This window comes from Actinophytocola algeriensis (assembly GCF_014203735.1).
In the GTDB taxonomy this organism is placed as follows: Bacteria; Actinomycetota; Actinomycetes; order Mycobacteriales; family Pseudonocardiaceae; genus Actinophytocola; species Actinophytocola algeriensis.
Map to the genome: position 1 here is coordinate 594,221 of NZ_JACHJQ010000005.1, position 55,662 is coordinate 649,882.

The 55,662-nt window shown below is 70.1% G+C and carries 59 protein-coding genes and 2 pseudogenes (1 of these 61 running past the window's edge); 38 read left to right on the plus strand and 23 right to left on the minus strand.

From position 1 onward, the window contains the following. Positions 1-290 precede the first annotated feature (290 nt). Genes pgsA through FHR82_RS25315 form a run of 4 tightly spaced genes read left to right on the plus strand, consistent with a single transcriptional unit; the run spans position 291 to position 3,965 of the window. Positions 291-902, plus strand: coding sequence for a phosphatidylinositol phosphate synthase (pgsA, locus tag FHR82_RS25300; RefSeq protein ID WP_184813361.1), 612 nt, complete (start codon positions 291-293; stop codon positions 900-902). Further along, positions 899-1,807, plus strand: coding sequence for a phosphatidylinositol mannoside acyltransferase (locus tag FHR82_RS25305; protein ID WP_184812979.1), 909 nt, complete (start codon positions 899-901; stop codon positions 1,805-1,807). The genes pgsA and FHR82_RS25305 overlap by 4 nt, the downstream gene beginning before the upstream one ends. After that, on the plus strand, positions 1,804-2,961 hold the full coding sequence (locus FHR82_RS25310; RefSeq protein ID WP_184812980.1) for a glycosyltransferase family 4 protein: 1,158 nt from the start codon (positions 1,804-1,806) through the stop codon (positions 2,959-2,961). Before FHR82_RS25305 ends, FHR82_RS25310 begins: the two co-directional genes overlap by 4 nt. Beyond that, positions 2,958-3,965 (plus strand): NUDIX hydrolase, encoded by a 1,008-nt coding sequence (locus FHR82_RS25315; RefSeq protein ID WP_311771266.1) that lies wholly within the window; start codon positions 2,958-2,960, stop codon positions 3,963-3,965. Before FHR82_RS25310 ends, FHR82_RS25315 begins: the two co-directional genes overlap by 4 nt. Positions 3,966-4,057: 92 nt before the next feature. Here the strand turns inward: FHR82_RS25315 and FHR82_RS25320 are convergent, their stop codons facing one another. Then, positions 4,058-6,193, minus strand: a complete 2,136-nt coding sequence (locus tag FHR82_RS25320; RefSeq protein ID WP_184812981.1) for an elongation factor G-like protein EF-G2 — start codon at positions 6,191-6,193, stop codon at positions 4,058-4,060. Positions 6,194-6,395: 202 nt separating this feature from the next. Between FHR82_RS25320 and pdxS the strand changes: the two genes are divergently transcribed. Beyond that, the gene (gene pdxS, locus FHR82_RS25325) at positions 6,396-7,298 is read left to right on the plus strand and encodes a pyridoxal 5'-phosphate synthase lyase subunit PdxS (RefSeq protein ID WP_184812982.1); all 903 of its coding nucleotides are present in this window, start codon (positions 6,396-6,398) and stop codon (positions 7,296-7,298) included. A gap of 140 nt (positions 7,299-7,438) precedes the next feature. Here the strand turns inward: pdxS and FHR82_RS25330 are convergent, their stop codons facing one another. Further along, positions 7,439-7,990: a helix-turn-helix domain-containing protein gene (locus tag FHR82_RS25330; protein ID WP_184812983.1), complete on the minus strand. Its 552-nt coding sequence runs from the start codon at positions 7,988-7,990 to the stop codon at positions 7,439-7,441. A 79-nt stretch (positions 7,991-8,069) separates the two neighbouring features. Here FHR82_RS25330 and FHR82_RS25335 point away from each other — a divergent pair, with 79 nt between their 5' ends. The 10 genes and pseudogenes from FHR82_RS25335 to FHR82_RS25380 all read left to right on the plus strand — a co-directional run bounded on the left by FHR82_RS25335 (position 8,070) and on the right by FHR82_RS25380 (position 14,623). Continuing rightward, entirely contained in the window at positions 8,070-8,765 is a 696-nt protein-coding gene (locus FHR82_RS25335) for an AzlC family ABC transporter permease (RefSeq protein WP_184812984.1), read from the plus strand. After that, on the plus strand, positions 8,762-9,094 hold the full coding sequence (locus FHR82_RS25340; protein ID WP_184812985.1) for an AzlD domain-containing protein: 333 nt from the start codon (positions 8,762-8,764) through the stop codon (positions 9,092-9,094). Before FHR82_RS25335 ends, FHR82_RS25340 begins: the two co-directional genes overlap by 4 nt. Before the next feature lie 32 nt (positions 9,095-9,126). Then, positions 9,127-9,768 (plus strand): pyridoxal 5'-phosphate synthase glutaminase subunit PdxT, encoded by a 642-nt coding sequence (gene pdxT, locus FHR82_RS25345; protein WP_184812986.1) that lies wholly within the window; start codon positions 9,127-9,129, stop codon positions 9,766-9,768. Then, positions 9,765-10,517 carry a YebC/PmpR family DNA-binding transcriptional regulator gene (locus FHR82_RS25350; RefSeq protein ID WP_184812987.1) on the plus strand — a complete coding sequence of 251 codons (753 nt, stop codon included), beginning with the start codon at positions 9,765-9,767 and terminating at the stop codon, positions 10,515-10,517. Before pdxT ends, FHR82_RS25350 begins: the two co-directional genes overlap by 4 nt. Continuing rightward, entirely contained in the window at positions 10,510-11,154 is a 645-nt protein-coding gene (locus tag FHR82_RS25355) for a hypothetical protein (protein WP_184812988.1), read from the plus strand. Before FHR82_RS25350 ends, FHR82_RS25355 begins: the two co-directional genes overlap by 8 nt. After that, the gene (locus FHR82_RS25360) at positions 11,151-11,660 is read left to right on the plus strand and encodes a DUF4262 domain-containing protein (RefSeq protein WP_184812989.1); all 510 of its coding nucleotides are present in this window, start codon (positions 11,151-11,153) and stop codon (positions 11,658-11,660) included. Before FHR82_RS25355 ends, FHR82_RS25360 begins: the two co-directional genes overlap by 4 nt. A gap of 50 nt (positions 11,661-11,710) precedes the next feature. Then, entirely contained in the window at positions 11,711-12,187 is a 477-nt protein-coding gene (locus FHR82_RS25365; RefSeq protein ID WP_184812990.1) for a GNAT family N-acetyltransferase, read from the plus strand. Positions 12,188-12,359: 172 nt separating this feature from the next. After that, positions 12,360-12,920, plus strand: coding sequence for a zinc-ribbon domain-containing protein (locus FHR82_RS45285; RefSeq protein WP_221464231.1), 561 nt, complete (start codon positions 12,360-12,362; stop codon positions 12,918-12,920). A gap of 130 nt (positions 12,921-13,050) precedes the next feature. Further along, positions 13,051-13,424, plus strand: a pseudogene (locus tag FHR82_RS25375) (transposase family protein); the annotation flags it as partial. 191 nt (positions 13,425-13,615) lie between these two features. Then, entirely contained in the window at positions 13,616-14,623 is a 1,008-nt protein-coding gene (locus tag FHR82_RS25380) for an NAD(P)/FAD-dependent oxidoreductase (protein ID WP_184812991.1), read from the plus strand. A 36-nt stretch (positions 14,624-14,659) separates the two neighbouring features. Here the strand turns inward: FHR82_RS25380 and FHR82_RS25385 are convergent, their stop codons facing one another. From FHR82_RS25385 to FHR82_RS25395, 3 genes are read right to left on the minus strand one after another with little or no spacing between them, the layout of a single operon-like run. Continuing rightward, positions 14,660-15,145: a DUF7178 family protein gene (locus tag FHR82_RS25385; protein ID WP_446471804.1), complete on the minus strand. Its 486-nt coding sequence runs from the start codon at positions 15,143-15,145 to the stop codon at positions 14,660-14,662. Positions 15,146-15,184: 39 nt separating this feature from the next. Next, entirely contained in the window at positions 15,185-15,541 is a 357-nt protein-coding gene (locus FHR82_RS25390; RefSeq protein ID WP_184812993.1) for a hypothetical protein, read from the minus strand. Beyond that, positions 15,498-15,773: a hypothetical protein gene (locus tag FHR82_RS25395; RefSeq protein ID WP_184812994.1), complete on the minus strand. Its 276-nt coding sequence runs from the start codon at positions 15,771-15,773 to the stop codon at positions 15,498-15,500. The genes FHR82_RS25390 and FHR82_RS25395 overlap by 44 nt, the downstream gene beginning before the upstream one ends. A gap of 779 nt (positions 15,774-16,552) precedes the next feature. Here FHR82_RS25395 and FHR82_RS25400 point away from each other — a divergent pair. Continuing rightward, positions 16,553-17,971 (plus strand): GntP family permease, encoded by a 1,419-nt coding sequence (locus FHR82_RS25400; RefSeq protein ID WP_184812995.1) that lies wholly within the window; start codon positions 16,553-16,555, stop codon positions 17,969-17,971. A 12-nt stretch (positions 17,972-17,983) separates the two neighbouring features. On the opposite strand, the gene FHR82_RS25405 is transcribed toward FHR82_RS25400, so the two are convergent. Next, complete coding sequence (locus FHR82_RS25405; RefSeq protein WP_184812996.1) at positions 17,984-18,691, minus strand: FadR/GntR family transcriptional regulator; 708 nt, start codon at positions 18,689-18,691, stop codon at positions 17,984-17,986. Positions 18,692-18,723: 32 nt separating this feature from the next. Between FHR82_RS25405 and FHR82_RS25410 the strand changes: the two genes are divergently transcribed. Next, on the plus strand, positions 18,724-19,260 hold the full coding sequence (locus FHR82_RS25410; RefSeq protein WP_311771267.1) for a gluconokinase: 537 nt from the start codon (positions 18,724-18,726) through the stop codon (positions 19,258-19,260). Positions 19,261-19,378: 118 nt separating this feature from the next. Here the strand turns inward: FHR82_RS25410 and FHR82_RS48060 are convergent. Next, positions 19,379-19,579 (minus strand): annotated as a pseudogene (locus FHR82_RS48060) (PRC-barrel domain-containing protein); the annotation flags it as partial. 433 nt (positions 19,580-20,012) lie between these two features. On the opposite strand from FHR82_RS48060, the gene FHR82_RS25420 reads away from it, so the two are divergent. Further along, on the plus strand, positions 20,013-20,429 hold the full coding sequence (locus FHR82_RS25420; RefSeq protein WP_184812997.1) for an SRPBCC family protein: 417 nt from the start codon (positions 20,013-20,015) through the stop codon (positions 20,427-20,429). 632 nt (positions 20,430-21,061) lie between these two features. After that, complete coding sequence (locus FHR82_RS25425; RefSeq protein WP_184812998.1) at positions 21,062-22,189, plus strand: MFS transporter; 1,128 nt, start codon at positions 21,062-21,064, stop codon at positions 22,187-22,189. An 81-nt stretch (positions 22,190-22,270) separates the two neighbouring features. On the opposite strand, the gene FHR82_RS25430 is transcribed toward FHR82_RS25425, so the two are convergent. Further along, positions 22,271-22,429 (minus strand): hypothetical protein, encoded by a 159-nt coding sequence (locus tag FHR82_RS25430; RefSeq protein WP_184812999.1) that lies wholly within the window; start codon positions 22,427-22,429, stop codon positions 22,271-22,273. A gap of 7 nt (positions 22,430-22,436) precedes the next feature. On the opposite strand from FHR82_RS25430, the gene FHR82_RS25435 reads away from it, so the two are divergent. Beyond that, positions 22,437-22,706, plus strand: a complete 270-nt coding sequence (locus FHR82_RS25435) for a hypothetical protein (protein ID WP_184813000.1) — start codon at positions 22,437-22,439, stop codon at positions 22,704-22,706. 192 nt (positions 22,707-22,898) lie between these two features. Further along, complete coding sequence (locus tag FHR82_RS25440; protein WP_311771268.1) at positions 22,899-23,882, plus strand: IS630 family transposase; 984 nt, start codon at positions 22,899-22,901, stop codon at positions 23,880-23,882. 125 nt (positions 23,883-24,007) lie between these two features. On the opposite strand, the gene FHR82_RS25445 is transcribed toward FHR82_RS25440, so the two are convergent. Both FHR82_RS25445 and FHR82_RS25450 read right to left on the minus strand, forming a co-directional pair. Next, on the minus strand, positions 24,008-24,220 hold the full coding sequence (locus tag FHR82_RS25445; RefSeq protein ID WP_184813001.1) for a hypothetical protein: 213 nt from the start codon (positions 24,218-24,220) through the stop codon (positions 24,008-24,010). A gap of 32 nt (positions 24,221-24,252) precedes the next feature. Beyond that, positions 24,253-24,705: a cupin domain-containing protein gene (locus tag FHR82_RS25450; RefSeq protein ID WP_184813002.1), complete on the minus strand. Its 453-nt coding sequence runs from the start codon at positions 24,703-24,705 to the stop codon at positions 24,253-24,255. Positions 24,706-24,733: 28 nt separating this feature from the next. On the opposite strand from FHR82_RS25450, the gene FHR82_RS25455 reads away from it, so the two are divergent. Beyond that, complete coding sequence (locus FHR82_RS25455) at positions 24,734-26,425, plus strand: metallophosphoesterase (protein ID WP_221464232.1); 1,692 nt, start codon at positions 24,734-24,736, stop codon at positions 26,423-26,425. A gap of 13 nt (positions 26,426-26,438) precedes the next feature. Here FHR82_RS25455 and FHR82_RS25460 read toward each other — a convergent pair whose 3' ends face one another. The 6 genes from FHR82_RS25460 to FHR82_RS25485 all read right to left on the minus strand — a co-directional run bounded on the left by FHR82_RS25460 (position 26,439) and on the right by FHR82_RS25485 (position 32,514). Then, positions 26,439-26,711, minus strand: coding sequence for a hypothetical protein (locus FHR82_RS25460; protein WP_221464233.1), 273 nt, complete (start codon positions 26,709-26,711; stop codon positions 26,439-26,441). 121 nt (positions 26,712-26,832) lie between these two features. Continuing rightward, entirely contained in the window at positions 26,833-28,374 is a 1,542-nt protein-coding gene (locus tag FHR82_RS25465) for a glucoamylase family protein (protein WP_184813004.1), read from the minus strand. Positions 28,375-28,385: 11 nt separating this feature from the next. After that, positions 28,386-29,261, minus strand: coding sequence for a carbohydrate ABC transporter permease (locus FHR82_RS25470; RefSeq protein ID WP_184813005.1), 876 nt, complete (start codon positions 29,259-29,261; stop codon positions 28,386-28,388). Beyond that, positions 29,254-30,231 carry a carbohydrate ABC transporter permease gene (locus tag FHR82_RS47620; protein WP_311771269.1) on the minus strand — a complete coding sequence of 326 codons (978 nt, stop codon included), beginning with the start codon at positions 30,229-30,231 and terminating at the stop codon, positions 29,254-29,256. Before FHR82_RS47620 ends, FHR82_RS25470 begins: the two co-directional genes overlap by 8 nt. Then, entirely contained in the window at positions 30,224-31,495 is a 1,272-nt protein-coding gene (locus FHR82_RS25480; RefSeq protein ID WP_184813006.1) for a sugar ABC transporter substrate-binding protein, read from the minus strand. The genes FHR82_RS47620 and FHR82_RS25480 overlap by 8 nt, the downstream gene beginning before the upstream one ends. Next, positions 31,492-32,514 (minus strand): LacI family DNA-binding transcriptional regulator, encoded by a 1,023-nt coding sequence (locus FHR82_RS25485; protein ID WP_184813007.1) that lies wholly within the window; start codon positions 32,512-32,514, stop codon positions 31,492-31,494. Before FHR82_RS25485 ends, FHR82_RS25480 begins: the two co-directional genes overlap by 4 nt. Before the next feature lie 136 nt (positions 32,515-32,650). Between FHR82_RS25485 and FHR82_RS25490 the strand changes: the two genes are divergently transcribed. The 9 genes from FHR82_RS25490 to FHR82_RS25530 all read left to right on the plus strand — a co-directional run bounded on the left by FHR82_RS25490 (position 32,651) and on the right by FHR82_RS25530 (position 41,102). Further along, positions 32,651-33,223 carry a TetR/AcrR family transcriptional regulator gene (locus tag FHR82_RS25490; protein ID WP_184813008.1) on the plus strand — a complete coding sequence of 191 codons (573 nt, stop codon included), beginning with the start codon at positions 32,651-32,653 and terminating at the stop codon, positions 33,221-33,223. Between the two features lie 71 nt (positions 33,224-33,294). Then, positions 33,295-34,458, plus strand: a complete 1,164-nt coding sequence (locus tag FHR82_RS25495) for a Cmx/CmrA family chloramphenicol efflux MFS transporter (protein WP_184813009.1) — start codon at positions 33,295-33,297, stop codon at positions 34,456-34,458. A gap of 32 nt (positions 34,459-34,490) precedes the next feature. Continuing rightward, positions 34,491-35,150 (plus strand): crossover junction endodeoxyribonuclease RuvC, encoded by a 660-nt coding sequence (gene ruvC, locus FHR82_RS25500; RefSeq protein ID WP_184813366.1) that lies wholly within the window; start codon positions 34,491-34,493, stop codon positions 35,148-35,150. Beyond that, the gene (ruvA, locus tag FHR82_RS25505) at positions 35,147-35,743 is read left to right on the plus strand and encodes a Holliday junction branch migration protein RuvA (protein ID WP_184813010.1); all 597 of its coding nucleotides are present in this window, start codon (positions 35,147-35,149) and stop codon (positions 35,741-35,743) included. Before ruvC ends, ruvA begins: the two co-directional genes overlap by 4 nt. A 21-nt stretch (positions 35,744-35,764) precedes the next feature. Beyond that, positions 35,765-36,865, plus strand: coding sequence for a Holliday junction branch migration DNA helicase RuvB (gene ruvB / locus FHR82_RS25510; RefSeq protein WP_184813011.1), 1,101 nt, complete (start codon positions 35,765-35,767; stop codon positions 36,863-36,865). Between the two features lie 21 nt (positions 36,866-36,886). Then, entirely contained in the window at positions 36,887-37,273 is a 387-nt protein-coding gene (gene yajC, locus FHR82_RS25515; RefSeq protein ID WP_184813012.1) for a preprotein translocase subunit YajC, read from the plus strand. A gap of 163 nt (positions 37,274-37,436) precedes the next feature. Beyond that, positions 37,437-39,308: a protein translocase subunit SecD gene (secD, locus tag FHR82_RS25520; protein WP_184813013.1), complete on the plus strand. Its 1,872-nt coding sequence runs from the start codon at positions 37,437-37,439 to the stop codon at positions 39,306-39,308. Position 39,309: 1 nt separating this feature from the next. Next, positions 39,310-40,584 (plus strand): protein translocase subunit SecF, encoded by a 1,275-nt coding sequence (gene secF, locus FHR82_RS25525; RefSeq protein WP_184813014.1) that lies wholly within the window; start codon positions 39,310-39,312, stop codon positions 40,582-40,584. Beyond that, positions 40,581-41,102: an adenine phosphoribosyltransferase gene (locus FHR82_RS25530; RefSeq protein WP_184813015.1), complete on the plus strand. Its 522-nt coding sequence runs from the start codon at positions 40,581-40,583 to the stop codon at positions 41,100-41,102. The genes secF and FHR82_RS25530 overlap by 4 nt, the downstream gene beginning before the upstream one ends. 67 nt (positions 41,103-41,169) lie before the next feature. Here FHR82_RS25530 and FHR82_RS25535 read toward each other — a convergent pair whose 3' ends face one another. Then, the gene (locus FHR82_RS25535) at positions 41,170-41,802 is read right to left on the minus strand and encodes a 4a-hydroxytetrahydrobiopterin dehydratase (protein WP_184813016.1); all 633 of its coding nucleotides are present in this window, start codon (positions 41,800-41,802) and stop codon (positions 41,170-41,172) included. A 10-nt stretch (positions 41,803-41,812) separates the two neighbouring features. Next, positions 41,813-42,571: a dioxygenase family protein gene (locus tag FHR82_RS25540; RefSeq protein ID WP_184813017.1), complete on the minus strand. Its 759-nt coding sequence runs from the start codon at positions 42,569-42,571 to the stop codon at positions 41,813-41,815. A 100-nt stretch (positions 42,572-42,671) separates the two neighbouring features. Between FHR82_RS25540 and FHR82_RS25545 the strand changes: the two genes are divergently transcribed. Continuing rightward, positions 42,672-44,984 (plus strand): RelA/SpoT family protein, encoded by a 2,313-nt coding sequence (locus tag FHR82_RS25545; protein WP_221464235.1) that lies wholly within the window; start codon positions 42,672-42,674, stop codon positions 44,982-44,984. Between the two features lie 43 nt (positions 44,985-45,027). Beyond that, positions 45,028-45,453: a DUF4190 domain-containing protein gene (locus FHR82_RS25550; RefSeq protein ID WP_184813019.1), complete on the plus strand. Its 426-nt coding sequence runs from the start codon at positions 45,028-45,030 to the stop codon at positions 45,451-45,453. On the opposite strand, the gene FHR82_RS25555 is transcribed toward FHR82_RS25550, so the two are convergent. The 3 genes from FHR82_RS25555 to FHR82_RS25565 all read right to left on the minus strand — a co-directional run bounded on the left by FHR82_RS25555 (position 45,446) and on the right by FHR82_RS25565 (position 47,892). Then, positions 45,446-46,150, minus strand: a complete 705-nt coding sequence (locus FHR82_RS25555) for a helix-turn-helix domain-containing protein (RefSeq protein ID WP_311771270.1) — start codon at positions 46,148-46,150, stop codon at positions 45,446-45,448. The genes FHR82_RS25550 and FHR82_RS25555 overlap by 8 nt on opposite strands. Positions 46,151-46,234: 84 nt before the next feature. Next, positions 46,235-46,993, minus strand: coding sequence for a peptidylprolyl isomerase (locus tag FHR82_RS25560; RefSeq protein ID WP_311771271.1), 759 nt, complete (start codon positions 46,991-46,993; stop codon positions 46,235-46,237). A gap of 59 nt (positions 46,994-47,052) precedes the next feature. Next, complete coding sequence (locus tag FHR82_RS25565; RefSeq protein WP_184813020.1) at positions 47,053-47,892, minus strand: peptidylprolyl isomerase; 840 nt, start codon at positions 47,890-47,892, stop codon at positions 47,053-47,055. 210 nt (positions 47,893-48,102) lie between these two features. Between FHR82_RS25565 and FHR82_RS25570 the strand changes: the two genes are divergently transcribed. Next, positions 48,103-50,340, plus strand: coding sequence for a tetratricopeptide repeat protein (locus FHR82_RS25570; protein WP_184813021.1), 2,238 nt, complete (start codon positions 48,103-48,105; stop codon positions 50,338-50,340). 54 nt (positions 50,341-50,394) lie between these two features. Here FHR82_RS25570 and FHR82_RS25575 read toward each other — a convergent pair whose 3' ends face one another. Further along, positions 50,395-51,981, minus strand: coding sequence for an FAD-dependent monooxygenase (locus tag FHR82_RS25575; protein WP_184813022.1), 1,587 nt, complete (start codon positions 51,979-51,981; stop codon positions 50,395-50,397). 55 nt (positions 51,982-52,036) lie between these two features. Here FHR82_RS25575 and FHR82_RS25580 point away from each other — a divergent pair, with 55 nt between their 5' ends. Further along, positions 52,037-52,741 (plus strand): TetR/AcrR family transcriptional regulator C-terminal domain-containing protein, encoded by a 705-nt coding sequence (locus FHR82_RS25580; RefSeq protein WP_221464236.1) that lies wholly within the window; start codon positions 52,037-52,039, stop codon positions 52,739-52,741. Positions 52,742-52,745: 4 nt separating this feature from the next. Here the strand turns inward: FHR82_RS25580 and FHR82_RS25585 are convergent, their stop codons facing one another. Continuing rightward, complete coding sequence (locus FHR82_RS25585) at positions 52,746-53,702, minus strand: nucleoside hydrolase (protein ID WP_184813023.1); 957 nt, start codon at positions 53,700-53,702, stop codon at positions 52,746-52,748. A gap of 79 nt (positions 53,703-53,781) precedes the next feature. Here FHR82_RS25585 and FHR82_RS25590 point away from each other — a divergent pair, with 79 nt between their 5' ends. From FHR82_RS25590 to FHR82_RS25600, 3 genes are all read left to right on the plus strand, one after another. Continuing rightward, positions 53,782-54,342: an LOG family protein gene (locus FHR82_RS25590; protein WP_184813024.1), complete on the plus strand. Its 561-nt coding sequence runs from the start codon at positions 53,782-53,784 to the stop codon at positions 54,340-54,342. 202 nt (positions 54,343-54,544) lie between these two features. Next, positions 54,545-55,318 (plus strand): GGDEF domain-containing protein, encoded by a 774-nt coding sequence (locus tag FHR82_RS25595; protein WP_184813025.1) that lies wholly within the window; start codon positions 54,545-54,547, stop codon positions 55,316-55,318. 49 nt (positions 55,319-55,367) lie between these two features. Beyond that, positions 55,368-55,662, plus strand: partial view of an MBL fold metallo-hydrolase gene (locus FHR82_RS25600; protein ID WP_184813026.1) — the start only. The gene runs 401 nt beyond the window's last position; 295 of the gene's 696 nt are visible here — the first part of the coding sequence; its start codon is at positions 55,368-55,370; its stop codon lies beyond the right edge, outside the window.

The window sequence follows — 55,662 nt, forward strand, 5'->3', positions numbered from 1 at the left end:
AGCAGCGCAGGGATCTCGGTCACGAGTGAGTGAGCAGCGCAGGGAGGGAAGACGCCGGCTTGAGGGGCCGCCCACGCCGAGCGGAGCGAGGCCATCGAACTGTGGGTGGGCCCGTCCGGTGTCTGGACTGAGTGAGCAGCGCAGGGATCTCGGTCACGAGTGAGTGAGCAGCGCAGGGAGGGAAGACGCCGGCTTGAGGGGCCGCCCACGCCGAGCGGAGCGAGGCCATTGAACACAGTAGGCTGCCAGGGCCACCCCATCGTCGCCCGTTCGTGAGGCTCGCCGCCCCCATGCTGAACATCTTCGCCAGAGCGTCGGTCTCGCGCGTCACCGATCCGATCGGTGCCGCGCTGGTGCGGGTCGGGCTCACGCCGAACGGGATGACGCTGATCGGCACGGTGGGCGCGGTCGGGTCCGCGCTCTGGCTCTTCCCGGCCGGGCACCTGCTGGCTGGCACGTTCGCCGTGTGGGGTTTCGTCATGCTCGACCTCCTCGACGGCGCGATGGCGCGGGCGCTGGGCGGCGGCACGAAGTTCGGCGGGGTGCTCGACTCGGTGTGCGACCGGATCGCGGACGGCGCGCTGCTGGCGGCCATCGCGTGGTACGCGTTCGAGGTGGCCGAGAGCAGGCCGCTCGGCGCGGCCGCGCTGATCTGCCTGGTGCTGGGCCAGGTCATCTCCTACATCAAGGCGCGGGCCGAGGCCTCCGGGCTGTCGGCGAACGTCGGGCTCGTCGAGCGGGCGGAACGGCTGATCATCGCGCTGGTCGGCACCGGTCTCACGGGGCTCGGTGTGCCCTACGCGGTCGACGTGGCACTGTGGCTGCTCGTGGCCGGTTCGGTCATCACGGTGGGGCAGCGGCTGGTCGCGGTGCGGCAGTCGGCGGCAGCGGAGGCGACATGAGTGTGGCGCAGCGGTTATCCGACCTCGTGTATGCCACCGGGTGGGGCGTCGTGCGGGGGATGCCGGAGCCGATGGCGAACGGGTTGTTCCGGGCCGCTGCCGACTTCGGCGCGCGGCGGAACGGGCCGGGCACCCAGCAGCTGCGCCGCAACTACGCGCGGGTGGTGCCCCAGGCCGGGCCCGCGGAGCTGGACGAGCTCGTCCGCGCAGGACTGCGGTCGTACGCGAGGTACTGGAAGGAGACCTTCCGCCTCCCCGGGATGGACCACAAGAAGATCTACCGGCAGGTGCAGGACGCGGTCGTCGGCCTGCCGTTGTTGACAGCGGCCCTTGAGCGCGGCAAAGGCGCGATCATGACCCTGCCGCACACCGGCAACTTCGACGTGTCCGGCATCTGGCTGGTCGGTTACCAGGGCTCGTTCACCACGGTCGCCGAACGGCTCAAGCCGGAGTCGCTCTACCAGCGGTTCGCCGGCTACCGCGAGTCGCTCGGGTTCGAGATCCTGCCCAGCGAGGGCGGCGCGTACCGGCTGCTGATCGAACGGCTGCGCGCCAACAAGATCGTGTGCCTGGTCGCCGACCGGGACCTGTCGAAGCGGGGGATCCCGGTCACCTTCTTCGGCGAGGAGACCAGGATGCCCGCCGGCCCCGCCCGGCTCGCCGCGGCCACCGGTGCTGAGCTCCTGGTCGCCGACAACACGTTCACCGAGGACGGCTGGGGCCTGCGGTTCCACACGCCGATCCACGTGCACGGCCGGGAGGACGTGGGCCCGGCGACACAGCGCATGGCCGACGGGTTCGCCGCCGACATCGCCAACCACCCCGCCGACTGGCACATGATGCAGAAGCTCTGGCTGGCCGATCTCGACGACGACCGGCGGAAGGCGCTGCAGGGATCGCGATGAAGATCGGCATCGTGTGCCCGTACTCCTTCGAGGTACCCGGAGGGGTGCAGTCCCACGTGCTCGACCTGGCGAAGGCGCTGCGCAAGCGCGGCCACCAGGTCGAGGTGCTCGCCCCGGCCGACGAGGACACCCCGCTGCCGGACTTCGTGCGTTCCGCGGGCCGTTCGGTCGGCATCCCCTACAACGGCTCGGTGGCGCGGCTGTCGTTCGGGCCCGTGTCCTACCGGCGGGTGCGCCGCTGGATCCGCGAGCACGACTTCGACGTGCTGCACCTGCACGAGCCGACGACACCGAGCCTGTCGCTGCTGGCGCTGATGATCGCCGACGGCCCGATCGTCGCGACCTTCCACACCTCCACCTCGCGGTCCCGCACCCTCTCCGCGTTCCAGCCGGTGCTGCGGCCGTTCCTGGAGAAGATCACCGCGCGGATCGCCGTGTCCGCGCTCGCCCGCCGCGTGCAGGTCGAGCACCTCGGCGGGGACGCCGTCGAGATCCCCAACGGTGTGGACGTCGAGTTCTTCTCCTCGGCCGAGCCACTGACCGGCTACCCCCGTGAGGGCGGCACGATCGGGTTCGTCGGCCGGTTCACCGAGCCGCGCAAGGGCATGCCGGTCCTGTTGTCCGCCATGAAGATCCTCGCGCCGGAGTTCCCGGAGCTGCGGCTGCTGGTGGTGGGCGGCGGTGACCAGGACGAACTGCGCCGCCAGGCGGGCGAGGAGCTGGCGGACCGGCTCGTGCTGCTGGGGCAGGCCGACGACGTGGTGAAGGCGCGGGCGCTGCGCAGCGTCGACGTGTACTGCGCGCCGAACACCGGCGGCGAGAGCTTCGGCATGATCCTCACGGAGGCGATGTCGGCGGGTGCGGCGGTGGTCGGCAGTGACCTCGACGCGTTCCGGCGGGTGCTTGACGACGGGCGGTCGGGCGCACTGTTCCCCGTCGGCGACCCGGTCGGTCTCGCCGAAGCGCTGCGCGGGATGCTGGTGTCTCCGCAGCGGCGGGCGTCGTTACGGGCGATGGCACGCAGGCGGGTGACGGCGTTCGACTGGACGGTGCTGTCCGGTCAGGTGCTGCGGGTCTACGAGCAGGCGATCGCCGCCGACCCGCGGCGGATCGTCGAGTCAGATGCCGGTCTCGAGTCTGGTGAGGTGTCGTGACAGCGTTGGTCGTCACGCTTGTCGTCGTTGTCGTTCTCGTCGCCATGGTGCTGGGTCTGTGGCTGGCCACCACCGCGAACCGGCTGGACCGGCTGCATGTGCGCACCGACGCGGCGTGGGCGGCGCTGGACGCGGCCCTGGCGCGGCGGGCGGTGGTGGCCCGTGCGGCCGCGGCGGCGATCCGGCTCGACGACGTGGGCGCGGACCGGTTGCGTGCCGAGGCAGAACGTGCCGAGCGCACTCCGCGCGAGGAGCGCGAGGAGGCCGAGAACCGGTTGTCGCTGCAGCTCGCGGCGGTCGACCGGGCCAAGCTGCCGTTGGCGCTTGCGGCCGAGCTGCTGGACGCCGAGCACCGCGTGATCATCGCCCGCCGCGTGCACAACGACGCGGTCCGCGACACCTTGACGCAACGGCGGCGCAGGCTGGTGCGGTGGCTGAAGCTCGCCGGGACGGCCAAGCAGCCGGAGTACTTCGAGATCGTCGAGCCGACCCTGTCCAGTGAGCCGGACGGTGCGCCGCTGCCCCGCCCGTCGGCGCGGGTGCTGCTGCTCGACGCCGAGCGCAGGGTGCTGCTGTTCAAGGGCCACGACCCGATCCGCCCCGACGCGCGGTTCTGGTTCACCGTCGGCGGCGGCGTCGAGCCGGGGGAGGACCTGCGGTCGGCCGCGCTGCGGGAGATGGCCGAGGAGACCGGCGTGAAGCTGTCCGACGACGCGCTCGTCGGCCCGGTGTGGCGGCGGCGGGTCGCGTTCAGCTTCGACGGCCGCACCTACGACGGCGAGGAGTGGTTCTTCGTGGCCGACCTCGCCGGCGGCGACGACGAGGTGCGGGTCGACACGTCCGGGTTCACCGAGCTGGAGGCTCGCACCGTCGACGGGCACAAGTGGTGGACGGTCGAGGAACTGCGCGCCACCGAGGAGACCGTGTACCCGGTGCAGCTGCCGTCGCTGCTGCCGGGCGTGCTGACGACGCAGTGGGACGGCACCGTGCGCACGGTCCGCTGAGCGTGCTGAAGGACCCCTTCGTCCAGTCGGACGTGCTGAAGGACCCCTTCGTGACGGTGGGCGTGATGAAGGGGTCCTTCAGTGCGGCGGTCCTACGTGAGCTGGGCGGCGAGTGACTCGGGCAGCGGGTCGTACCGGGAGAAGGTGCGCGTGAACGTGGCCGAGCCGGACGTGATGGAACGCAGGTCGATCGCGTACCGCAGCAACGACGTCGCGGGCACCTCGGCGCGCACCACGCTGTAGCCCGGGGTCCCGTCGGCCTCCGTGCCGAGCACGCGGCCGCGCCGGGACGACAGGTCGCCCAGCACGGTGCCGAGGTGCTCGTCCGGCAGCCGCACCGCCACCTCGTCGACCGGCTCCAGCAACGAGACGCGGCCGTTCGCCGCCGCGTCCTTCAACGCGAGCGACCCTGCCATCTGGAACGCCGCGTCGGAGGAGTCGACGCTGTGCGCCTTGCCGTCGAACAGGGTCACGCGCAGGTCGACCACCGGGTGGCCGGCCTGCAGTCCTTTCTCCAGCTGCGCCCGCACGCCCTTCTCGACCGACCCGATGAACTGCGACGGCACGGCCCCGCCCACGACCTTGTCGGCGAACTCGAACCCGGACCCGACCGGCAGCGGCTCGACCTCGATGTCGCACACGGCGTACTGGCCGTGCCCGCCGGACTGCTTGACGTGCCGCCCGTGCCCGCGTGCCTTGGCCGCGAACGTCTCGCGCAGCGAGACCTTCACCGGTTCGGTGTCGACGTCGGCGCCGCCTGCCCGCAGCCGGGCCAGCACCACGTCGGCGTGTGCCTCGCCCATGCACCACAGCACGAGCTGGTGGGTCTCGGCGTTGCGTTCCAGCCGCAGCGTCGGGTCACCGGCGACGAGCCGGGACAGGTTGCGGGACAACGTGTCCTCGTCGCTGCGGGTCTTCGCGACGATCGCCACCGGCAGCAGCGGTTCCGGCATCGTCCACGGCCGCATCAGCAGCGGCTCGTCGGGGCTCGACACGGTGTCGCCGGTTTCCGCCGAACCGAGCTTGGTCAGCGCGCAGATGTCGCCCGCGACGCAGTGGCTGACCTCGCGCAGGTTCGAGCCGAGCGGCGAGTAGATGTGTGCGACGCGCTCGTCGACGTCGTGGTCCTCGTGGCCGCGGTCGGCCATGCCGTGCCCGGAGATGTGCACCGGCCGCTCCGGCCGCAGCGTCCCGGAGAACACCCGGACGAGTGACACGCGCCCGACGTAGGAGTCGATGGCGGTGCGCACGACCTCGGCCACCAGCGGTCCGTCGGGGTCGGCGGAGATGTGCCCGCCGCCGGTGCCGACGTTGCCGCCGTGGACGTCGGTCACGTCCGGCACGGCGTGTTCCAGTGGGGACGGGAACGCGCCGGTCAGCGCTTCCAGCAGCTCGGCGAGGCCGACGCCGCTGGTCGCACACACGGGGATCACGGGGTGGAACGAGCCACGCGCGACGGCGGTCTCGAGGTCGCCGACGAGGGTTTCGGTCTCGATGTCCTCGCCTTCGAGGTAGCGCTCCATGAGGGTCTCGTCCTCGCTCTCGGCGATGATGCCCTCGATGAGTTCGTCGCGCGCCGCGTCGATCCGCGCGAGGTCGGCCTCGTCCGGCTCGCCGATCGTGGGCGGGAAGCCGTTCGAGTAGTCGAAGAAGCGGCGGGTGATGAGGCCCAGCAGGCCCGGTTTGCCCGCCGCCGGGAGGTAGAGCGGCAGCACACCCGCGCCGAAGGCCTCCTGGCAGGCCCGGATCTCAGCGGGGGCGTCGGCGCGCTGGTGGTCCAGCCGTGCGACGACCACGGCCCTCGGCATGCCGACCGCGGCGCACTCCTCCCACAGTGCGATGGTCGCGGGGTCCACGCCCTCGGCCGCGCACACGACGAACAGCGCGGCGTCCGCGGCGCGCAGGCCGGCCCGCACCTCGCCGACGAAGTCCGCGTACCCGGGGGTGTCGATCAGGTTGATCTTGACGTCGTTGTGCACCAGCGGGGCGACGGACAACCCGACCGAACGCTGCTGGCGCTGCGCCGCCGGATCGTGGTCGCAGACGGTGGTGCCGTCGGTGACCGAGCCCGCCCTGCTGATCACACCGGCGGCGGTGAGCAGGGCTTCTGTGAGAGTGGTCTTCCCGGAGCCGGACGGCCCGACGAGAACGATGTTCCGCACTTTGGCCGGGTCGCCTACAGCGACCGCGGCTCCGCCGCTGCCGTTGTCGGAATTCTTACTGGCCATTGCCACTCACCCTTTCCACCACTGACCGCGCTGTCAGCCGGAGCTTGGAGTGTTCGTTATGTGCTCGATCTCACACCTGTTTACCAGGTCGGACAACCCCAACCAGTGAAGTGGCCTGGCGAGATACCTCCGAATTGGCACGCTGGTAGAGGCCACATCGCGCCTAGACTGGTCGGTGAATCCACATAGGAAGGACAGTCAGGTGACCGAGGTTTCGACCACTCCGGAGACGGGCACGGCGCGTGTCAAGCGAGGCATGGCGGAGATGCTCAAGGGCGGCGTGATCATGGACGTGGTCACCGCCGAGCAGGCGAAGATCGCCGAGGACGCGGGTGCGGTCGCCGTGATGGCGCTCGAGCGCGTGCCCGCGGACATCCGCGCGCAGGGCGGCGTGGCCCGCATGAGCGACCCCGACCTGATCGACGGGATCATCAACACCGTCTCCATCCCGGTGATGGCCAAGGCCCGCATCGGCCACTTCGTCGAGGCGCGGGTCCTGCAGTCGCTGGGTGTCGACTACATCGACGAGTCCGAGGTGCTCACCCCGGCCGACTACGCCAACCACATCGACAAGTGGCAGTTCACCGTGCCGTTCGTGTGCGGTGCGACGAACCTGGGCGAGGCGCTGCGCCGGATCACCGAGGGCGCCGCCATGATCCGCTCCAAGGGCGAGGCGGGCACGGGCGACGTGTCCAACGCGACCACCCACATGCGCAAGATCCGCGGCGAGATCAAGCGGCTGACGTCGCTGCCCGAGGACGAGCTGTTCGTCGCCGCCAAGGAACTGCAGGCGCCGTACGAGCTGGTCAAGGAGGTGGCGCAGCTCGGCAAGCTGCCGGTGGTGCTGTTCACCGCGGGCGGCATCGCGACCCCGGCCGACGCGGCGATGATGATGCAGCTCGGCGCAGAGGGCGTGTTCGTCGGCTCCGGCATCTTCAAGTCGGGCGACCCGGCCAAGCGCGCGGAGGCGATCGTGAAGGCGACCGCGTTCCACGACGACCCCGACGTGATCGCGAAGGTGTCGCGTGGCCTCGGCGAGGCCATGGTCGGCATCAACGTCGAGGACGTGCCGGAGCCGCACCGGCTCGCCGACCGCGGCTGGTAGCCCCCCGCTCCCGAGCGGGCCGCCGGTGTCTGGACTGAGCGAGCAGCGGAGGCGCCGGGAGCGAAGCGACCTCGCCGAGCAGCGCAGGGAGGGAAGATACCGGGTCAAGGCCTGCGAGCGCCGAGCGGAGCGAGGCAATGTCACGTGTGCTCGGACACCATCACCGAGAAGGTGCCGGGTTCGAGCGCCTCGAAGACGTGCGGGAGGTCGCCCGGGTAGGCCACGTAGTCACCCGGGCCGACCTCCACCGGGTCGTCGGTGAGTCCGAGCCGTGCTCGGCCGGCGCAGAGCACGACGTGCTCGACCACGCCGGGCATGTGCGGCTCGGACGTGCGGACCGAACCCGGCTCGGCGGAGATCAGGTAGATGTCGCGGCGTGCGTTGGGCGGGCACGCGGACAGGACCGTCGCGATGTAGTCGGCCCGCTCGGAGAACACGGCAGGGCCCTCGCCCGCGCGGATGACCTGGACCGTCGGGCGCGCGGGTTCGACGAGCCTGCTGAACGGCACGTCGAGCGCGACGCCAAGCGCCCACAGGGTCTCCACGCTCGGGTTGCCGTTCCCGGACTCCAGCTGCGACAGCGTGGACTTGGCGATGCCCGCCCGTTTCGCCAGCTCGGACAGCGACAGACCGGCGCGTTCCCGCTCGCGGCGCAGCGAGGACGCGATGGCCTCCAGTGGCGCCTGTGCCATGGGTAGTCTCCCGTGTTCGGTATGTAAGACCGATCGTTCGCCTTGACGAACGGTTCGTTCGGTGTTCATTCTAGAAGACATGCGTTCGATCTGGCGAACACTCACTCCCTCCCTCCAACGGGACACGCTGGCCATGGCCGGTGCGATCGCGGTCGTCGGCGTGTCGTTCGGTGCGATCGCCGTGGCGAGCGGCATGGACTGGTGGATACCGAGCGCGCTGTCCGTGCTGGTCTTCGCGGGTGGCTCGCAGTTCATGGTGGTCGGCGTCGTGGCCGCGGGCGGCGGGCTGGTCGCCGCCGTGGCGGGCGCGCTGCTGCTCAACGCCCGGCACCTGCCGTTCGGGCTGGCCCTCGGCGACATCATGGGCCGCCGCCCGCTCGCGCGGATCGTCGGCTCGCACCTGCTCATCGACGAGTCAGTGGCGTTCGCGATGGCGCAGAAGAACGACTCGGCCCGCGCACGGGCGGTGTTCTGGTTCCTCGGCACGACGGCGTTCGTCGTGTGGAACCTCGGCACGATCGTCGGGGCGGCGGCCGGGCAGGTCATCGGCGACACGGACGCCTACGGGCTGGACGCGGCGTTCCCCGCCGCGCTGCTGGCCCTGGTGCTGCCCGCGCTGAAGAACGCGAGGACGCGCAACGTGGCGCTGCTCGGCGCGGTGGTCTCACTGGCCACGACGCCGTTCCTGCCGGCCGGGGTGCCGGTGCTCTTGTCGCTGGCCGGACTGGTCGTGCTGGTCCCGGCGCCGAAGAAGAACGAAGAGGTGGCGGCATGACGATCACCGCGATCCTGGTCCTCGCGGCCGGTACCTACGCGTTCCGGCTGGCCGGGCCGCTGCTGCGGGCCCGGCTGGCCAAGGCCCACGGCGGTGAGGCCGCGCTGCCGCCCCGGCTCGCCGAGGTGCTGTCCACCGCCGCCACCGTGCTGCTGGTCGCGCTCATCGCCACGTCCTCGCTGACCGACGCCGGATCCTTCGCCGGGATCGCGCTGCCCGCGGGTGTCCTGGCGGGCGGGGTGCTGGCGTGGCGCAAGGCGCCGTTCGTCGTCGTGGTCGTGGCGGCCGCCGTGGTCGCGGCCGGGCTGCGGGCGCTCGGCGTGCCGTAAGTAAGCTGAACGGAATCACAGGAGGTCAACAGGTGTCCGCTGGTCCGCTGATCGGTGTGCTCGCGCTGCAGGGAGACGTGCGCGAGCACCTCGCCGCGCTCGAGGAGAGCGGCGCGCGTGCGACGGCTGTCCGCAGGCCGGCCGAGCTGTCCGAAGTGGACGGTCTGGTCCTGCCGGGCGGCGAGTCGACGACCATGTCCCGGCTGCTCGACATCTTCGAACTGCTGACCCCGCTGCGCGAGCGCATCGCCGCGGGCATGCCCGCGTACGGGTCGTGCGCGGGCATGATCCTGCTCGCGAGCAAGGTGCTCGACGGTCGCGAGGACCAGCACCAGCTCGGCGGGCTCGACATGATCGTCCGGCGCAACGCCTTCGGGCGGCAGGTCGACTCGTTCGAGGAGGACCTCGAGTTCACGGGTGTCAGCGACGTCGGCGACGGCGGTCCGGTGCACGCGGTGTTCATCCGCGCACCGTGGGTCGAGTCCGCGTCACCGCAGGTCGAGGTGCTCGCCCGGGTGAGTGACGACCCGGAGGTCCCTGGTGGTGAAGTGGCCGCCGGTAGGATCGTCGCGGTCCGGCAGGGATCCGTGCTGGCCACGGCGTTCCACCCGGAGCTGACTGGGGATACGCGCGTACACAGGCTGTTTGTCGAAATGGTGGAGGGTAAACCGTGAGCGGCCACTCAAAATGGGCCACAACCAAGCACAAGAAGGCCGCACTCGATGCCAAGCGGGGCAAGCTCTTCGCCAAGCTGATCAAGAACATCGAGGTCGCCGCGCGGACCGGCGGGGGTGACCCCGACGGCAACCCGACGCTGTTCGACGCCATCCAGAAGGCGAAGAAGAACTCGGTCCCGCAGGACAACATCGAGCGCGCCCGCAAGCGCGGCGGTGGCGAGGAGGCGGGCGGCGCCGACTGGCAGACGATCATGTACGAGGGCTACGGCCCCAACGGCGTCGCCGTGCTGATCGAGTGCCTCACCGACAACCGCAACCGCGCCGCGAGCGAGGTCCGCACCGCGATGACCCGCAACGGCGGCAACATGGCCGACCCGGGCTCGGTGGCGTACCTGTTCAACCGCAAGGGCGTCGTGCTCCTGCCGAAGAACGAGCTGTCCGAGGACGACGTGCTGATGGCCGTCCTCGAAGCCGGTGCCGAGGAGGTCAACGACCTGGGCGAGAGCTTCGAGGTCGTGTCCGAGGCCACCGACCTGGTCGCGGTGCGCACGGCGCTGCAGGACGCGGGCTACGACTACGAGTCGGCGGAGGCGAGCTTCCTGCCGTCGGTCAGCGTCGCGCTCGACGCCGACGGCGCGCGCAAGGTGTTCCGCCTGATCGACGCGCTCGAGGACAGCGACGACGTGCAGAACGTGTATGCGAACTTCGACATTTCCGACGACGTGATGGCCGAGGTTGATGCATAACCCGCACTTACCGCCGCCGCCACGGCTCGACGCCGGCGTGCTCGCCGGCGTCGTCGCGTGGCGGCTGGTGGTCGCGGCGTGTGCGTTCACCGGCTTCGGCGCGGCCTTCGCGATGATGTCCGACCCGTGGCCCGCCCTGTCCCAGCAGGCGAGCCTGTTCACGGGCCTGGTGTACCTGGGGCTGGCGCTGTACCCGCTGTTCACCGGCGGCCGCACGCACGAGCCCGCGTCGCCGTGGCTGCGCGGCGCGGTGTGCGTCCTGCTGCTGCTCGTCGCGATCACGTACCAGATGCTGATGGGCGGGGACGTCGACGACACCTACTCGCTGTTCGAGCACGTCATCACGCCGCTGGTCGTGCTCGCCGACTGGGTGCTGGTCGGCCGCAGCCAGGCGCGCGTGCGCTGGTGGCACCCGGTGTCGTGGCTGGTGTTCCCGCTGGCCTACCTCGTGTACTTCATGGCGGCAACGCCGCCGCTCTACGGCGGTTTCCTCGACCCCGACAGCAGCGTGTTCGGAGGCATGGTCATGTTCTTCGCGCTGGCGGCGCTCGCCACCGGGTACCTGCTGTACGGGATCGCCAAGGTGAAGGCCCTGCAGTGGCAGGTCGCCCAGGTAGCACCGGAGGTGCACGGATGACCGCGGGGTTGGGCGAGGAGGAGCGGCGGCTGCGGGATCACTTCATCGCGCAGTCCAACGCGCACGGCGCCGCGATCGTGGAGGTCCCCGGCGACGAGCGACACGCGCCGTACACGTTCTCCGTGGGTGCGTGGCGGCGGTTCCACGTGCCGGAGGCGGTGACGATCGGCCTGCCGGAGGGCGCGGGTGAGCTGCTCGTGCGGAACTACGTGCGCCGCGCGGGCGAGGGGGAGCAGTTCCGCCCTGGCTCGGTGTGGGACGACCTCCTCGAAGGTGTGCTGGTCACCGTCGAGACGGTCAGCAAGGGTCACTACTTCACCTACTTCGGCAGCGTCTTCCTCCTCCACCCGGACGGCGACTTCGACGCGATCCAGCTGATCACCGCCACCCCGGACGACGCGTGGCCGTGGGAACCCGAGGCGCCGGAGGGTTTCGACCGCTGGCAGCCGCTGCTCACCCGGAGCCACGCCGTGGAGAGCTGGACCCCCGGCGTCGACGGCCCCTGAGGAAGCCCCCGATGCCGTACCACGGCCGGTGAGCGTGGTCCAATACCGGCGTGACCTCGGCCATCCACATCGGACCGCTCGCCGCCGCACACGCCGGTGAGGTCCTGACCGTCCAGCGCGCCGCGTACGTCACCGAGGCACAGCACTACGACGCGCCGCGCATCCCGCCGCTCACCGAGACCCTCGACGAACTGCGGGCGGACCTGATGGCGGGCGTGCTGGCGATCGGCGCGTGGACGGGCACCCGCCTCGCCGGTTCGGTCCGCGGCCGGATCGACGGCGACCGCATGGAGGTCGCGCGGTTCTCGGTCGCGCCGGACCTGCAGGGACAGGGGATCGGCGGGGCACTGCTGGCGGCGGTCGAGGAGGCTGCGCCCGCCGAGGTTCGCGTCTTCTGGCTCATCACCGGTGCGGAGAGCGAGGACAACCTGCGCCTGTACCGCAGGGCGGGGTACGAGGTCGTCGCGAACACCACCGACGCGGTCGGCGTCGCGTTGGTGGTGCTGGAGAAACTCCGCGCTGCCTGACCATCGCAAGCGACTGTCCTGTTAGGACTCCAGTGCGGACGGACCGCACATTTCGGGCTATGACCGGATTTCCAGGACCGAGGGGAACCGGTGCGGACCCCACACGTCCAAGGAGCGGGCGAGGCGTCGCGTACCCTCAGCGCGTCGCGGCCCGACGACGAAGGCGACCCGGATGATCATCTATGGCTGGAAGACGTACGTCCAGGTGCTGGCTGTGCTCCACCTGGTGTGCAGCCAGTGCGGCAACAACGCAGAACACGTGCTGCGCAAGCTGACCACGAAGTTCACGCTGTTCTGGATCCCGCTCTTCCCCATCAACAAGAAGCACACGACGTTCTGCACCGCGTGCGAGAACGAGCAGAAGATCCCGGGAGCGCAGGCGCAGCAACTGGTCGCGTCGGGCGGTATGGGCATGCAGGCACCCGGGATGCCGGGACCGGGCATGCCACCGCCGGGCATGCCACCGCCGGGGATGCCCGCGATGGCCGGGCCGGGGATGCCGCCCGGAACTCCGCCGCCGGGGATGCCGGGACCGGGGACGCCGCCGCCGGGGATGCCTCATCCTGGGATGGGCTATGGGATGCCGGGGCCGGGGATGCCGCCGCAGGGTCCGCCGCCTCCGGGTTACGGACCGCAGGGACCTCGGCCCGGCATGGGCATGCCGCACGGGCAGCCGCCGTACCCGCCGCAGGGCTACCCGCCTCCGCCGCCGGGGCACTACGGCCCGCGCTGACCCACGCCTGCGAGCCGTCGTCCCGCACCGGGTTCGCCTACCTGGGTTCCTCGCGGCCCGTTGCTTCTCCTGTGTTCGACCGCAGGTCTTCGTCTGGGGTCACCGACGTTGGCAGGGGTGTGGACCAGGTGCGATCGTCGATGGCACCCTGGTTCCGACGCGAGATCACCGGGTCGCGGAGCGGTCGAAGAACTACCGCTACTCGACCAACCTGCAGGTTGCCATCGACGCAGACACCCGACTCGTGATCTCCACCGGCGACCCCCAGCCGGGCAACCGCAACGACTGCGCCGTCTACCGGGATTCGGCATCGCCGAGCGCCTCGCCGGACGGCCGGTGATGGCCGACGGCCGACACCAGGGCAACCCCCGGCGTGATCATGCCCTACCGCAAACCCGCGACGGCAGCGAACTGCCCGACCGGAAAGACGACCTCAACGCTGTTCACCGCAAGGTTTGGGCTCGTGTCGAGCACGCCCTGGCCGTATTGAAGAACTGGAAGGTGCCTTCACAACCTCACCATCACCGGTTGAACACAGCGTGATCTTGCTCGCGAACATCCTGCGACGCCACGACGAACAAGCCTAATGTCCGCTTCTGTATCCCGTTTGCGGTCGGTCGACGGGCGTCGACCCCATCAGGCCGCACGGACGGAGCGCTGCGGACAGTAAGGTCGTCAACGTGGTGAGCGCACCGGTGGATAGGCACGTAATCGTCGTCGGAGCCGGCATCGTCGGCGCGTCGGTGGCTTATCACGCCTCCCGGGCGGGCGCCACTGTGACGTTGGTCGACGCCGGGCGGCCAGGCGCCGGCGTGACGGCGGACTCGTTCGCTTGGGTCGCAGCGTCTGGCATGCGTACCGGTCCGGCGGCCGGGCTGCGGGCCACCGCGACGAAGGAGTACCTCCGCGTTGAGGCCGAGTTGCCGGGACTCCCGGTGATCTGGTCCGGCTCTCTGAGCTGGCGCGCGGAGGGCGGCGTACCGGAGGCCGGGCCCGGGCAGGAGATCGTGGACACGGCCGCCGTGATGACGCTCGAGCCCAACCTTCGGCAGCCCCCCGAGTGGGCCATATGGGCACCCGGCGACGGCGCCGTCAACCCGGTGGGCGTGACCGAGCGGCTGGTCGCCGGCGCCCGCGCCCACGGCGCCCGGGTACATCTGGACACCGCGGTCACCGCGGTCCGCCGGGACGCAGCGGGCCAGGTTGCCGGGATCGAGACGGCCGTAGGACCCATATCTGGTACGACTGTGGTGTTGGCGGCCGGTGTTGCCACGGCCGCGCTGGGCGCGTCTCTCGGCGTGCGTGTCCCGGTCGAGCCGTCGTCGTGCCCGCTCTTCCGGCTTCACGCCCCGGCCGGTCTGGTCCGCACCGTGGTCAACACCCAGGACTTCGATCTCCGGCAGGTCGCTGCGGGCCAACTGATCGCCGCCGCAGACTCGCCCGAACGGACCCTCGCCGCCGTCCGGTCCACCTTCTGCGGCGCCGAGAGCGTCGAGTTGCTCAACACACGACGCGGAGCACGTCCCATGCCGGCCGACGGTGAGCCGATCGTCGGTCCGGTCGCCGAGGTACCCGGTCTCTACCTGGCGGTGATGCACGCGGCGGTCACGCTTGCCCCGGCCGTGGGCCGCCTCATCGCGCGGGAGTTGGTCGACGGCATCGCCGAGTCGGCGTTGTCGGGGTGCCGCCCCGATCGATTCTAGTCCCGCGCCAGCTGCACAGCACGATCATTTCGTAGTTCAGAGAAGCTGCCGGATCAGCCAGGTCACGGCCTGCACATGGTGGGCGACAACTGGCTCGTGGCGTCGGGAGATCTCGTTGGCCGCGTGCTGATACAGGTCGACCAGGTAGTCGTAGTGTGGGTGGTGTTCGGAACCGTCACGACGGCGGAAGGTGCGTAGCGGAGCGACAGCGCGTGTCGGTCGATCACGACAGGGACGCGATCCGCAACTCGGTTGCCGGCGTGTCCGATCAGGTGGGCGAAGGCCCGGACCTCCCAGCGCGGTGCGGGCGTGCAGGACGGTGGCGGCGATGAGCAGGTTGGCGACCCACGCCTGCTGTGGTGAGTGGACCGCGATCATGCCTGCGCCCAAGTGCGCGTCACCGCCAGCGATGGCGACCGCCACGCGGTGAGCATTGATATACCAGCGCAGGCCGCGGCGGACTTCGGCAGCTCCCAGTGCTGGACGATGTTGCGGTAGTGCACGGGATAGGACCGGAACCACGGATGGTCCGCAATGGACATCCTGTCTCCCAGCAGCGGGTCAGCTGCCGGTTGGGGGCATCGAGTCAGGGCCGATTTTGGTGCTCGATCCGTGTGAACAGGTCACGGTCGTGGGGACCAGCTCGATGGTGGTGCACGGACCCAGTTGGCGGGTGAGGACGTGCAGCGCGGTTCGGATGAACGCTTCGGGATCGTCGTGCTCGGTGCCGATGCGCACCCCGTACACCGAGGAGGCAAGCCCGCCACCGGTCCGTTCCTGCAGCGCCAGTCGCAACCGCCGCCCCACACTCTCCGGGCGTTCGTCGGGATCGATCCCGAGCTCGGTGAACCAGCCGGTGATCACGGTGACGACGTCACCGGCGGGCCTGCTGGAGACGCTCTGCCTCGGCCCGGTCATCCCGTTTGCGCTGTGCCAGCACCGCGAAGTTGGTCGGCTTCTCCACTGCGGTGAGGATCAACTCTTTGGTGGTGTCCAGATCACCGTAGTCCTCGAACTCGGCGATCACCGCCGCCTGCTCCATGGTGAGGTCGTACTTGTCAGCGGCCGTCGCGGCCAGCTCACTGTCCCCGACCCGAAGCGAGTCCTCGACCACCCGCTTGGACCGGCTTCGGCGCCGCGCGATCGCCATCACGGACAACCCCAGCAACCGCAACTGGTGGTGTGCCCGATACACATCGCCACGGGTCATCGGCATCCGATGGTCGTTCTCGCCGAGTTGGTGTTCGCAGCTGTCCCTCGGTCACCACCAGGTTCCCCGACCCGACCCGATGAGCCAGGATCGGTGCACGCACACCCTCGCTTCCTGATATCGCGCACACCCTCCTTATCCGGGACCGCGTTCTCCTGCCGCACGTTCGGCCCGGTGACCAACGATCCCGGTGATACCCACCGGGTCGAGGTTGCGGAAAGGGCGAGTGACGTGAACCGAACGCCCAGAGCTGTCCGACGTGGACTATGGGCCTCGCGGTTCGAACGGCATCCGCACGAAACCCATCTCCTCCGCTGGGGTCGGTGCCAGCGAGCTTGGCTATCGCGACGAGGCCACTCTCATAGGCTTCGTGCGTGTCCTCCCAGCCTGTGGGCGCGGTGTTCACGCGGTGGCCTTTACGTGGTCATCGCCAGTTCGTCAAGCGGTCGCGCGAAGGCGCCGCGGATGTGGCGGCGGCGTCCACAGCGGAGTGACCGCATGTGTGTGCCACGTGGACAACCCCGGCCCAGCCGTCATCGCGTTCCGCTGCGCGACTCGACCTCGCGACCGATACCTCGAACGAGGAGCATTTCTCTGCCGGAGGTGTCATCGCCCCGGTGGGTACTCGACTCGACTATCTTGTCAAAGGTAGTACCTTTGCGGCAAGGTGTGCCCACACGCCCGAGAGCCGGGCCGGCGACGAAAACAACGGAGTTGTCGTGGAAGCGATCGAACCGCAGTTCGGCACCCTCACGCTGTTACTGATGGCGGCCGGCGCCGTAGCCGTGTTGTTGTTCCTGATCATGAAGGTGAAGCTGCACGCCTTCATCGCGCTGGTTCTGGTGAGCGTGCTGACGGCGATCGTCGTCGGGTTCGCGCCCGCCGACATCCCCGGCGTGTTGATGTTCGGGTTCGCCGACACGATCGGCTCGGTGGCGCTGCTGGTGGCGTTCGGCGTCATGCTCGGCCGGTTGCTGGAGGTGACCGGCGGCGCGCAGACACTCGCGGACACGCTCATCGGCCGGTTCGGCGAGAAACGCGCCCCGCTGGCGTTGGGTGTCGCGTCCCTGCTGTTCGGGTTCCCGATCTTCTTCGACGCCGGGCTCGTCATCTTCGTCCCGATCATCCTCACCGTGGCGCGGCGCTTCGGCGGGTCCGTGCTCTTCTACGCGCTGCCTGCGGCGGGGGCGTTCGCCGCGATGCACGCGATCGTCCCGCCGCACCCCGGGCCTGTCGCCGCGGCGAACCTGATCGGCGCCAACGTCGGACTCACGCTGCTCGTCGGCATTCCGATCGCGGTCGTGGCGTGGTATGTCGGCGTCATGCTGGTCAGCCGATTCCTCGGCGCCAGGGTCACCGTGTCGGTTCCGGACGTGATCTTCGGTGAGGTGGAGGACGGCCAGGACAGTGACGGCCAAAGTGGAAGCGACGGTGCGGACGCGCTCGCCCGGCGGACGCCGTCCTTTGGCACCGTCCTCACCTTGCTGCTCATCCCGCTGGTGCTGATCTCGTTCAACACCGTGCTCACGACGCTGGTGGACAGCGGCGTGCTCGCCGAGGGGCAGGCCTGGGTCGGGTTCCTGAGCTTGGTCGGCGTAACCCCCGTCGCCCTGATGATCACTGTCATCGCCGCGATCCTGGTCCTCGGCCGCCGCAACGCCTCAATGGCGACCGTCAGCAAGATCCTCGACCAGGCACTCGGCCCGGTGTGCGCGATCATCCTGATCACCGGCGCCGGCGGGATGTTCGGCGGTGTGCTCGAGCTCAGCGGCATCGGCGACGCACTGAGCGGGAGCCTGTCCGATCTCGGCATCTCCCTGATCCTGCAGGCGTTCATCATCGCGACCCTGCTCCGCGTCGCACAGGGCTCTGCCACCGTCGCGCTCACCACGACCGGCGGGCTGATCGCGGCAACGGTAGCCGACGCCGGCCTGAGCGACTTCAAGCTGACTCTGCTCGTGGTCGCCATCGCGGCGGGCGCCACCGTGCTCTCGCACGTCAACGACTCCGGCTTCTGGCTGGTGAGCCGACTGTTCGGAATGGACGAGAAGACCACGCTGAAGACCTGGACGGTCATGGAGACGACGCTCGGCCTGTCCGCGTTCGTCATCGCCTCCGGCCTGTGGCTGGTCACCTGATCCCGGTATGGGTCAGGTGTCCGAGTCACCCCGCCCGGACACCTGACCCATCTCGTTGGTCACCTCGACACAGATCGCCGTCATCGCGGCCCTGGCGACCTCCGACTCGCCGCCGGCGACCGCCTCGGCCACCACGAGGTGCAACCGGCGGGCCTCTGCCTTGGGCCGGGCCGGCATCAGATGGTGGCGCGTACGCCCGCGCAAGACCTCCTCCACGACATCGGCGAGACCGGCGAACATGGCGTTGCCCGACGCATCCAGCAGCAGCCTGTGGTAGGCGATGTCGTGCTCAAGGAACGTCGTGAGGTCACCCGCCGCACCGGCCGCCTCCATCTCCGCGCCGAGCTCGACGATCCGGTCCCGCTGCCGATCGACAGCGTGCCGCGCGGCGAGCGCGGCGGCCGGGGGCTCGATCGCACTACGCAGCTGCGAGAGCTGGTGCAGCTGCGTACCGCGCTCCGGCCCGGCCAACCGCCACCTGATCACCGCGCGGTCGTAGTTGTCCCACTGGTCCTTCGACAGCACCGTGACCCCGGTGCGCCGGCGGCTCGCGACCAACCGCATGGAGGCGAGCACCTGGACCACCTCCCTGGCTACGGTGCGCGACACGTTGAACTCCTGCTGCACCCACTCCAGGTTCACCGTCGATCCCGGTGTGAGGGAGCCGGAGATGATGAGCGGCCCGAGCTTGGCGAGGACCTCCTCGTGCAGCGTCGCCATGTTCCTCAGCCTACCGACGGACGGAGCACCCCGTGACCACCAGTTTCCATGTCGTCGTGATGGGCGTCGCCGGTTCGGGCAAGAGCACTGTCGCCCACCACCTCGCCGAGGAGTTCGGGCTGCGGATCGCCGAGGCCGACGAGTTCCACCCCCCGGCGAACATCGCGAAGATGTCCAGCGGCGAGCCGCTGACCGACGACGACCGCTGGCCCTGGCTCGAGGAACTCGCGCGGTGGATGGCCGACCGGCTGGCCGAGGCGACGTCCACGGTCCTCGCCTGCTCGGCCCTCAGACGGTCCTACCGCGACGTGCTCCGCCGCCCGGTGCCGGACACCTTCTTCCTTCACCTGCACGGCGGCAAGGACCTCCTGTACCGGCGGATGCGACGGCGCGACCACTTCATGCCGCCCGCGTTGCTCCGCTCGCAGTTCGAGACCCTGGAGCCGCTCGACCCGGACGAGCACGGCGCCGCGCTCGACGTCGCGCCGGCCGCCGACGAACTGCTCCGGCAGGCGGTGCGCCTCGTCCGGCCACTCGTCCCCGCCCGACGGGACACACCGCGGAGCTGAACAGCCCGGAGCTTCCAGTAGGGATCATTCCGTAGTAGTCGTAGAGCCCGGCGACGACGTCACGTCGGATCACCAGGTCGGGGTCGTAGCCCGGACCTCCGGCCACGTGCTCGCGATCCTTGTCGATGTGCACCGCGTCGTCGACGCTCGACACCGCGTCCACCGGGATGAGCACTTTCTGCTTGCCCATGCCGAGAAACCCGCCGGAGCCGATCTGCAGCAGACGGACCCGGTGCTCCTCTTCATCGATGACCAGTTGGATGTGTTTGACGCCGAGCTTGAGCGAATTTTCATTGCTGGGTGGCAGTTCGCTGGGCACAGCTGCGAGGCACGTGCTGCTGGCGATTTACTACACCGTCGACGTTGGACGCGAGCGGGTGATCGTTGTGAGGGGGCGCGATGAAGTGCTCTACGCCACCACGACGTCTGCGCACTTCGGGGATCGCGGATCGTCTCGGCGCCACGTGGGAACACGCACTCGTTCGTCTGCCCCTACCACCGATGGGTGTACGGCTCGACGGGTGGCTACGCGCTGCACGGCAGATGGGTCCGTGCTTCCCCACTGAGCAATACCGGCTCACCCCGGTCGCGGTTCGCGAAGTCGCTGGCCTGGTATTCATCTGCCTGGCCGCCGACCCGCCGCCGTGCGAGCCCTTCGCCCAAGCCCTCGTCCCGCAACTGCGCCCGCACGGACTGGCCAACGCACGAATCGCCGCACGTGACCGGTACCGGGTGGCAGCCAACTGGAAACGGTGGTGGAGAACAGTCGCGAGTGCTATCACTGCGAAAACCATCCCGAGTTTCTGCGGTCGAACTTCGAGCTCGGAATGTACGGGTACCGGATCGCGCGGGTCCCGCTGCGCGAGGGCTACGTCACCGAGACCCTTGACGGATGCACGGTAGGCCCGATGATGGGCACCCTGACCGGCACTGACACCGGCTCCCTGCGCGTGATCGCGCTACCCACCCTCTTGTTGGCCCACGCTAACTGCGACTACGCCATGACCACCGCGATCACTCCCGGTCGACGTGGGCACACCGATGTCGAGGTGACCTTCCTGGATCGGCCTGGACCGCTCTCTCCGCTGGTGGAGGGACCATTGATGGCGTTTCACGAGTGGTACATGGCCCAGCTGGGGACCAGGGCCAGCGTCCGGAGCGACGAATGACGATTCGTCGCAGCAGGTGCTTCATTACGTGCCAGATGTCGCGGGAACGCCACGTATGCGCAGAGCCTCACGGGGTACGGAGATGACGTGAACCGACTTGGTCAACTACTGCGAGTGACTATCCCCCCAGCGCTAGAACCACCACGTGCAGCGGTAGGCAACGGCTCGAGCCTCGGCGAGGCCACGGCGGGCGTGCTTATCTCCGTGCAGGCGTGGCCGCGCGGGTTCAGGGAAGAGTTGGTCAGCATTGTCGAGATGGATCGTCGAACCGTGGCCCTTGTACTCACCGAGGTGGACGCGCAAGCAGCCGACGCCGCCCGCGCGGCGCGAATCAGGACGCTGGCGGACGGGCTCCACAACGTGTTCGAGTCCGAGCACCGAGCGCTCAGGCGTCTGCTCCTGTGGGTTGCCGCGCGCCTGGCAGCTGGTCGGCCCTCCCCGGTCGACGGCTGCCGACTCAGCCATCGCTGCTTGCGCACGTCAGAGGCAGCGTGGCCGCTCCGGCACACGTCGGGATCGGTCCGGTGAAGGATGGCGGACGGGGTCGGGCGGACTCACGTGACGACACAGGCGAACGTGGCTCCTCGGCTCATCCGTCGGCGGTCCTGCTCGCGGTCGCTGGATCGGCGGTCGTGGCCACCGCTTTCGGCATGGCTCGCTACGGCTACGGCCTGCTGCTGCCCGATATCCAGGACGATCTCGTTCTCACCCCGACCACGCTCGGGGCGATTGGAACGCTTGCGTACGCTGCCTATGTCCTCACGACGACCCTGGTCAGCCGGTGTGTCGTCCGTATCGGTCAACGGGGGACGGTGGTGGTCGGCGGACTGCTCGCAGCAGCAGGGACGGTCATCATCGCCATGGCTCATGATCCCGTCCTCCTGGCTGTGGGCGTAGGGACCGCGGGCGCGAGCGCGGGCCTCGTACAACCTCCGTTCGCCGACGCCGTTGACCGGCTGCCCGCGACGATCCGCGCCCGCACGCTGGCGACGATCAGCTGTGGCACCGGATGGGGCGTGGCAGTCGCCGCCCCGATCGCCATCGCGGCAGGCGACGAGTGGCGAAGCGCCTACCTCGGCTTCGCCGCCTGCGTCGCCATGAGCACGCTGTTCGCTGCATACGTCCTGTCGCCCCACCGTGCCGGCGATCGAACAGCGCACCCCTCGGCGCCGGACGCTCCGCCGGGCGGACGCCGTGTGTCACGACCTGGCAACGCTGCCACGCCCATGCTTGTTGGCGCCCTGCTCGTCGGGCTCGGCAGCGCCCCGTTCTGGACCTTCGCCGTCGACACCGTGCGCGACGCCGGCCTCGACCAGACAGCAGGACGCATGCTGCTCGGCGTGACCGGTGTCGCCAGTGTCCTGGCGATGGGCACCGCCGACGTGATCCGGCGGCTGGGGGCCACCCGGACGTTCGTACTCTGCGCGCTCCTGGAGGCAACGGGCAAAGCGACGATCGGACTGGCGCCGAGCCAGGTCGGAGTCGTACTGATCGCCGCGGCTGCGTTCGGCGCCGCCTACAGCATGCTCGTGAACGTCTCAGTCCTCTGGGGCACGCGGCTCTACCCCGAGCAACCCTCGGTCGGGTCGGCCAAGGCGGTCGGCGCCCAAGCCATAGGTCTCCTCTGCGGCCCGGTGCTCGGCGGTGTCATCGCCGACGCAATCGGCCTCACCGCCACCCTCCTGAGCGGTGCTGCCGTCGTCCTCGTGGCCGCGTTCTTCGCGCCCCGCGGAGACGTCATCCAGAACGCCGCCCGATGACACCGCCCCCGGTTCTTCCTTCACGGGGCGCTGCTCGCACCCGTCGACTCGGGGACGCTCAAGCACCATCTGTACCTGGTGTCAGGACATGACCGGGGACTGACCGAGTACGGTGGTCCTGACCTCGTCGAGCGCGTCGCTCCAGAGGCGGTAGTACGCCATTTCTTCCCGGTTGCGCAGCCGCGGCTCAACCGTCGAACACGTTTCGCGGAACTCCGCTTCGGACACGGTCGACCTCATCCGTGACATGAGCACCTCGGACATGCCGGAGCCCACACCGAACTGGGCTTCGCGCCGCCACAGCAAAGCATCTGGAAGCCAGCCGGAGAACGCCGAACGCACAGATACTTCTCGCATCCACCGAAATCCGGTCGGCGACGATGCGCTGGAGTTCCGCGTGGAGATCACCGTCACCGGTGAAGCGGTGGAGGTACTCATACCCGGCGAACACCACGACCTTCGTGTCCCGCTGGCCAGTTCGGCTAGTGCTCTGTCCATGAACGTTGGCCGGGTTTGATGACACGCCGGTCGGCGTTCGTGGTTGGTGGTCGTTGTGGCGTCAGGCTGTCCGGATGGCAGATCCAGTCCGAGTGCGGAGACTGACCGACCACGAGGGTCAGCGGCTGCAGCAGATCGTCCGAAGAGGCACCGGCTCAGCAGTACGGCTGCGTCGGGCGATGGTGGTGCTTGCCTCGGCTGGTGGGAACACGTGCCGGCGATCGCGCGGCTGGTTCAGGGTGACGAGGACGCGGTCCGGGGTGTGATCCACCGGTTCAACGACACGGGCTTGGCCAGCCTGGACCCTCAGTGGGCGGGTGGCCGTCCCCGCCTGATCAGCCCTGAGGACGAAGCGTTCATCGTCGCGACGGCCACCACCCGACCCGAGAAGCTCGATCAGCCCTTCACCCGCTGGAGCCTGCGCAAACTCGCCACCTACCTCGCCAAGAACCCTTCCCGGGTGGTGCGGGTCGGGCGCGAACGACTTCGCCAGTTCCTGCACAAACACGAGGTCACGTTCCAGCGCACCAAGACCTGGAAGGAATCCAGCGACCCGGACCGGGAAGCCAAACTCGCTCGGATCGAGCACGTGACCACCAGGTTCCCGGACCGAGTGTTCGCCTTCGACGAGTTCGGGCCACTCACGATCCGACCTCATCTCGGAGCTGGGTGGGTTCGGAAGGGCCACCCGGACCGGTTACCGGCGAACTATCACAAGCTGCATGGAGTCCGGCAGTTCCACGGCTGCTACTCCGTCGGCGACGACACCCTCTGGGGCGTGGTCCGCAGAAAGAAGTCAGCTGCGAACACCCTGACCGCGCTGAAATCGATCCGTGCTGCGCGTCCGGACGGGGCACCGATCTACATCATCCTGGACAACCTCTCCGCCCACCGCGGCCAAACGATCCGCACCTGGGCAGCCCGCAACAAGGTCGAACTGTGTTTCACCCCGACCTACTCATCCTGGGCCAACCCGATCGAAGCGCACTTCGGACCGCTACGCACCTTCGTGATCGCCGGATCGAACTACCCCAACCACACCGTGGCGACCCGCGCACTGCACGAGCACCTGCGCTGGCGCAACGCCAACGCCCGACATCCAGACGTGCTCGCCGCACAACGACGCGAACGCGCCCGCATCCGCAGCGAAAAAGGCATCCGCTGGGGCAGACAGCTCCTCACCCAAGCCGCCTGACCAACCCGGCCAACCTAACTGGACACCGCACTAGCAGGTAGTTGGCGACCGAACTGTGGATGAGCGCGGGGTCGTGGTGCTCGACCGCCCGGATGACCTCGGGGACGACGGCCACGGCGGGTAGATTACGTTGGGAGAACGTTCTCCCATGCGAAGTAGGCGGCAGCGCGTTTGAGGATCTCGTTCTTCATCTCTGGCTGCCGGTTCTTCTTCCGCAGCTCGGCGAGTTCCTTCTTCTCCGCGCTCGTCAACCGACCGCCGTCGTTGTCGTCGGTGTTGGCCTGGGCCGTCCAGTTCCGCAGGCAGGACTCGCTGATCCCATCGTTTCGCCAGGGCATCGGCATGACCCCGGCAATCGCTGGCGGACACATCATTCGTCGCGGCACAGCCGTCGGATGGCTTCGGCGTGGTCGGGGTACTCCGCAGCCAGGTCGTCCGCCTTTCCGAACTCGACGCAGTCGTCCGTGTACGGCGGCACGACCACGCACCCCATCAACGTCCACGCGCCGAGCGTTTCCGCCGCCTGCCACGTGCCCGGTGGCACGACCACCTGCGGCCGTTGTCCTGCCGCCAGGTCCACACCGAGCACGGCGGTGCGCGCGGATCCGTCGGGGGACAGCAACAGCATCCGCGTCGGTGCGCCCGCGTGGTAGGTGAAGATCTCGGTGCGGTCGAGCCGGTGCACGGCGGAGAACTCCGGTGCGGCGAGCAGGTAGTAGATCGCGGACACGGTGCCGGACCGCCAGCTCTGGGTGAACTGACCGCCTTCGATGGGCAGCGGTTCGAGACCGAGCAGCGAACTGATCTCCTGGGGCGTGGACATACCGACGATCATGCTCCACCCTGAACGAATGGCACGACCGCGCCCGCACGACATGTCAGAGGAGCAGCTCGGTTTCCGGCCTCAGAAGGCGGTCCGCTGGCTGGCCCCGAAAGTCCTGATCACGACGGGTGCGCAGTCGCTCGTCGCCGAGATTTTCGGGTCGTACGCGGACAAACGCGAACTGCAGGGCGGCCTCCCGTCGCAGGTGCACGACCACTCCGGCGACGACGAGCTGTGGCTGGACTTCGTCGCCGACCTCGGGGACGGGTTCGACGCCACGTACTCGATCGCGTCGCTGCTGGCCGCGCCGTCACTGGACCTGGACGGGCCGAAACCACGCGGCAGCCTGCTCATCATGGGTGGCGACGAGGTGTACCCCGCCGCCTCGACCGGCGCGTACGAGGACCGCAGCAAGGGCGTCTACCGCGCCGCGCTGCCCGTCGAGGAGGAGGGCGGGCCGACGCTGTTCGCCTTGCCGGGCAACCACGACTGGTACGACGGGCTCACGTCGTTCCTCCGCGTCTTCGCGCAGCGGCGGCCCTTCGGCGGCTGGCGGACCGAACAGACCCGCAGCTACTTCGCGGTGCGGCTGCCGCAGCGCTGGTGGCTGTACGCCATCGACACCCAGTTCGACGACTACGTGGACGCGCCGCAGCTCGAGTACTTCCGCGACGCGGCGGAGCACCTCGAGGACGGCGACGCGGTCATCCTGTGCACCTCGACCCCGGCGTGGGTGGAGGCCGGGTGCGGCGGCCGGTCCAAGGGCTACGACACCATCGAGTTCTTCCAGCGTGAGGTGATCCGGCCGCATGGCGCGTCCGTCCGCGTGATGCTGACCGGCGACAAGCACCACTACGTCCGCTACGCCGAACAGGGCGGCGCCGGGCAGAAGATCACGTCCGGGCTGGGCGGCGCCTACCTCGCGTCCACCCGCCGCCTGCCGGAACGGCTCGACCTGCCGGGGGAGAAGTCGCGGGTGCGGGACCCGTTACCGCCCAGCAGCTACGAACTAGCCACCCGGTATCCGGGACCGTCCGCGAAACTCGTGGCCGGCATCCTGCGACTGCCGTGGCGCAACCCCGGTTTCTGGGTCCTCACCGGCATCGCGCAACTCGTCGCGACCGCCGCCGTCCTGTACGGGATCGCGGAGTCCGCCGTCCGGGACGGGGTGTTCGGCCTGCTCGCGTCGTGGTCGCCCGCGGTGCTCGCGGCGGTCGTGCTGGTGCTGGCGGGGGTGGCGTTCGCGCGGATCGACCTACCGACGGCGAGCAGGAGAAGCGTGGCCGCCGGAGTCGCGCACGCGCTGGCACACTTCGCGCTGAGCGTCGCGTGGGCGATGACGATCCGCGCGCTGTACCACGTGTTCCCGGCAGGCGCGATCGCCGACTGGCTGATCTTCCTCGTGGTCGCGATAGGCACCCCGGTCGTGATCGGCTTCGTCGACGCCGAGGTGGTGGCGCTGTACCTGCTCGTCGCGAGCCGGTTCGGCATCAACCTCAACGAGGTGATGGCAGGCCAGAGCATCGAGGACCACAAGGGTTTCCTGCGCATGCACATCGCGGCCGACGGCACGCTGACGATCTACCCGGTGAAACTGGAACGCGTGTGCCGCAAGTGGGTTCCCGACCCGGACGGCGCCCCGGCCGACCCGTGGCTGCGCCCGGCGCAGCCATTGGACGTGGACCTGATCGAAGAGCCGATCAAGGTGCCACACCACTAGTTCGGCGGGACGGTCACTGGACGTCGACGCGCCACCGCTCCCAGAAGCCGGTGAGGTCCACCGGTGACGCGGCCTGCGCGGCGGCACCGAACTCGCCGGGTGTGGCCACCGCGGTCGCGAAGGGCACCGCGGTCACGAACGTCGGGTACTCCATGCTGCCGTACGGGAACTGCCCGGTGACGACGTCGACCTCCGGGTACGGGTAGCGGCCGTACCAGCGGGAGTAGGTCTCCATCGCGCCGGACGCGGGTACCGCGAGTGTGGGGGTGAGCGCGACGCATCGCACAAGGCTGGGCGCGCGCGATGGCGATGGGAAGCACGAAGGGACGGGGGGATGCGCCGAGCGGGACAGCGCCCGGTGGCGGACGGGTGAGGGGGTCACCCGTCCGCCACCGGGGCTCGTCAGGTCACTGGCGGCGGGGGAGGTTGAACTCCTCCATCGCCATGACCGGGCGCAGGTGTTGTTCCGCGCCGCCCTTGGTGAAGGCGTCACGCAGGATGTCGTCACCGAGCAGGTTGCCCAGTGCGCCCATGATCATGCCCTGGTCCAGGGCCAGGTACCGCTTCGCGACCTTGCCGCTGCGTACGGCGATCGCGTCGTAGTAGCCGCCGGGGCCGTAGGCGTCGAAGTCGCGCCGGAGCTTCGCCAGTTCGGTCAGCGCCGCGCGTGGCTGGTACGGCAGTGCGAGCACCACCGCGTGCGGGGTCACGACGCCGTCGCCGTAGGTCTCCGGCAGCGGCTGGGCGTCGCGGCAACCCTCGAAGCCGACGTCCACCGCCGTCTTCTCCTGGTCGCTGGTGTACCCGGGACCGTCCAGGCCCATGATGTCGACGCCGTACTCGCGGTACCCGCCGTCCGGGTTCGACGCCGGGGAGAAGCCCCAGTAGCCGTACTCGGCGTCGTTGAGACCGTGTTCGATCTGGCCGCGCACGTACACCGAGTGCTGCCGCGCCCAGGAGTCCTTGCCCCAGCGCACCTCGGGCACGAACATGTCCGGCATCAGCTCCTCGAACATGTCACCACCCCACGTGGGCACGAACGTCAGCCCGCGGTAGGTGTAGTTGCCCTCGAACACCGGCACACCGAGATAGTCCACGAACTCACCGGACGGCTTCTGCTCCTGCCAGTTCCAGTCGCACGTGTCGGGGAACGTCCGCCACGGTGCGAAGTAGTGCCCGGGCGGCACCTGGCCCAGGGAGATGGCCACGTACGAGATCATCCGCGTCTCGGACGCGAACGAGCCGTAGGTGTGGCACGTGTAGTACACCTCCGGGCCGACCCCGGTGTAGTTGCCGGGCAGCGAGCACTGCGGGTCCGGCGGCGGGGTGTCCCAGAAGCCGCCGCGCATGAGCCCGGCAGGCACGTCCGGGCCACGGCCCACGGGGTCGTAGTAGAACGAGAAGTCCATGGGCGTCAGCAGGTCCTGCGCCTGCTTGCGCGCCTCGGGCACCGCGTTGCGGACCACCATCAGCGCGGCCGCGAGCCACGCGTTGTCCACGCTGGACGCGAACGGGTACACGACCGACCCGTCCACCGGCCACGTGGTCAGGCGCTCGAGCGTCGCCGGGTCGTACCAGTTGTAGTACTGGCCGGACGCCAGGTGCCGCTGCAGTCGCGCCAGCGACGACAACGTCGTCTTCGTGCGGGACACCAGCTCCCGCCGGGAGATCAGGCCGAGGTCCTCGGCGACGATCGCCGACCACAGGTACGAGCCGATGTTCGTCGGTGACGTGTACGCCGAGCGCGTCGCCGGGTCGAGGTCGCCGCCGATGTTGTCGGCGGGCATCCCCGTCTCCCGCACGGTCATCGCGTCGAACGACCGCCACGTGTCGCGCACCAGTGACAGGTGCGAGGACCCGGAAGGGGCGGGCGCCGCCGTGGCGGGCGCCAGTGGGGAGAGCAGTGCCGCCGCGAGCACGGCGACACCAGCCAGTCGTAATCGGGACATGCAGGGCACCTCTACTTCAGTCCGGTCGTCGCGATGCCGCGGACGAAATGACGTTGCAGCAGGATGAAAACGATGAGCACCGGCAGCACGACCACGACCGCACCGGCCAGCAGGATGTCGTACTCGGTCCGGTTCTGGCCGATCGCGTACAGCGCGAGTGCGACCGGCAGCGTGTAGGTCTCCTCCCCGGTCGCCGCCACCAGCGGCCACAGGAAGTTGTTCCAGGAGGCCAGGAACGTGAGGATGCCGAGCGTGGCGAGCGCGGGACGGCACAGCGGCAGCACGATCTGCCAGAAGATCCGCAGCTCGCTCGCCGCGTCCATCCTGGCGGCCTCCAGGAGGTCGTCGGGGATGGACAGGATGAACTGGCGCATCAGGAACACCCCGAACGCCTGTGCCAGGTAGGGCAGGATCAGCCCGGCGAGCGTGTTGACCAGGCCCAGGTTCGACGTCAGCACGAACAGCGGCACCATCGTGACGATGCTCGGCACCATCAGCGTGCCGAGCACGATGCCGAACAGGGCCTTCTTGCCCGCGAACGGGAGCTTCGCGAGCGCGTAGCCCGCCGCCGAGCAGAACAGCAGGTTGCCGACGGTCGTGAGCACCGCGACGACCGCCGAGTTGGTGAAGTACGTCGGGAAGTCCAGGCGGTCGAACAGGTTGCCGTAGTTGGCGAACGTCGGGTCGTTCGGCCACCACGTCGGCGGGTCCGCGCGGATCTCGCCCTCCGGCTTGAACGAGGACAGCAGCATCCACAGGAACGGCCCGACGACGACGAGCAGCCCGCCGAACAGCAGCACGTACAGCACCGCCTTGGCGATGCGGTCCCGGGAACGGAGGCGTGCCACGGCAGGCCGTGGCACGGTCCGTGTCGTCGTGTCAGTCATCGACGTCGTTCCTCAGCAGCTTGAACCAGGCGATGGACAGCAGCACCACGACGACGAACAGCACGTAGCCCATGGCCGACGCGTAGCCGTAGTTGCCGAACCCGAACTGGTTGTAGGTCGCGTACGCCATCGACAGCGTCGAGTCGAGCGGGCCGCCCTGCGTCATCACGAACGGCTCCTCGAAGAACTGCACGTAACCGATCGTGGTGATCACGGCGACGAACAGCATCGTGGGCCGCAGCATCGGCAGTGTCAGGTACCGGAACTGTGCGAACCGCTTCGCGCCGTCGATCGTGGCCGCCTCGTAGAGGTCCTTCGGGATGGCCTGCAGCCCGGCCAGGAAGATCACCATGCCGAAGCCGAGGTTGCGCCACGCACCCATCACGATCAGCGTCGGCAGCGCGAACGTCTCGTTGTTGAGCCAGTTCGGCCCGTCGACGCCGAAGAAGCCGAGGATCTCGTTCGCGAGGCCGGTGTCCGGCTGCAGCACGAACCGCCACACCACCGAGATCGCCACGATGCTCGTGACGACCGGCAGGTAGTAGCCCACCCGGAACAGCGTCCGGAACCGGATCAGCCCGGAGTTCAACCCGAGCGCGACCAGCAGCGACAGCGCCATCGTGAGCGGCACGCCGACCACCACGAACACCGCCGTGTTGCCCGCCGCGGTCAGGAACTTCTCGTCGGAGAACAGCCGGACGTAGTTGTCCAGCCCGACGACGTCGACGCCGAACGGGTCGAGCAGGTCCGCGCTGCGCAGGTCCGACAGGCTCATCACGAGCGAGGCCAGCACCGGGCCCGCGGTGAAGACCAGGAACAGCACGGCGAACGGCAGCGCGAACCCCCAGCCGGTCAGCCAGCCGGTGGTGCGCCGGGCCCGCGCGGGCGGGCGCGGGCCCGGCTCGACCGCGGAACCCGCGGCCGGGTCTGACGGGACGGTGCGGTCCCGGACCTCCGGCACCTCAGCCACCCGTGCCGATCGACGTCGCCTGGGCCTGCATGGCCTTCGCCGCGTCGGCCGCCGACGACGCGCCCTTCGCCACCTTCTCCAGCTCGGTGTCCACCCCGGCCGCGATCTGCTCCCACGTCGGGATCGACGGCGGCGCCTTGGCCTTGTCGAGCTGGTCGCCGAACACCTTCAGCTGCGCGTCACCGGCCAGCGTCTCGTCGTCCCACGCGGCCTGCACCGACGGCAGGTCCGACACCGTCTGGTACCACTTGACCTGCACCTCCGGCCGCATCAGGTACGACACGAACTTCCAGGCCGCGTCCCGGTTCTTCGTGTTCTTGAACACCGACATGTTGCTGCCGCCGATGAACGACGTGAACTCACCGGAACCGCCCGGCATCGGCCACAGGTCGTACTTGCCCTCACCGCCGAGCTCGTTGAGCAGCCCGATGTGCCACGGCCCGGACACGAACGACGCGATCTCGCCGGACAGGACCTTCGGCTCGGTCTCACCTTCGCGCAGCCGGTCCTTCGTGGACAGACCCTCGTCGTAGAAGGACTTGTAGTACTCGAGTGCCTCCACGGCCTGCGGCGAGTCCAGGGTGAACTTCGAGCCGTCGTGGATGTCGCCGCCGTTCTGCCACACGAACGGCATCACGGTCTGCCACGCGCCCATCTGGCCCGGCTGCAGGTAGGTGCCCCACTTGGCGCCGCCCTTGGCCTGCATGTCCTTGACCGCCTGCTTCAGGTCGTCCCAGGTCTTCGGCGCCTCGGTGATCCCGGCCTTCTCGGCGACCGCCTTGTTCACGTACAGGAGCCGCGTCTCGACGTACCAGGGGACGCTGTAGGAGGTGCCGTCCACGACGCCGGTGTCCCACGCGCCGGGGAAGAAGTCCGCCTCCCGCACGAAGTCCGGCGGCACCACGTCGAGCGCACCGGTCTTCGCGAACTCGCCGACCCACGTGGTGCCGAGCATCGTGACGTCGGGCGTCTCCTGGCCCGCGATGGCGGCGGCGAGCTTGTTGTGCGCGCCGTCCCACGGCACCGGGGTGACGGTGACCTTCGCGTCCGGGTTCTCCTTCATGAAGTCGTCGGCGAGCACCGACAGCTTCTCGCCCTCGGTGCCCATGGCCCACACCGTGATCTCGCCGGACGCCTTACCCTCGGCGACCTCCTCGCCCTGCTGCGGGCCCGCGTTCTCGCTGTCGCGACCGCACGCCGACGCGGCGAGCGCGACCGCGGTGACGGCGACGAGCAGCACCCTCCGCCTGCTGGGTCGGGTCATGTTGTACCTCCGTCGGTATGCGAACCGCAGCTGGCGCGGATCACCAGCCGCGTTGGCAGCACCTCGCGGCGTGCCAGGGTTTGCGTGACCGTCTTCGCCCCGCCGATGCGCTCGTCGAGCCACCGCGCGGCGGTGGCACCCAGCTCGCGCATCGACTGGTGCACGGTGGTCAGGCGGGCGTAGCCGGCGGCCATGATGTCGTCCCACCCGGTCAGGGCCAGGTCGCCGGGCACGGACAGGCCCAGGTCCTCCGCGGCGCGCAGCGCGCCGAGCGCCACCTCGTCGTTGGCGCACACGACCGCGTCGGGGCGGGTGCGCAGCAGGTCCTTCGCCGCCGCGTAGCCGGACCGGACGTCGAACGCGCACGGCGTCGCGACCGGGACCGGGTACCCGCCTCCGGTCATCGCCTCGCGGAATCCCGTGTAGCGCCCGGCGACGTCCGGCGACTCGTCCGGGTCGCCGAGGAACGCGATGCGCCGGTGGCCGTGGCCGAGCAGGTGCGCGGTGAGGTCGCGGGCACTGGACTCGTTGTCGGCGGTCACGGTGTCGACGAGCCCGACCGGCGGGCGGGCCAGCAGCACGAGCGGCAGCCCGGTGTCGGCGATGCGGACCACCACGTGGTCGCCGACCGTCCGGCCCATGATCACCATGCCGTCGACGCGCCCGGCCAGTTCGTGGACCGCGTCCTCTGCCTTCGCGCGGCCGTTCGTGGCGAGGATCAGGACGCTGCGGCCCAGCTCGGCGACGACCTCCTCGTACCCGAGCACCACTTCGGCGTAGTAGGGGCCGGACAGGTCGGGGAAGACGATGCCGTTCGCGGCGTGCTGGCCCTCGGCGAGCGCGCGGCCCGCCCGGCTCGGACGGAAGCGCAGCTCCTCGGCGACCTGCTGGACGCGGCGGCGCGTCGCGGGCGCGACCAGGCCGGAGTCCCGCAGCGCACGGGACACGGTGGCGATCGACACCCCCGCGCGGTCGGCCACCTCGTAGATGGTGACCGGCCGCCGTTCCCGACCGGACATGGCTGCCTTCCGTCGTTGGAAGCGCTTACATTTCTGTTGTGTGCAGTTCTAACACGCATGTCAAGCGAAGGCGCTTACATCGGCGCCGACGTGTGGTTGTGCATCGATCGTTCCAAAACACTGGTACGGTCGGCGCATGCCGAGGCCCAGGGAGTTCGAGGAGGACCGCGCACTGGACGCCGCCATGCGCGCGTTCTGGTCGGCGGGTTACGAGGCCACGTCGACGCAGGACCTGTGCGCGGCGACCGGGCTCGGCCGGTCGAGCATCTACAACACCTTCCACAGCAAGCGGGACCTGTTCGAGCGGGCGCTGACGCGGTACATGGCCGAGCGGACGGACTCGGCCCTCGCGCTGCTGGCCGAGGACCGCCCGGTGCGGGAGAAGATCCGCACCCTGCTCCGGCACACGGCCGACGCGCCCGACGACGACCCGCTCGGTTGCCTGGTCGTCAACTCGATGGTCGAACTGGGGCCGGCCGACGAGCACGTCGCGGCGTTGTTGCGGGCCGACCAGGACCGCCGGTTCGCGGCGCTGCGGGACGCGCTCGCCGCAGGCCGCGCGGCGGGGGAGATCGCGAAGGACAAGGACCCGGCCGCGCTCGCGCTGTTCGTGATGTCGTCGATCAACGGCCTGCGGGTCATGGCGAGGGCGGGCGCGGACCGCGCCACACTCGAGTCGGTGGCCGAGGTGGCGTTGACGGCCATCTAGAAGCCGTGCGTGACAACGGGGTTTCGCATGTCCAAGTTTTGAACCAATCAATCCAAAACAGGAGGAACCCTGTGCCCGTCGCCGTCTACGTCCTGGGGCTCTCGATCTTCGCCCAGGGCACCTCGGAGATGATGCTCGCCGGGCTGCTGCCCGAACTGTCCCGCGACCTGGGGGTCGGCATCCCGCAGGCGGGCCTGCTGATCTCGGCGTTCGCGCTCGGCATGCTCGTCGGCGCGCCCGTGCTCGCCGTGCTCACGCTCCGGTGGCCCAGGCGGGTGACGCTCATCGGTTTCCTCGTCGTCTTCGCCGCGCTGCACGCCGTGGGCGCGCTCACCGGCAGTTACGAGGTTCTGCTCGCCACGCGGGCGCTGAGCGCGTTCACCTACGGCGGGTTCTGGTCCGTCGCCTCGGTCACCGTGCTGTCGATCGTGCCGGCCGGCAGCCGTGGCCGGGCCATCAGCGTCGTGGCGGGCGGGCTCACCGTCGCCACCGTCGTCGGGCTGCCGCTTGGCACCCTCGTGGGCCAGAACCTCGGCTGGCGCGCGGCGTTCTGGGCGGTCGCCGTGCTGTCGCTCGTGGCGGCCGCGGCCGTCGCACTGACTATCCACAATGGACCAGAGGGTCGGTCGAAGCCGAGCGTCGGCGCCGAGCTGCGCGCCATGGCCAACCCGCGGCTGTGGCTGGCCTACGCGACGACCGCACTGCTCATGACCGCGCTCATCGTCACGTTCGGTTACCTCGCCCCGCTGCTCACCGACACGACCGGACTGCCGGACGGTGCGGTCCCGGTCGTGCTCGGCGTGTACGGCATCGGCTCGCTCATCGGCATCACGGTGGGCGGCCGCACCGCCGACCGCCACCCGTTCCGCACGCTCGCCTACGGCATCGGCGGCCTCGTCGCCGCGAGCATCCTGCTCGCCACGGCCGCGTCCCAGCCGGTGCTCGCGGTCACGGCCGTCTTCCTGATCGGGGCGTTCGGGTTCGCGGTCAACCCCGCCCTCACCACCCGGGTCTTCAGCGAGTCGGAACACGCGCCGACGCTGGCCTCCTCGCTCAACGTGTCCGCGTTCAACGTCGGCATCACCGCGGGCCCGTGGCTCGGTGGCCTCGCGCTCGACGCGGGTGCCGGCTACCCGGTCGTCGCGTGGCTCGGCGCCGGTGCGGGCGTGGTGGCACTCGGAGCGGTCGCGCTCGGCGCCGTGTCGGTGCGCGGGGAGAAGGTTCTGGTCCCCTAGGCTTCGAACTGATGTTCACGACAGGCAAGGCCATGCGCGTGCTGGGTGTCGACCCCGGCCTGACCAGATGCGGGATCGCCGTCGTCGACGGGGCGGCCGGCCGGAAGGTCGCGTGCGTCCAGGTGGACGTGATCCGCACCCCGGTCGACGCCGACCTCGCCGTGCGCCTGCTCGCCGTGTCCGATGCCGTCGAGGACTGGCTCGACCGCCACCGCCCCGACGCGGTCGCGGTCGAGCGGGTCTTCAGCCAGTACAACGTCCGCACCGCCATGGGCACCGCCCAAGCGGGTGGCGTCGTCGCGCTCGCGGCCGCCAGACGCGGGCTGCCGGTCGTGTTCCACACGCCGTCGGAGGTGAAGGCCGCGGTCACCGGCTCCGGCCGTGCCGACAAGGCGCAGGTCACGGCGATGGTCACCAAGCTGCTCGGCCTGCGTGAGGCACCACGGCCCGCCGACGCCGCGGACGCCATCGCCATCGCCGTCTGCCACATCTGGCGCGCACCCATGCGCAACCGGCTCGCCGAGGCCGAGGCCAGGGCCGCCGAACTCGCCCGCAACCACAAGGCACGCATCGCCGCCGCGGCCAAGGCGTCCCATGCAAGCTCCGTCAGGGCGTCCGATGTTCACTCCGCAAGCTCCGTCAGGGCGTCCGATGTTCACTCCGCAAGCTCCGTGAAGAGGAAGTCGACATGATCTCGCGCGTACGGGGAACGGTGCTCTCGATCGGCCTCGACCACCTGGTGGTCGAGGTCGGCGGGGTCGGCCTCGCGATCACCGCGACCCCGGCCACGCTCGCCACGCTGCGCACCGGCGAAGAGGCGATCCTCGAGACCACGCTCGTCGTCCGCGAGGACTCCCTGACGCTGTTCGGGTTCGCCGACGCCCAGGCCCGTGAGCTGTTCGGGCTCCTGCAGACCGTGTCCGGCATCGGCCCGCGCATCGCCATGGCCACCCTCGCCGTCCTGGAGCCCAACCAGCTGCGGGCCGCGCTCGCCGAGGGCAGCGTCTCCGTGCTCACCCAGGTGCCCGGCATCGGCCGCAAGGGCGCGGAGCGGCTGATCATCGAGCTGCGCGACAAGGTGGGCGCGCTCGCCGCCGTCACCGCGGAGACCGTCGCGACGGGCAACGGCGCGGTGCGGGGGAGTGTCGTCGAGGCGCTCACCGGGCTCGGTTTCCCCGTCAAGCAGGCCGAACAGGCCGTCGACGGGGTGCTCGCCGAGAACGGCCGGTCCGACACCCCGACCGTGCTCCGCAAGGCACTCGCCACCCTGGGCAGGAAGCGGTAGCGGGTCGTGCACGATGAAGCCGTGACCGACCCCGGTGAGTTCGCGCCCGAGATCGCGTCCCCCGAGGTGCTGCCGGGAGACGACGAGGCGACACTGCGCCCGAAGCGGCTCGCCGAGTTCGTCGGGCAGCACCGGGTCCGCGAGCAGCTCGAGCTGGTCCTGCAGGGCGCCACCCGGCGCGGGGTACCGCCGGACCACGTGCTGCTGTCCGGTCCGCCGGGTCTCGGCAAGACCAGCCTCGCCATGATCATCGCGGCCGAGCTGGGCAGCGCGCTGCGCCTCACCTCGGGCCCCGCGCTGGAACGGGCGGGCGACCTCGCCGCCATGCTGTCCAACCTCGTCGAGGGCGACGTCCTGTTCATCGACGAGATCCACCGGATGGCCCGCCCCGCAGAGGAGATGCTCTACCTCGCGATGGAGGACTTCCGCGTCGACGTGGTCGTCGGCAAGGGCCCCGGCGCCACCAGCATCCCCCTGGAGATCGCGCCGTTCACGCTCGTCGGCGCCACCACCCGCTCCGGCTCGCTCACCGGCCCGCTGCGCGACCGGTTCGGCTTCACCGCCCACATGGAGTTCTACTCGGCCTCGGACCTCGACAAGGTGCTGCGCCGGTCGGCGGGCATCCTCGGCGTCGACCTGCGTCCCGACGGCGCCGAGGAGATCGCGGGCCGCTCCCGCGGCACACCCCGCATCGCCAACCGGCTGCTGCGGCGCGTGCGCGACTTCGCCGAGGTCCGCGCCGACGGTGTCGTGACCAAGGACATCGCCCACTCGGCGCTGGCGGTCTACGACGTCGACGAGCTCGGTCTCGACCGGCTGGACCGGGCGGTGCTCGGCGCGCTCGTGCGGTCGTTCGGCGGCGGCCCGGTCGGGGTGTCGACGCTGGCTGTCGCGGTGGGGGAGGAGCCCAGTACGGTGGAGGAGGTGTGCGAGCCGTACCTGGTGCGGGCAGGCATGCTCGCCAGGACTCCGAGGGGTCGTGTCGCCACCGCGGCGGCGTGGTCCCATATGGGGCTTTTGCCCCCGGCTACCGCTCCTGGCCCGGTGCCGCCTACTCTGTTCGACAGTGACACGCACGACACTGACACGCACGGTGCGCACACTGCGCACTCTGCGGAGTAGTCAACTCACGGATGGACAAACATGGATATCCTCCCTCTGCTTCTGATGTTCGGCCTGCTGGGCGTCATGATGTACTTCATGACCCGGCGCCAGCGCAGGGCTCAGGAGCAGCAGCAGGCACTGCAGAACTCCCTCGGCGTCGGTGACCGCGTGATGACCACCTCGGGCCTGTACGGCACTGTGACCGACGCCGAGGACGGCACCACGATCACGCTCGAGATCGCTCCCGGTGTCGAGACCGAGTGGCTGCGTGCCGCCGTGCGCGAGAAGGTCGGCCCGGTCGAGGAGACCGACGACGTCGAGGACCTCGACGACACCGACGCGGTGGACGAGGTCGAGACCGTCGACGCGACGACCAACGAGCCCCCGGCCGTCAAGGACGCCGAGCTCGAGTCCGGCAAGAAGTAGCGGCTTGCGTGAGCGTGACGTGACCGTGTGACAACGGCCTCACGTCACGGGAGGTACGCTGCGCCCTCACCCACACGTGTAACGGGTGCGGGCGCAGTCTTGTGACCAAGACACGGCACAGGAACACGCCTGAGACCCTGTAGTTCGAGGAGACCGACCGACCGTGGCCTCACCCTCCGGGCAGATCCGCCCAGGGCGCTACCTAGCGTTCTTCCTTTTCATCGTGGTTCTGCTGTACGGCTTGGTGTTCGCCACGCCGAATCACAAGCTGGAGCCCAAACTCGGCATCGATCTGCAGGGCGGCACGCGTGTCACGCTGACCGCCCGCACCGAGTCGGGTGACGCCCCCAGCCGCGAGGCCCTCGACCAGGCGCGACAGATCATCGAGAACCGCGTCAACGGCATCGGCGTCAGTGGCACCGAGGTCGTGCTCGACGGCAACAACATCATCATCACGGTGCCGGGCGAGGAGGGTGAGCAGGCCAAGGACCTCGGCCAGACCGCCCAGCTCCGGTTCCGCGCGGTGATCGGGCAGCCGCAGCCGGCCCAGGTGCCACAGCAGCAGGAGCAGGAGCAGCCGACCGAGCCCGCACCGGGCGAGGAGTCGACCGCGCCGTCCGCGCCGGCGACCGAGCCGTCCGTCCCGCCGTCGGCAGGCGGGACCACGGGCACGCCGCAGGGCAGGCCCGCCCCGGCCGTCGCGGGTCAGCCGGGCTCCACCGCGCCGTCCGAGCCGTCCGCGCCGTCCGAGCCACCGGCGTCCGGTGCCGAGCAGCCGAGCGACGAGGAGGCCCTCGCCGACCCGCTGAGCGCGTGCGCCAAGTACGCGGCCGACGTCGACACCTACAACAAGGACGTCTCGGCGGGCAAGGAAAGCGCGGTCACCACGGCGAGCCTGATCCAGTCGGGTCGCGCGTGCCGCCAGGCACCGCAGCTCGCCGGGAGCGAGGACGGCACCGTCCAGCCGGACGCGACGGTGCAGCAGGCCGCGATGGCCGCACTGGACTGCTCCAGGCCCGACCCGCTGGTCGGCAACGACCTCTCGGACCAGCCGCTGGTCGCCTGCGACCAGGAGGCCACCGCCAAGTACGTCCTCGGCCCGACCTTCCTGCAGGGCACCGAGATCTCCGACGCGGGCTCCGCGGTCAACCCGGAGGGCGTCGGCTACGTCGTGACGCTGGACTTCAAGAGCGGCGGCAGCCGGACCTGGGCCGACTACACCGAGGCCCACGTCGGTCAGATGGCCGCGTTCGTCCTCGACACCCAGGTCGTGTCGGCGCCGGAGATCCAGGGCGCCATCACCGGCCAGACGCAGATCACCGGCGGCGGCCAGGGCGGCTTCAGCTCCACCGAGGCCAAGAGCCTCGCGGACGTGCTGAAGTACGGCTCGCTGCCGCTGTCGTTCGACTCGTCCGAGGCGGAGACCGTGTCCGCGACGCTGGGCATCGCGTCGCTCAAGGCCGGCCTGATCGCGGGCGCGATCGGCCTGCTGCTGGTGTTCGTCTACTGCCTGTTCTACTACCGGATGCTCGGCCTGCTCACGATCCTGTCGCTCGCGCTGTCCGCGGTCATCGTGTTCGCGTTCCTGGTGCTGCTCGGCCGGTGGATCGGGTTCACGCTCGACCTCGCGGGAGTCGCGGGCTTCATCGTCGCCATCGGTATCACGGCGGACTCGTTCGTGATCTTCTTCGAACGACTGAAAGACGAGATACGCGAGGGAAGGACGTTCCGCTCGGCTGTGCCGAGGGCGTGGGTACGCGCCCGGCGCACCATCCTGTCCGCGGACATGGTCATGTTCCTCGCGGCCGCCGTGCTCTACGTCCTGGCCGTCGGCCAGGTGCGAGGCTTCGCGTTCACCCTCGGCATGTCGACCGTGCTCGACCTGATCGTGGTGTTCCTCGTGACGCACCCGCTGGTCTCGCTGGCGTCGAAGTCGAAGTTCCTGTCCAAGCCGAGCATGTCGGGTCTGGGCGCGGTGCAGCGCCAGGCGAACGAGCGGCGGGCTGCGGGCCGCACCGTGGCGAAGGAGGTGTGACGTGGCTGCCAACGAAACACCGGCGCCCGCCAAGAAAGAAGGCGTGTTCCGCCGGCTCTACACGGGCACCGGCGCGTTCGATGTCGTCGGCAAGCGCAAGCGCTGGTACATCTTCTTCGCGGCGCTGATCCTCGTGTGTCTCGCGTCGATGGTCTTCCGCGGCTTCAACCTCGGCATCGACTTCACCGGCGGCACCCGGGTCTCGCTGCCCGCGCAGGGTGCGAACGGCGACATCTCGGTGACCCAGGTCGAGGACGCGTTCAGCGAGATCCTCGGCAAGGAGCCCGCGGCCGTGCAGACGGTCGGCACCGGCGACGCGTCGACCATCCAGATCCGGTCGGAGGCGCTGAACAACGACGAGGTCGACCAGCTCAAGGCCGGGCTGTTCGAGCGGTTCCAGCCGGAGAACGCGCAAGGCGAGCCGAGCCAGCGGTCCATCAGTGACAGCGCCGTCAGCGCGTCGTGGGGTGGCGAGATCTCACAGCAGGCGCTGATCGCGCTCGGCGTGTTCCTCGTGCTCGTGACGATCTTCCTCGCGATGTACTTCGAGAAGTGGATGGCCGTGGCGGCGCTCGCCGCGCTGGTCCACGACATCGTGGTCACCGCGGGCGTCTACTCGATCATCGGCTTCGAGGTGACCCCGGCGACCGTCATCGGTCTGCTGACGATCCTCGGCTTCTCGCTGTACGACACGGTGGTGGTGTTCGACAAGATCAAGGAGAACACCAGGGGCCTGCTCGGCCTGACCCGCCGCACGTACGCGGAGGCGGCGAACCTGGCGCTGAACCAGACGCTGATGCGGTCGATCAACACGTCGCTGATCGCGGTGCTGCCGGTCATCGGCCTGCTGGTCGTCGGCGTCGGCCTGCTGGGTGTCGGCACCCTGCAGGACCTGGCGCTGGTGCAGCTGACCGGCATCATCGCCGGTGCGCTGTCGTCGATCTGCCTCGCGACGCCCATCCTGGTCGACCTGAAGATGCGGGAGCCGAAGTTCCAGCAGCAGGCCGCGCGGGTGAAGGCGCGCCGCGACAACCTGGCGCGCAAGGCGGCCGAGCGCGAGGAGTCCGGTGCTCCCGACGACGCCGTCGAGCCGCTGGCCGACGACGCCCCGGCCACCGACGACGAGTCACTCGACGCCGAACTGCGCCAGGAGCGCGCGATGGCGGCGGCGAGCAGCGTCCCGGCCCGCAACCAGAAGCCGGGCGACCGGCACCAGCGCAGCGGCAAGCCGGCTGGCAAGCAGTCGGGCCGCCCGTCAGGAAAGCGGCGACGATGACCGACTTACAGGTAGCACTGGAGCTGATTCGCACGGTCCCGGACTTCCCCGAACCCGGGGTGTTGTTCCGGGACCTGAACCCGCTGTTCGCGTCCGCACCCGCGTTCCGGGTGGTCATCGACGAGATGGCCGCCCGGCTCCCGGAGGACGTGGACGTCGTCGCGGCGGTCGAGGCCCGCGGGTTCCTGCTGGGCGCCGCGATCGCGGTCGCCCGCGGCGTGTCCCTGGTACCGATCCGCAAGCCGGGCAAGCTGCCGGTGGTCGCGGACCGCGTGGACTACGCGCTGGAGTACGGCACGGCGTCCCTGGAACTCCCGGGCGGTGTGCTGGAGCCAGGAGCGAAGGTCGCGATCGTCGACGACGTCCTCGCGACCGGTGGCACGGTCGCGGGTGTGGTCGAACTGGTGAAGCGCGCGGGCGCGACCACGTCGGTGGTGTCGGTGGTGATGGAACTGGCGGCCCTGTCCGGCCGCGACCGCTTGGACGGCTGCGAGGTCCAGGCGCTGCAGGTGCTCTGACCTCAGCTTCGAGGGTTGTGGGCCTGCGCCCAGGAGCGTTGTCGAGGCATTGCTCCTGGGCGCCGGTTCAGCGCCGGTCCTGCCACGTGCACAGGCAGACCCGGTTGCCTTCCGGATCCGCCAGCACCCAGTAGCTCGGTGCCGCCTCGTCGCTGACCAGGGTGCCGCCCGCGGCGAGTGCCGCGTCGATGCGGGGCTGGACCTGTGCGGGCTCGACCCACACGTCCGGGTGCCAGCGCTGCCGGGGCTCCTCGCTGCCGGAACCCTGGAACCACACGGCAGGCAGGCGGTCTGCGGGGTCGAGGACCTCGCCGTCGCCGGGTGCCATCGCGAACACCGCCGCCCAGAACGGCAGTACGGCCGTCTGGTCGGGGGTGTCGAGCGCCAGCTCGAGCCTCGACACGGCCGCCGAATCCAGTGTCAGGCCGGCGCCTTCGGCCACCTCCGTGATGGCACGCGCCAGCCGCACCTCGTCGGCGGTGATGCCGCGTTCGCGGTGGCTGGTCACCCGGACGTCCACGTGGCCGGGCCGCACGTCGAGAGCGGGGCCGTGGTCACCGGCCACCGTGCCGACCGCCGCCACCAGCGCCACGCCCGTCGCGAAGTCGCCGGTTCTGACGCGGGTCTGCAGGCCACCCAGCAGGTAGGCCCAGCCGGCAAGGTCCGCCTCGGCGATCTGCCGTCCGGTCAAGGTCGTCATGACCGGCAGGTTAGTCAAACTGGACGGAGCGCTTCGCGAGGCCGTGCCAGTAGCCGTCGATGACCTGCTTCGGGGTGGCCGTCGTGCCGAGTGCCGCGCCCATGGACACGAACAGTGGCGCGAAGTGCTCGGTTCGCGGGTGGGCCAGCCGGGCGGCGGGGGACTTGTGCTCGAAGTCGAGCAACGCGTCGAAGTCCCTGGCCGCCAGTGCTTCCGCGCCCCAGTGGTCGAACTCCGCGGACCACGTCGGTGCGGTGCCGGCCGGGTCGCGCCGCAGGCCGGACAGGTTGTGCGTGAAGAACCCGCTGCCGACGATCAGCACGCCCTCGTCCCGCAGCGGGGCGAGCCGCTGCCCGACCTCGAACAGCTCCGCCGGGTCCAGCGACGGCATCGACATCTGCAGCACCGGCACGTCCGCGTCCGGGTACATCTCCTTGAGCGGCACGTACGCGCCGTGGTCCAGGCCGCGGCCGGGGTCGGAGTGCGCGGAACCGAGCAGGGCACCCACCGAGGCGGCCAGCTCCGGTGCGCCCGGCGCCTCGTACGTCACGTCGTAGTAGTGGTCCGGGAAGCCCCAGAAGTCGTACTCCAGCGGCACTGTCGTCGTCGCGCCTACCGTGAGCGGGGCGTTCTCCCAGTGTGCGGACACGACGAGGATCGATGACGGCCTCGGCAGGCCTGCTGACCAGTCGGCGAGCTGACGCGTCCACAGGTCGTCGTCGGCGAGGGGCGGGGCGCCGTGGGACAGGTACAGCACCGGCATGGACATGGTCCACTCCTGAAGTTGAAGGTTCAACTACAGGCTACATCAACCCACTTCCGGATCTTCTGTGCGATCGCGGTTATTCTCAGTGCCAGAGGAGTCGCTATTGAGCCAGAACGTTGAGACCGGAGCGGCGTCCGAGGGCGCGCCCCCACCCCCTGCCGCGCGCGCGCCGTCCGCCACGCGGCGGGTACGTGCGCGTCTCGCCCGCCGCATCACCGCCCAGCGGTCCGCACCGGTCAAGCAGGTGCTGGAGCCACTGGCCGCGGTGCACCGCGAGCTGCACCCGAAGGCCGACCTGGCCCTGCTGCAACGCGCCTACGACGTCGCCGAGGAGGCGCACCGCGGGCAGCGGCGCAAGTCCGGCGACCCGTACATCACCCACCCGCTCGCGGTCGCCACGATCCTCGGCGAGCTGGGCATGGACACGATCACGCTCGTCGCCGCGCTCCTGCACGACACCGTGGAGGACACGTCCTACGGGTTGAAGGACCTCCACGACGACTTCGGCGAGGAGGTGGCTCGACTGGTCGATGGCGTCACCAAGCTGGACAAGGTGCAGCTCGGCAGCGCGGCGGAGGCCGAGACGATCCGCAAGATGGTCATCGCCATGGCGCGGGACCCGCGCGTGCTGGTGATCAAGCTGGCCGACCGGCTGCACAACATGCGCACCATGCGCTTCCTGCCGCCGGAGAAGCAAGCGAAGAAGGCCCGCGAGACCCTCGAGGTGCTCGCGCCGCTCGCACACCGGCTCGGCATGGCGACCGTCAAGTGGGAGCTGGAGGACCTCGCGTTCGCGATCCTGCAGCCCAAGAAGTACGACGAGATCGTGCGCCTGGTCGCCACCCGCGCGCCGTCGCGCGACACCTACCTGCAGAAGGTCACCGGCGAGCTGACCGCGCAGCTCGAGCAGTCGCGCATCAACGCCAAGGTCGAGGGCAGGCAGAAGCACTACTACTCGATCAACCAGAAGATGATCGTCCGCGGCCGCGACTTCGACGACATCAACGACCTGGTCGGTGTGCGGATCCTCGTCGACGACGTCCGCGACTGCTACGCCGCCATGGGTGTCGTCCACGCGCTGTGGCAGCCGATGCCCGGCCGGTTCAAGGACTACGTGGCCCAGCCGCGGTTCGGCGTCTACCAGTCGCTGCACACGACGGTGATCGGGCCGGACGGCAAGCCGCTGGAAGTGCAGATCCGCACGCACGAGATGCACCGCACCGCCGAGTACGGCATCGCGGCGCACTGGCGGTACAAGGAGACCCGCGGCACGCACGACGGGCAGGCCGTCGAGGTCGACGAGATGGCGTGGATGCGCCAGCTGCTGGACTGGCAGCGGGAGGCCGCCGACCCCGGCGAGTTCCTCGAGGCGCTGCGCTACGACCTCGCCGCCCGCGAGATCTTCGTGTTCACGCCCAAGGGCGACGTGATCACGCTGCCCGCCGGGTCGACGCCAGTGGACTTCGCCTACGCCGTGCACACCGAGGTCGGCCACCGCTGCATCGGCGCCCGGCTCAACGGCAGGCTCGTCGCGCTGGAGCGCAAGCTCGAGAACGGCGACGTGGTCGAGATCTTCACGTCCAAGGCCGAGGGCGCGGGCCCGTCCCGCGACTGGCTCGCCTTCGCGGCCTCGCCGCGCGCCCGCGCCAAGATCAAGCAGTGGTTCGCCAAGGAGCGCAAGGAAGAGGCGATCGAGGCGGGCAAGGACGCGATCGCCAAGGAGGTGCGCCGGGTCGGGCTGCCCATGCAGCGGCTCGTGTCGGCCGACTCCATGGCGGCGCTGGCCCGCGAGCTGCGCTACGCCGAGGTCAGTCAGCTGTACGCCGCGGTCGGCGAGGGCCACACCTCGTCCCGGCACGTCGTGCAGCGCCTGGTCGCGCTGCTCGGCGGCGTCGAGCACGCCGAGGAGGAGCTGGCCGAGCGGTCCACCCCGTCCACCGTCACCCGCCGCCGCGCGTCCGGCGACGCCGGTGTGATCGTCAAGGGCGCGTCGGACGTGTGGGTCAAGCTCGCGCGCTGCTGCACCCCGGTCCCCGGCGACGACATCCTCGGGTTCGTCACCCGCGGCGGTGGCGTCAGCGTGCACCGCACGGACTGCACCAACGCCGGTGAGCTGCTGGCGGCACCGGAACGCCTGGTGGACGTCGAGTGGGCGCCGTCGGACTCGTCGGTGTTCCTCGTGGCCATCCAGGTCGAGGCACTGGACCGGCACCGCCTGCTGTCGGACGTCACCAAGGTCCTGGCGGACGAGAAGGTCAACATCCTGTCCGCGTCGGTGACCACCTCGCGGGATCGCGTCGCCGTGAGCCGCTTCAGCTTCGAGATGGGCGACCCGAAGCACCTCGGCCACGTGCTGAAGGTCGTGCGGAGCGTCGAGGGTGTCTACGACGTCTATCGTGTGACGTCGGCGTCCTGACTGAAACACGGGACCGGTCCCGGCCGATGCGCGATGAGATGACATGCACCAACTGGGGGAGGACACCGTGACCACGCCGCAGGACCCTGAGGGTCAGCCCTACTACGCGGAGCCGCCGGTGGCCGGCGCGCCCTATCCGGCGCAACAGCAGTACCAGCAGCCATACCAGCCGCAGTACCCGCCCGCGTACCCGCCGCCCGGGTACGGCCAGCCGCCGTACCCCTACCCGTATCCGCCCACCCGGTCCACGAACGGCATGGCCATCGCGTCCATGGTGCTGGGCATCGTGTGGGTGTACTGGATCGGCAGCATCCTGGCGCTGATCTTCGGTTACGTGGCGCTGAAGGAGATCCGCCAGTCCAAGCAGGCGGGCGAGGGCATGGCCATCGCGGGCATCGTGCTGGGCTGGATCGGCATCGGCGTCCTGGTCATCGTCCTGCTGTTGGTCGCGACCAGAGGCTTCAGCTGACGCCCAGCAAGGTCGTCATCGGCACTCCCGCGAACGACTTGACGTCGCGGGCCAGGTGGGCCTGGTCCGCGTACCTGGTCGCGTAGGCCACCGACGCGAGGTCCGCGCCATCGCGTGCCAGCCGCACCGCGCGGTCGAACCGGAGGATCCGTTGCAGCGTCTTCGGCCCGTACCCGAACGCGGCCACCGACCGGCGGTGCAGCTGCCGCTCCGTCCACCCCAGCGCGTCGGCGACCGTGGCCACCCGGTCACCGCGGCGGATGAGGGACACCAGCCGTGGCACCGCCGGATCCCACTCCCCGCGCACGCCCGCCACGGCGTCGGCCAGTACCCGTGACGCCGCCGCCACCGTCGACGTGGCCGCCAGGTCGTCTGTGAGGCGCCGGACCCGGTCGCCGGGCCACAGCTCGTCCAGGTCGATCCGTTCGTCCCGCACGGCCGACGACGGCACTCCCAGGCCGGCAGGCGCCCGGCCGGGCAGGAACCGGACCGCCACCAGCAGACCGGCCGACAGTGACGTCCGGTGCGCTCGGGTATCCGGTCCGGCCACCAGCAGGCGCCCGGTTTCGCTGTGCCACAGGACATCCGCGCACGCGTCCGGCACCACGTGGGTCGGCGGCGCCCCTGCCGGCAACGACCGCGACCACGTGCACGCGAACACCTCGTGCGCGCTGGGCCGTTCGGAGTACTCGGTCACGTGGCCCAGTGTGCCACCGCCCACCGACAGTGCCGGTCTGCCAGGCAGATCAGCGTTGTCGGTGGGCGGTGGCGAAAGGAGGTTCTAGGCGACCTTGGCCGACTCGATCGCCACCGGGGTGACCGGAGCGCCGTCCTGCGCGCCGCCGTCGACACCGCCGGCCGCGACCTGGTCCAGCGTGCCGAGGCTCGCCGCGTCCATCGTGCCGAAGACCGTGTACTCCGGCGGGAGCGTGGAGTCGCCGTACACCAGGAAGAACTGGCTGCCGGTGGTGCCGGGGCCCGCGTTGGCCATCGCGACGACGCCGCGCTGGTAGGTCACGTTCGTGCCGTCCGCCGCGGGCGGCAGGTCGGTGGGGAACTCGTCCGGCACGACGTAGCCGGGACCGCCGGAGCCGTCGCCCGCCGGGTCGCCGCACTGCAGCACCTGCAGGCCGGGCGACGTCGTGAGGCGGTGGCAGTTCGTGCCGTCGAAGAAGCCCTCACCGGCCAGGAACGCCATGCTCTGCACCGTGCACGGCGCCCGCTCGGCGTCGAGCGTGATCGCGAGCGGACCAGCCGACGTGGTGAGCGACAGCGTCGTGGCCGCCACCGGGCCCTCGTCCGGCGGCAGGCCGACCGCGGGCTCCTGCCCGGACTGGTCGGCCGTGAACCCGCAGTCGCCCTCGGTGGCGCCAGCCCCGGAGTCCGAGCCGGAGTCCGTGCTCGAGCCCGGGTCCTCCTCGGACGCCGCGGTCGGGAAGTCGTCGGTGGCGGGCGCGGACGACGGGTTCTCGCGCGCCACACAACCGGCGAGGGTCAGGCCGATGGCAGCGGCGACCGCCGCCGTGCGAAAGATCGGCACGGCTCGCCGTCGCAGGCGCGGTCGAGCCGCCGTGATCTTCGGTTCGTTCACAAGCCCACTCACTGCACTGCCGCCGTTTCGATCGAGACCGGCAGCTTCGGAGTGCCGTCCTGTTCACCGTTCGGACCCGGGGTGATGCCGCCGGCCGCGACCTTGTCGATCGTGGCGAGGCCGGGGGCTTCCACCGAGCCGAACACCGTGTAGTTCGGTGCCAGCGTGGAGTCGCCGTACACCAGGAAGAACTGGCTGCCACCCGTGTTAGGGCCCGCGTTGGCCATCGCGAGCGCGCCGCGCGGGTAGATCACCGACGGGGAGCCGTCGGGGCCTGCCGGGCCCTGCTTGAGGTCGGTGGGCAGCTCGTCCGGGATCGTGTAGCCGGGGCCGCCGCCACCGGTGCCGAGCGGGTCACCGCACTGCAGCACCTTCAGGCCCTCCGACGAGGTCAGGCGGTGGCAGGTGGTGCCGTCGTAGAACTTCGACTGCACCAGGTGCTCGATGCTCTGCACCGTGCAGGGGGCCTTCGCGCGGTCCAGCGTCACCGGGATGTCGCCCTGGGACGTCTTGAGCAGCACCTTCACCGTGCCGGTGCTCGGCGTCTCCGCCGGGTCCTCCGGCAGGCCGGGCTTCTTCTCCGACTGCTCCTCGGGTGCTTCCTTGAAACCGCAGGCACCGTCGGTGGTGTTCTCGGCGGGCGGCGTGTCCGTGGGGTTGGTGGCCGCCTCACCCTCCTCCGGACCGAGGTTCACGAGCCAGTACACGAGGCCCACCGCGGCGACCACCACCATGACGGTGATGCTCACGCCCCAGATACGGCGCCGCTTGGCGCGTTCCGCGCGGCGAGTCAGCTGGCGTTCCAGCTTTCGCTTGGCCGCCTGCCGACGCTGCTCGTTGCTCGGCACCGGGCACCCTCCCTGACCTGAGACCTGTTTTGTGACGTCAACCAGGCGGGCAGTCTATGGGTACCCCCGGTAAGAACCGTGTGGAGGCCCACCGAAACACGGCAACCTCTCAGAAACCCGTCGGTAGGGGTGTGACCCGGAGGGGGTCGAGGTGAGAAGCTGGATACTGGGGGTGGCCGTACGGTGACGGTGACTGACAAGGTGGGCTCTATGCACGACAGGCGGGACGACGGCACGTCGCCATTCGCCGAGGAACTGGAGCGTCTCCTACGCAAACGCGGCCTGTCCTGGCGCCGTCTCTCCGACCTCATCGGCTACACCCCGAGCTGGCTGTCCAAGATCAAGCACGGCGCACCGCCGTCCGCTGAGCTGGCCCGCAAGTGCGATCAGGTCCTGGAGGCGGACGGCCAGCTCATCGCGCTCGCCGCGTCGACGAGCGGCCCGGTCCGGCTGGCGCAGCTGCCGGCCGCCGCGGCCACGTTCGTCGGCAGGGACGCCGAGCTGACGGAGCTGACGGAGATCCTCGCGTTCGCAGGCGACCCCGGCTCGCCGCAGACCATCGCGATCGACGGGCCGCCCGGCGCGGGCAAGACCGCGCTGGCGTTGCGGGTCGCGCACGCGGTCGTGGAGCACTACTCCGACGGCCAGCTGTACGTGGACCTGCGCGGCTACTCGCCGGACGCGCAGCCGAGGATCGTCGACGAGGTGCTCGAGGAGTTCCTGACCGCGCTCGGCGTGCAGATCGACGTCATCCCGGCCGGGCTCGACGCGCGGGCGAAGCTGTACCGCTCCGTGCTCGCCGACCGGCGGGTGCTCGTGGTGCTGGACAACGCGGCCGACTCACAGCAGCTGCAGCCGCTGATGCCCGCGTCGTCCGGCTGCGGCGTGGTCGTCACCAGCCGCAAGCGGATCACCGGCATCGAGATGCGCGGCGACTCCAGGATCACGCTCGGCCCGATGGCCGAGGAGGAGTCGATCACGTTGCTGCGCAAGGTGATCGGCGCCGACCGCACCGCCGCGGAGCCGGACGCCGTGCGCGGGCTCGCGGAACGCTGCGGCCACCTGCCGCTCGCACTGCGGATCGCGGCCGAGCGCGTCGCGACCCACCCGCACCACTCCGTGAGCCTGCTGGTCGAGGAGCTCGACACCGAGGAGCAGCGCCTCGACGGGCTGTCGACCGACGACTCGCTCGCGGTCAAGACGGTCTTCTCGTGGTCCTACCGCGACCTGTCCGCCGACGCGGCGCGGATGTTCCGGCTCATCGGCCTGCACTCCGGGTCCCACCTGAGCACCGGCGCCGCGGCCGCGCTCGCCGACCAGCCACTGGCCCGCGCGCGACGGCTCCTGGACCGCCTGACGGCCGTGCACCTGCTGGAGGGCATGGGCAACGACCGCTACCGCATGCACGACCTGTTACGGGTCTACGCGGCGGAACAGGCGGCGGAGGAGGAGCCGGACGCGGAGCGCACGCTCGCGCTGCGGCGGATGGTCGACTGGTACCTGCACAACGTCTACGCGGCCAACCACGCCCTCGCGCCGCAGCGCCACGACCCGGTGCTGGACAAGTCCGAGTTCGCCATCGATGTCGCCGACTTCGACTACGACTCCGCGCTGGAGTGGTGCGAGATCGAGATGTCGAACATCGTGATGGCGACCCGCACGGCGAACGCGGTGGGGGAGCACGTCCCGTGCTGGAAGCTCCCCGCCGGCTCGTTCAACTACCTGCACCTGCGCAAGCGCTGGAGTCTCTGGGTGGCCTCGCACGAGGTCGGTGTCGAGGGCGCGCGGCTGGCGAAGGACCCGTACGGCGAGTCGTGGGTGCTCAACAACCTCGCGCACGCCTACCGCGAGTTACGCAGGCTGGACGAGGCGATCGCGGCGTACGAGAAGTCCCTCGCCATCCGCACCGAGATCGGCGACCAGGTCGGCCTGGCGTGGACGCTCACCGGCCTCGGCAACGCCGGGTTCGACCAGGCCCGCTTCGACGTCGCCGCCGAGCACTTCGAGCGGGCGCTCGCCATGTTCCGCGGTGTCGGCGACCGGCACGGCGAGGGCATCGCGCTCGCCAACCTCGGCGACGCCATCCGTTCGCAGCGCCAGTTCGACCGGGCCGTGACCGTGCTGGAGCAGGCGCTGGACCTGTTCCAGGACATCGAGGACCGCTACGGCGAGGGCTACACGCTCGTGAAGCTGGGGGACACGTACTCGGAGCTGAAGCGGCCCGCGGAGGCCCTCAACTTCTTCCAGCGCGCGCTGGCGATCCGCCGCGAGCTGGGGGACCGCTGGGGCGAAGGCGAAACCCTGCACAAGCAGGGCCTGGCCCTCTACGACAGCGGACAACCGGAACAGGCCAGCGAATGCCTCCGTGGCGCCGTGGCCATCTTCGACGAGCTGGGCGACCCGAGGGCCGCCGACCTGAAGGAGATCCTGGCCGCGGCACACAAGTAGGGCTTTGTCAGGTGCTGCCGGGCACGTCGGCGTCCCGTTCAACGGCGGCCCCTTTCAGGGGCTCGGCACCGGGACCGGCCTGGCCAGCACCTGGTCCAGGACCTCGGTGAGGAACCGCGCCGGATCCGGGGCAGGTGTCGTGGTCCGCGTCGCGACGATCCCGTCCGGTCGGACGAGCAGGGCCCCTTCGGCGGGGAGCCACGGGACCGCGACGCGGTGCGCGGGAAGTCCGGTCACCGCCGCGGCGGTGAGCCAGTGTTCGCCCTCGGCGCCCACCAGCAGGGTCCACCGGGATGCCACCAGGTCGAGGGTCGAGACCCCGTCGATCCACGCGTGGGGAACCCGTGACCCCGGTGAACCGTCCAGCGCCACCGATAGGTCCATTGTGGACGGTAGTGCCGGCCGCGGGCCGACGACGGCGGCCGAGTCGTACCGCTGGCCGAGGTGCACGACCGGTGCCGCCCACACCCCCGCCGCCACCCTGGCGGCGTCGGCCTCGGGTCCGCGTCCCCAGTGCAGTTCCGGGTCGGCGAGCCGGCGCATCGCCTGGTCCAGCGTCGCCGCGGCGACCGGTTCACGTTCGTGCGCGTAGGTGTCGAGCAGGCCGGCGCCTGCCTCGCCGCGGTGGACGGCGGCCAGCTTCCACGTCAGGTTGTGCGCGTCGGCGACGCCGGTGTTGAGGCCGAACGCGCCAAGGGGTGACACGGTGTGCGCGGCGTCGCCGACGAGGAACACGCGGCCCACCGCGAAGCTCTCGGCCGCGGCGCTGCGGGGGCGCCAGGGCAGCACGCTGCGCACCTCGACGTCGAGGTCGGGATCGCCGACCGCCGCCCGGACGATCGCGGCGCAGCGCTCTGGCGTGAAGTCCTCGGGGCATTCGCCCGCGTCGACGTCGCAGGCCACGTGGAATACCCAGTTCGTCTCGCCGTCCACGGTGGCCAGCAGGCCCGGTGCCGCCGGTGTGGTGATGGTGCAGGTGGCGAAGGACATGCCCCGCAGGTGGGGCCGGAGGTCGGCGCGGAACAGGATGTTGATCATCGACTTGCCGAGGTCGCCAGGACCGGAGGTGCCCACGCCGAGCGCGGTCCGCACGGTGCTGTGCGTGCCGTCGGCGGCGACCACGTGCGCGCACCGCAGCGAGTAGCGGCCGTCGGGTCCTTCCAGCTCGACGTCGACCCCACCGGTGTCCTGCGTGATGCCGGCCAGGCGGGTCGACCAGCGCAGGTCCGCGCCGCGGCGCGCCAGGTCGGCCGCCACGACGGCGTCGAGCCGGTCCTGGGCACACACGCCGCGCAGCCTGAACGGCGTCACGTCCAGCTCGTCGGCGGCCGGGGCCGGCATGGGCACGGTCACGACATCGCCCGCGCCCATCTCGACGACGGTCCGCGCCACCGCCTTGCCCGCAGCACCCCGGAGGTCGACCGCGGCGGCGTCCACGGCGGTGTCGAGCCCGAGTTCGCGGAGGACCTCGACGGTGCGCGGCCCGATGCCGGTGGCGCGTGGGTGGACCGACGGGCCGGACCGGCGTTCCACCAGCACCGCGGGGACGCCGTGGTGGGTGAGCAGCGCCGCGGTGAGCAGGCCGACGCTGCCGCCGCCGACCACGAGCACCGGGACTTCTGGATACTCTGTGCCCGTCATGGCTACACCGTAGCCAGAAGGTAGGATGCGGGTCAACGAGGAAAGGAACCGCCCGATGACCGAACCCGTTCCCTCGTCGGTGTGGACACGGCCGCGCCCCGAACCGCGCCGGCGCGCGCCCGGGGTGGACCAGTACGTGGCCGCGGCGATGGCCGTCGCGGACGCGGAGGGGTTGGCGGCGGTGTCGATGCGGCGGGTCGCGGGCGATCTCGGCTCCGGGACCGCCTCGCTCTACCGGTACATCACCAACCGCGACGAGCTGGTGGACCTGATGATCGACGCGGCGCAGGGCGAGGATCCGCTGCCCGAGTCCGCCGGGGACTGGCGTGCCGACCTGGGGGCGGTCGCGCACGCGTTGCGCGCGACACTGCTGCGGCACCCGTGGCTCGCGGGTGAACTGGCGGGAAGGCCCGCGCTCGGCCCCAACTCGTTGCGGCGGTCCGAGTCCGCGCTGCGTGCCGCCGTCGCGCTCACGCCCGACATCACCCTGGCCTCGCGGGCGCTCGGCGCCGTGCACGCGTACGTGCTGGGTTCGGTCGCCGCCCAGCAGGCCCTTCTGCGCGCGGAGCAGCGCACCGGCCTCACCGAGGAGGAGTGGCAGCGCAGCGTCGGTCCCTACATCAGCGAGGTCCTCGCGGCGGGTGAGCACCCGATGCTCGCCCGCCGCGTCCTCGAAGCCGAGGAACCCGACCCCGACGTCGATTTCGCGTTCGGCCTGGACTGCGTGCTCGACGGGCTCGCGGCCCGGCTGGGTCGCTGAGCGGTCAGTGGGCCTTCAGCGCCTCGAACATGTGCTCCAGGAACCTCGGCACGTCAACGGTTTCCGCCACCTTCACCGGCACGCGCCCCGCGCCTGCCGTGGTGGCGATGTAGGCGTCACTGGCGATCAGGCGCTGGTCGGAGACCACCTGGCCGCGGGTGTGGGTGCCGGAGAGCTCGATGGCGAGCGGCATCTCCCGGTACGTGGCGAGCTTCGGCTCGAGCAGCAGCGCGGCCGCGAGCGGGTCGTGCAGCGTGCACGTGTGCGTGCCGAACATCTGCGAGTAGAAACCCGCGTAGTGGTCGAGCAACCGGTTCGCGAACACCGCGCGCGGGCTGTCGAGCGCGCCGACCGCGGTCAGCCACTCCCCGCCCGCCCGCGCCTGTTCCGTCGCGTCGAGACCGACGAGGGTCATGTCGGGGAACCCCGCCCCGAGCACGAGATCCGCGGCCTCCGGGTCGTGGAAGAAATTTGCGTCCGCGTACGGCGTGATGTTTCCGGGCACGGTGACCGCGCCACCCATGACGACCACGGAACGTAACAACTTGGGTAAGTCGGGTTCGAGCAGCACGGCGAGCGCGATGTTGGTGAGCGGCCCGAGCGCGAGCAGCGTCAGCTCGCCGGGATGCGCACGCGCGAGCCGGACGAGTTGCTCGGCCGCCGACTCCGACACCACGGTCCCGCTCGGCTCAGGACCCGCGTGACCTCCCAGTCCGTCCACGCCGTGCACGAACTCCGCGGTCTGCAGCGGCTGGGCGAGCGGCCGGGCGGCCCCGACCGCCACCGGCGCGGTCAGCCCGCACAACTCCATCACCCGCAGTGCGTTCCGCGCCGCCAACGGGGCGGAAACATTGCCGTGGACACTACCCACAGCGACGATCTCCGCGTCCTCCTGGGCCGCGAGATACATGATCGCGAGGGCGTCGTCAACCCCCGGATCGGTGTCGAGAATGATGCGCACGCTGTGGCACTCAACCAGACAACCCGGCGGTAAAGCCAGACCGGGGTGGTCAAGATCGGCACCTGGGTAGGGTCGATCCGTGCGCGTGTGTGTTTTCTGCGGATCATCACCAGGCAAGGGCCCGGCCTACCAGGCCGCGGCGAAGCGGGTGGGCGAGGTGTTCGCCGAGCGGGGCATCGAGCTCGTCTACGGCGGCGCGAGTGTCGGCACGATGGGTGTGGTCGCCGACACGGTGCTCGAGCACGGCGGCAAGGTCCACGGCGTCATCCCCCAGAGCCTCGTCGACCGGGAGGTCGCCCACCCGGGGCTCACGACGCTGAAGGTCGTCGCCGACCTGCACGAGCGCAAGGCGGCGATGTCGGAGCTGGCCGACGGCTACCTCACGCTGCCCGGCGGCGCCGGCACGCTCGAGGAGCTGTTCGAGGTGTTCACGTGGGCGCAGCTCGGACTGCACGACAAGCCGATCGCCCTGCTCGACGTGGGTGGTTACTACCAGCCGATGTTGAGATTTCTCGAGAACATGTCCGCCGAGGGCTTCCTTGCGGACGACTTTCGGGGGATGCTCATCGTCACCACCGAGGTCACCGAGGCGCTCGATCGGTTCGTCGACTACCGCCCGCCCCGGACAAAGTGGACATGAGATCACTGCGAGTGATCACCCAGTGCGTACCGTGACTCCCCCATTCGGTGTTTCCTGAAACCCTCAACATGTCAACACTGTGCAACCGCCACGTGACTCCCCATAGTTGGCGGTAACGGCCGGTGAGGGGTGTTGACAATGCGTCCATTGGGGACACCGGTCGGGGACACCAGTCACGGGTGCGACTGACAGGGGAGACGGCATGCACACGGCCAGGGCGGGAACCGGCGGAGGCGCGGACCACGCGGACCACTCCGACCGGCACGAGCACGTGGACATCGTGGCGCCGAGGTCGGGGGACCGGCCGCTGCAGTCCGTCACCGCCGCCGCACACCACCGCCGCTGCGACTCGTGTGGCCAGCTGCTGACCGATCCGCCCACCGGGCTGATCGAGCGCTGGCACTGGGACGAGGTCGCGGCCGAGACCGTCGCGCAGTCGCGAGTCCTCGGCGAGTCGATCGCGCTGATCATGATCGACCTGGACCGCTTCAAGGACGTCAACGACAGCTACGGGCACCTCGCCGGGGACGCGGTGCTGCGCGGTGTCGCGGACGTCATCCGGGACTGCACCCGCGAGGGCGACCTCGCCTGCCGCTACGGCGGCTCGGCCGGTGACGAGTTCCTGGTGCTGCTGCCCGCGTCCGAGCTGGACGCCGCGCTCGCGGTCGCGGAGCGCATCCGCGCCGGCATCACGGGCATGTCGGTGACCGCGAAGGTGACCCGCGACCTGACGACCACCATCGAGGGCCAGACCGCGTCGATCGGCGTGGCCACCTACGGTCTCGGCGACCTGGTCGAGCTGGACCTCGAGGACCTGATGCTGGACGCGGACGTGTCGCTGCGCGCGGCAAAGCGCCACGGCCGGGACCGCATCTGTGTGGCCAACATGGACGTGAGCGCCACGGCCGAGTCGGCCAGCCAGGCCACCAAGCGGATGGCCACCTGGGCCCGTTTCCGTCGCCTCAGGTCGGTCTGAGCGAACCTGCGAGCGGAGCGAGCCAGATCAGCACGGTAAGTTCGGGGCCGTGCTGGTTGTCGGATTTCCCACGGGTGCGTTCCAGGCCAACTGTTATCTCGTCGCGGCGGGTGAGGGCGAGCCGTGCGTGATCGTCGACCCGGGACAGGACGCGGTCGAACCGGTCGCCGAGGCACTGCGCAAGTACCGGCTCTCACCGGTGGCGGCACTGCTGACGCACGGCCACTTCGACCACGTCTTCTCGGTCACCCCGATCTGCGACGGCAACGACATCGCCGCCTGGATCCACCCGGAAGACCGCACGATGCTCAGCGACCCCATGAAGGGGCTGAGTGACCAGAGCT

Excerpts from the sequence above, each read along its gene's own strand:
- FHR82_RS25320 (WP_184812981.1), bottom strand. The coding sequence starts at position 6,193 with ATGGCCAGTAAGAATTCCGACAACGGCAGCGGCGGAGCCGCGGTCGCT.
- FHR82_RS25405 (WP_184812996.1), bottom strand. The coding sequence starts at position 18,691 with ATGGCGACGCTGCACGAGGAGGTCCTCGCCAAGCTCGGGCCGCTCATC.
- FHR82_RS25360 (WP_184812989.1), top strand. The coding sequence starts at position 11,151 with ATGACCGCGGGGTTGGGCGAGGAGGAGCGGCGGCTGCGGGATCACTTC.
- pgsA (WP_184813361.1), top strand. The coding sequence starts at position 291 with ATGCTGAACATCTTCGCCAGAGCGTCGGTCTCGCGCGTCACCGATCCG.
- FHR82_RS25340 (WP_184812985.1), top strand. The coding sequence starts at position 8,762 with ATGACGATCACCGCGATCCTGGTCCTCGCGGCCGGTACCTACGCGTTC.
- FHR82_RS25535 (WP_184813016.1), bottom strand. The coding sequence starts at position 41,802 with ATGACGACCTTGACCGGACGGCAGATCGCCGAGGCGGACCTTGCCGGC.
- FHR82_RS25430 (WP_184812999.1), bottom strand. The coding sequence starts at position 22,429 with ATGAGGTCGACCGTGTCCGAAGCGGAGTTCCGCGAAACGTGTTCGACG.
- FHR82_RS25540 (WP_184813017.1), bottom strand. The coding sequence starts at position 42,571 with ATGTCCATGCCGGTGCTGTACCTGTCCCACGGCGCCCCGCCCCTCGCC.
- FHR82_RS25355 (WP_184812988.1), top strand. The coding sequence starts at position 10,510 with ATGCATAACCCGCACTTACCGCCGCCGCCACGGCTCGACGCCGGCGTG.
- FHR82_RS25575 (WP_184813022.1), bottom strand. The coding sequence starts at position 51,981 with ATGACGGGCACAGAGTATCCAGAAGTCCCGGTGCTCGTGGTCGGCGGC.
- FHR82_RS25465 (WP_184813004.1), bottom strand. The coding sequence starts at position 28,374 with ATGTCCCGATTACGACTGGCTGGTGTCGCCGTGCTCGCGGCGGCACTG.
- FHR82_RS25450 (WP_184813002.1), bottom strand. The coding sequence starts at position 24,705 with ATGTCCACGCCCCAGGAGATCAGTTCGCTGCTCGGTCTCGAACCGCTG.
- ruvC (WP_184813366.1), top strand. The coding sequence starts at position 34,491 with ATGCGCGTGCTGGGTGTCGACCCCGGCCTGACCAGATGCGGGATCGCC.
- FHR82_RS25470 (WP_184813005.1), bottom strand. The coding sequence starts at position 29,261 with ATGACTGACACGACGACACGGACCGTGCCACGGCCTGCCGTGGCACGC.
- FHR82_RS25330 (WP_184812983.1), bottom strand. The coding sequence starts at position 7,990 with ATGGCACAGGCGCCACTGGAGGCCATCGCGTCCTCGCTGCGCCGCGAG.
- FHR82_RS25480 (WP_184813006.1), bottom strand. The coding sequence starts at position 31,495 with ATGACCCGACCCAGCAGGCGGAGGGTGCTGCTCGTCGCCGTCACCGCG.
- FHR82_RS25310 (WP_184812980.1), top strand. The coding sequence starts at position 1,804 with ATGAAGATCGGCATCGTGTGCCCGTACTCCTTCGAGGTACCCGGAGGG.
- ruvA (WP_184813010.1), top strand. The coding sequence starts at position 35,147 with ATGATCTCGCGCGTACGGGGAACGGTGCTCTCGATCGGCCTCGACCAC.
- FHR82_RS25435 (WP_184813000.1), top strand. The coding sequence starts at position 22,437 with ATGAGCACCTCGGACATGCCGGAGCCCACACCGAACTGGGCTTCGCGC.
- FHR82_RS45285 (WP_221464231.1), top strand. The coding sequence starts at position 12,360 with ATGATCATCTATGGCTGGAAGACGTACGTCCAGGTGCTGGCTGTGCTC.
- FHR82_RS25570 (WP_184813021.1), top strand. The coding sequence starts at position 48,103 with ATGCACGACAGGCGGGACGACGGCACGTCGCCATTCGCCGAGGAACTG.
- FHR82_RS25490 (WP_184813008.1), top strand. The coding sequence starts at position 32,651 with ATGCCGAGGCCCAGGGAGTTCGAGGAGGACCGCGCACTGGACGCCGCC.
- FHR82_RS25550 (WP_184813019.1), top strand. The coding sequence starts at position 45,028 with ATGCACCAACTGGGGGAGGACACCGTGACCACGCCGCAGGACCCTGAG.
- FHR82_RS25530 (WP_184813015.1), top strand. The coding sequence starts at position 40,581 with ATGACCGACTTACAGGTAGCACTGGAGCTGATTCGCACGGTCCCGGAC.
- FHR82_RS25595 (WP_184813025.1), top strand. The coding sequence starts at position 54,545 with ATGCACACGGCCAGGGCGGGAACCGGCGGAGGCGCGGACCACGCGGAC.
- FHR82_RS25305 (WP_184812979.1), top strand. The coding sequence starts at position 899 with ATGAGTGTGGCGCAGCGGTTATCCGACCTCGTGTATGCCACCGGGTGG.
- FHR82_RS25335 (WP_184812984.1), top strand. The coding sequence starts at position 8,070 with ATGCGTTCGATCTGGCGAACACTCACTCCCTCCCTCCAACGGGACACG.
- FHR82_RS25580 (WP_221464236.1), top strand. The coding sequence starts at position 52,037 with ATGACCGAACCCGTTCCCTCGTCGGTGTGGACACGGCCGCGCCCCGAA.
- FHR82_RS25455 (WP_221464232.1), top strand. The coding sequence starts at position 24,734 with ATGGCACGACCGCGCCCGCACGACATGTCAGAGGAGCAGCTCGGTTTC.
- FHR82_RS25485 (WP_184813007.1), bottom strand. The coding sequence starts at position 32,514 with ATGTCCGGTCGGGAACGGCGGCCGGTCACCATCTACGAGGTGGCCGAC.
- FHR82_RS25445 (WP_184813001.1), bottom strand. The coding sequence starts at position 24,220 with ATGCCCTGGCGAAACGATGGGATCAGCGAGTCCTGCCTGCGGAACTGG.
- FHR82_RS25395 (WP_184812994.1), bottom strand. The coding sequence starts at position 15,773 with ATGGCGATCGCGCGGCGCCGAAGCCGGTCCAAGCGGGTGGTCGAGGAC.
- yajC (WP_184813012.1), top strand. The coding sequence starts at position 36,887 with ATGGATATCCTCCCTCTGCTTCTGATGTTCGGCCTGCTGGGCGTCATG.
- FHR82_RS25390 (WP_184812993.1), bottom strand. The coding sequence starts at position 15,541 with ATGACCGGGCCGAGGCAGAGCGTCTCCAGCAGGCCCGCCGGTGACGTC.